The organism is Cronobacter sp. HA18003 (genome assembly GCF_011605905.1).
GTDB classification, from domain to species: domain Bacteria; phylum Pseudomonadota; class Gammaproteobacteria; order Enterobacterales; family Enterobacteriaceae; genus Cronobacter; species Cronobacter sakazakii.
In genome coordinates this window covers 402,149-458,416 of sequence record NZ_JAANQO010000021.1, presented here as the reverse complement: position 1 = coordinate 458,416, position 56,268 = coordinate 402,149, and the positions used below count along the sequence as shown (strand labels likewise).

At 58.3% G+C, this 56,268-nt stretch carries 56 protein-coding genes (2 of these 56 only partly in view); 33 read left to right on the top strand and 23 right to left on the bottom strand.

Translation table 11 applies throughout. The annotated features are described in order from the left end of the window. A protein-coding gene (locus tag G6041_RS13300; RefSeq protein WP_004387562.1) for a DUF1107 domain-containing protein crosses the window boundary here: on the top strand, positions 1-118 show its 3' portion. It extends 89 nt beyond the left edge of the window; only the last 118 of its 207 coding nucleotides appear in the window; its start codon lies beyond the left edge, outside the window; it ends in the stop codon at positions 116-118. Between the two features lie 63 nt (positions 119-181). Here the strand turns inward: G6041_RS13300 and G6041_RS13295 are convergent, their stop codons facing one another. The 3 genes from G6041_RS13295 to msrA form a co-directional block, all read right to left on the bottom strand. After that, positions 182-1,513, bottom strand: coding sequence for a hemolysin family protein (locus tag G6041_RS13295; RefSeq protein WP_012123713.1), 1,332 nt, complete (start codon positions 1,511-1,513; stop codon positions 182-184). 198 nt (positions 1,514-1,711) lie between these two features. Then, on the bottom strand, positions 1,712-3,127 hold the full coding sequence (locus G6041_RS13290; protein WP_012123714.1) for a CBM96 family carbohydrate-binding protein: 1,416 nt from the start codon (positions 3,125-3,127) through the stop codon (positions 1,712-1,714). A gap of 105 nt (positions 3,128-3,232) precedes the next feature. Beyond that, positions 3,233-3,871: a peptide-methionine (S)-S-oxide reductase MsrA gene (msrA, locus tag G6041_RS13285; RefSeq protein ID WP_007887408.1), complete on the bottom strand. Its 639-nt coding sequence runs from the start codon at positions 3,869-3,871 to the stop codon at positions 3,233-3,235. A 224-nt stretch (positions 3,872-4,095) separates the two neighbouring features. On the opposite strand from msrA, the gene tamA reads away from it, so the two are divergent. The 4 genes from tamA to G6041_RS13265 all read left to right on the top strand — a co-directional run bounded on the left by tamA (position 4,096) and on the right by G6041_RS13265 (position 11,783). Next, entirely contained in the window at positions 4,096-5,829 is a 1,734-nt protein-coding gene (gene tamA, locus G6041_RS13280) for an autotransporter assembly complex protein TamA (protein ID WP_014728014.1), read from the top strand. Next, the gene (gene tamB, locus G6041_RS13275; protein WP_012123716.1) at positions 5,826-9,602 is read left to right on the top strand and encodes an autotransporter assembly complex protein TamB; all 3,777 of its coding nucleotides are present in this window, start codon (positions 5,826-5,828) and stop codon (positions 9,600-9,602) included. The genes tamA and tamB overlap by 4 nt, the downstream gene beginning before the upstream one ends. A 2-nt stretch (positions 9,603-9,604) precedes the next feature. Then, a complete protein-coding gene (locus tag G6041_RS13270; protein ID WP_004387569.1) occupies positions 9,605-9,940 on the top strand; it encodes a gamma-glutamylcyclotransferase family protein in 336 nt (111 codons plus the stop codon). A 247-nt stretch (positions 9,941-10,187) separates the two neighbouring features. Continuing rightward, complete coding sequence (locus tag G6041_RS13265; RefSeq protein ID WP_012123717.1) at positions 10,188-11,783, top strand: methyl-accepting chemotaxis protein; 1,596 nt, start codon at positions 10,188-10,190, stop codon at positions 11,781-11,783. A 51-nt stretch (positions 11,784-11,834) separates the two neighbouring features. On the opposite strand, the gene ppa is transcribed toward G6041_RS13265, so the two are convergent. Both ppa and G6041_RS21590 read right to left on the bottom strand, forming a co-directional pair. After that, the gene (gene ppa, locus G6041_RS13260) at positions 11,835-12,362 is read right to left on the bottom strand and encodes an inorganic diphosphatase (protein ID WP_004388179.1); all 528 of its coding nucleotides are present in this window, start codon (positions 12,360-12,362) and stop codon (positions 11,835-11,837) included. Positions 12,363-12,560: 198 nt separating this feature from the next. Then, complete coding sequence (locus tag G6041_RS21590; RefSeq protein ID WP_007778280.1) at positions 12,561-12,686, bottom strand: hypothetical protein; 126 nt, start codon at positions 12,684-12,686, stop codon at positions 12,561-12,563. Between the two features lie 77 nt (positions 12,687-12,763). On the opposite strand from G6041_RS21590, the gene ytfQ reads away from it, so the two are divergent. From ytfQ to G6041_RS13235, 5 genes are all read left to right on the top strand, one after another. Beyond that, positions 12,764-13,720: a galactofuranose ABC transporter, galactofuranose-binding protein YtfQ gene (gene ytfQ / locus G6041_RS13255; protein WP_012123718.1), complete on the top strand. Its 957-nt coding sequence runs from the start codon at positions 12,764-12,766 to the stop codon at positions 13,718-13,720. A 245-nt stretch (positions 13,721-13,965) separates the two neighbouring features. Then, on the top strand, positions 13,966-15,468 hold the full coding sequence (gene ytfR / locus G6041_RS13250) for a galactofuranose ABC transporter, ATP-binding protein YtfR (RefSeq protein ID WP_012123720.1): 1,503 nt from the start codon (positions 13,966-13,968) through the stop codon (positions 15,466-15,468). A 13-nt stretch (positions 15,469-15,481) separates the two neighbouring features. Then, the gene (gene ytfT, locus G6041_RS13245; RefSeq protein ID WP_041460365.1) at positions 15,482-16,504 is read left to right on the top strand and encodes a galactofuranose ABC transporter, ATP-binding protein YtfT; all 1,023 of its coding nucleotides are present in this window, start codon (positions 15,482-15,484) and stop codon (positions 16,502-16,504) included. Next, complete coding sequence (yjfF, locus tag G6041_RS13240; protein WP_012123722.1) at positions 16,491-17,480, top strand: galactofuranose ABC transporter, permease protein YjfF; 990 nt, start codon at positions 16,491-16,493, stop codon at positions 17,478-17,480. Before ytfT ends, yjfF begins: the two co-directional genes overlap by 14 nt. A gap of 110 nt (positions 17,481-17,590) precedes the next feature. Next, positions 17,591-19,156 carry a methyl-accepting chemotaxis protein gene (locus tag G6041_RS13235; protein WP_012123723.1) on the top strand — a complete coding sequence of 522 codons (1,566 nt, stop codon included), beginning with the start codon at positions 17,591-17,593 and terminating at the stop codon, positions 19,154-19,156. A gap of 282 nt (positions 19,157-19,438) precedes the next feature. Here the strand turns inward: G6041_RS13235 and fbp are convergent, their stop codons facing one another. Next, positions 19,439-20,437, bottom strand: coding sequence for a class 1 fructose-bisphosphatase (gene fbp, locus G6041_RS13230; protein ID WP_012123724.1), 999 nt, complete (start codon positions 20,435-20,437; stop codon positions 19,439-19,441). A 175-nt stretch (positions 20,438-20,612) separates the two neighbouring features. On the opposite strand from fbp, the gene mpl reads away from it, so the two are divergent. After that, entirely contained in the window at positions 20,613-21,992 is a 1,380-nt protein-coding gene (gene mpl / locus G6041_RS13225; protein WP_012123725.1) for a UDP-N-acetylmuramate:L-alanyl-gamma-D-glutamyl-meso-diaminopimelate ligase, read from the top strand. Positions 21,993-22,048: 56 nt separating this feature from the next. Here the strand turns inward: mpl and G6041_RS13220 are convergent, their stop codons facing one another. Continuing rightward, positions 22,049-23,257 (bottom strand): aldose 1-epimerase family protein, encoded by a 1,209-nt coding sequence (locus G6041_RS13220; protein WP_012123726.1) that lies wholly within the window; start codon positions 23,255-23,257, stop codon positions 22,049-22,051. 323 nt (positions 23,258-23,580) lie between these two features. Further along, positions 23,581-24,132 (bottom strand): ribosome biogenesis factor YjgA, encoded by a 552-nt coding sequence (gene yjgA, locus G6041_RS13215; protein WP_004385258.1) that lies wholly within the window; start codon positions 24,130-24,132, stop codon positions 23,581-23,583. Between the two features lie 107 nt (positions 24,133-24,239). On the opposite strand from yjgA, the gene pmbA reads away from it, so the two are divergent. From pmbA to G6041_RS13150, 13 genes are all read left to right on the top strand, one after another. Next, complete coding sequence (gene pmbA, locus G6041_RS13210; RefSeq protein WP_012123727.1) at positions 24,240-25,592, top strand: metalloprotease PmbA; 1,353 nt, start codon at positions 24,240-24,242, stop codon at positions 25,590-25,592. Between the two features lie 57 nt (positions 25,593-25,649). Beyond that, positions 25,650-26,036: a cytochrome b562 gene (gene cybC / locus G6041_RS13205; protein WP_004385260.1), complete on the top strand. Its 387-nt coding sequence runs from the start codon at positions 25,650-25,652 to the stop codon at positions 26,034-26,036. A gap of 304 nt (positions 26,037-26,340) precedes the next feature. Beyond that, positions 26,341-26,682, top strand: coding sequence for a glycine dehydrogenase (locus tag G6041_RS13200; RefSeq protein ID WP_071817987.1), 342 nt, complete (start codon positions 26,341-26,343; stop codon positions 26,680-26,682). Between the two features lie 16 nt (positions 26,683-26,698). Beyond that, complete coding sequence (locus G6041_RS13195) at positions 26,699-27,061, top strand: SFCGS family glycine-rich protein (protein WP_004385262.1); 363 nt, start codon at positions 26,699-26,701, stop codon at positions 27,059-27,061. A 3-nt stretch (positions 27,062-27,064) separates the two neighbouring features. After that, entirely contained in the window at positions 27,065-27,367 is a 303-nt protein-coding gene (locus tag G6041_RS13190) for a DUF4312 family protein (RefSeq protein WP_004385263.1), read from the top strand. A 22-nt stretch (positions 27,368-27,389) separates the two neighbouring features. Continuing rightward, the gene (locus G6041_RS13185) at positions 27,390-28,166 is read left to right on the top strand and encodes a DUF4311 domain-containing protein (RefSeq protein ID WP_007871058.1); all 777 of its coding nucleotides are present in this window, start codon (positions 27,390-27,392) and stop codon (positions 28,164-28,166) included. Positions 28,167-28,176: 10 nt separating this feature from the next. Further along, complete coding sequence (locus G6041_RS13180) at positions 28,177-28,821, top strand: DUF4310 family protein (protein WP_004385265.1); 645 nt, start codon at positions 28,177-28,179, stop codon at positions 28,819-28,821. Positions 28,822-28,861: 40 nt separating this feature from the next. Further along, positions 28,862-29,995, top strand: a complete 1,134-nt coding sequence (locus tag G6041_RS13175) for an amidohydrolase/deacetylase family metallohydrolase (RefSeq protein ID WP_054628554.1) — start codon at positions 28,862-28,864, stop codon at positions 29,993-29,995. Then, positions 29,979-31,097 carry a DgaE family pyridoxal phosphate-dependent ammonia lyase gene (locus G6041_RS13170; RefSeq protein WP_041460366.1) on the top strand — a complete coding sequence of 373 codons (1,119 nt, stop codon included), beginning with the start codon at positions 29,979-29,981 and terminating at the stop codon, positions 31,095-31,097. Before G6041_RS13175 ends, G6041_RS13170 begins: the two co-directional genes overlap by 17 nt. Continuing rightward, positions 31,094-31,834, top strand: a complete 741-nt coding sequence (gene dagF, locus G6041_RS13165; RefSeq protein ID WP_012123734.1) for a 2-dehydro-3-deoxy-phosphogluconate aldolase — start codon at positions 31,094-31,096, stop codon at positions 31,832-31,834. Before G6041_RS13170 ends, dagF begins: the two co-directional genes overlap by 4 nt. A 113-nt stretch (positions 31,835-31,947) precedes the next feature. Further along, a complete protein-coding gene (locus G6041_RS13160) occupies positions 31,948-33,858 on the top strand; it encodes a BglG family transcription antiterminator (protein ID WP_012123735.1) in 1,911 nt (636 codons plus the stop codon). A gap of 77 nt (positions 33,859-33,935) precedes the next feature. Further along, entirely contained in the window at positions 33,936-34,178 is a 243-nt protein-coding gene (locus tag G6041_RS13155) for a type II toxin-antitoxin system RelB/DinJ family antitoxin (protein WP_012123736.1), read from the top strand. Next, positions 34,168-34,455, top strand: a complete 288-nt coding sequence (locus G6041_RS13150) for a type II toxin-antitoxin system RelE family toxin (RefSeq protein WP_012123737.1) — start codon at positions 34,168-34,170, stop codon at positions 34,453-34,455. Before G6041_RS13155 ends, G6041_RS13150 begins: the two co-directional genes overlap by 11 nt. A gap of 7 nt (positions 34,456-34,462) precedes the next feature. Here G6041_RS13150 and nrdG read toward each other — a convergent pair whose 3' ends face one another. The 3 genes from nrdG to G6041_RS13135 all read right to left on the bottom strand — a co-directional run bounded on the left by nrdG (position 34,463) and on the right by G6041_RS13135 (position 38,536). Further along, positions 34,463-34,927, bottom strand: a complete 465-nt coding sequence (nrdG, locus tag G6041_RS13145) for an anaerobic ribonucleoside-triphosphate reductase-activating protein (protein WP_007897806.1) — start codon at positions 34,925-34,927, stop codon at positions 34,463-34,465. A 295-nt stretch (positions 34,928-35,222) separates the two neighbouring features. Continuing rightward, entirely contained in the window at positions 35,223-37,358 is a 2,136-nt protein-coding gene (nrdD, locus tag G6041_RS13140; RefSeq protein ID WP_012123738.1) for an anaerobic ribonucleoside-triphosphate reductase, read from the bottom strand. 296 nt (positions 37,359-37,654) lie between these two features. Next, on the bottom strand, positions 37,655-38,536 hold the full coding sequence (locus G6041_RS13135; RefSeq protein WP_012123739.1) for a LysR family transcriptional regulator: 882 nt from the start codon (positions 38,534-38,536) through the stop codon (positions 37,655-37,657). Between the two features lie 102 nt (positions 38,537-38,638). On the opposite strand from G6041_RS13135, the gene G6041_RS13130 reads away from it, so the two are divergent. Next, positions 38,639-39,169, top strand: a complete 531-nt coding sequence (locus G6041_RS13130; protein WP_012123740.1) for an NAD(P)H-dependent oxidoreductase — start codon at positions 38,639-38,641, stop codon at positions 39,167-39,169. 10 nt (positions 39,170-39,179) lie between these two features. On the opposite strand, the gene treC is transcribed toward G6041_RS13130, so the two are convergent. The 4 genes from treC to G6041_RS13110 form a co-directional block, all read right to left on the bottom strand. Next, positions 39,180-40,841 carry an alpha,alpha-phosphotrehalase gene (gene treC / locus G6041_RS13125; RefSeq protein ID WP_012123741.1) on the bottom strand — a complete coding sequence of 554 codons (1,662 nt, stop codon included), beginning with the start codon at positions 40,839-40,841 and terminating at the stop codon, positions 39,180-39,182. Between the two features lie 60 nt (positions 40,842-40,901). Then, the gene (gene treB / locus G6041_RS13120; protein ID WP_004386038.1) at positions 40,902-42,320 is read right to left on the bottom strand and encodes a PTS trehalose transporter subunit IIBC; all 1,419 of its coding nucleotides are present in this window, start codon (positions 42,318-42,320) and stop codon (positions 40,902-40,904) included. A gap of 134 nt (positions 42,321-42,454) precedes the next feature. Continuing rightward, positions 42,455-43,402, bottom strand: coding sequence for a trehalose operon repressor TreR (gene treR, locus G6041_RS13115; RefSeq protein ID WP_012123742.1), 948 nt, complete (start codon positions 43,400-43,402; stop codon positions 42,455-42,457). A gap of 247 nt (positions 43,403-43,649) precedes the next feature. Next, positions 43,650-44,267, bottom strand: coding sequence for a TetR/AcrR family transcriptional regulator (locus tag G6041_RS13110; protein WP_012123743.1), 618 nt, complete (start codon positions 44,265-44,267; stop codon positions 43,650-43,652). 188 nt (positions 44,268-44,455) lie between these two features. On the opposite strand from G6041_RS13110, the gene grxB reads away from it, so the two are divergent. Both grxB and G6041_RS13100 read left to right on the top strand, forming a co-directional pair. Continuing rightward, positions 44,456-45,091 carry a glutaredoxin 2 gene (gene grxB / locus G6041_RS13105; protein WP_004386041.1) on the top strand — a complete coding sequence of 212 codons (636 nt, stop codon included), beginning with the start codon at positions 44,456-44,458 and terminating at the stop codon, positions 45,089-45,091. 58 nt (positions 45,092-45,149) lie between these two features. Continuing rightward, positions 45,150-45,452, top strand: a complete 303-nt coding sequence (locus G6041_RS13100) for a putative quinol monooxygenase (RefSeq protein ID WP_004386042.1) — start codon at positions 45,150-45,152, stop codon at positions 45,450-45,452. Between the two features lie 59 nt (positions 45,453-45,511). On the opposite strand, the gene G6041_RS13095 is transcribed toward G6041_RS13100, so the two are convergent. From G6041_RS13095 to yqhD, 3 genes are all read right to left on the bottom strand, one after another. Further along, positions 45,512-46,021, bottom strand: coding sequence for a DUF3828 domain-containing protein (locus G6041_RS13095; RefSeq protein WP_004386043.1), 510 nt, complete (start codon positions 46,019-46,021; stop codon positions 45,512-45,514). Positions 46,022-46,097: 76 nt separating this feature from the next. Then, on the bottom strand, positions 46,098-46,925 hold the full coding sequence (gene dkgA, locus G6041_RS13090; protein ID WP_007774512.1) for a 2,5-didehydrogluconate reductase DkgA: 828 nt from the start codon (positions 46,923-46,925) through the stop codon (positions 46,098-46,100). Between the two features lie 105 nt (positions 46,926-47,030). Beyond that, positions 47,031-48,194, bottom strand: a complete 1,164-nt coding sequence (gene yqhD / locus G6041_RS13085; protein WP_012123745.1) for an alcohol dehydrogenase — start codon at positions 48,192-48,194, stop codon at positions 47,031-47,033. Positions 48,195-48,384: 190 nt separating this feature from the next. On the opposite strand from yqhD, the gene G6041_RS13080 reads away from it, so the two are divergent. Then, positions 48,385-49,278, top strand: a complete 894-nt coding sequence (locus G6041_RS13080; RefSeq protein ID WP_007897793.1) for an AraC family transcriptional regulator — start codon at positions 48,385-48,387, stop codon at positions 49,276-49,278. A 28-nt stretch (positions 49,279-49,306) separates the two neighbouring features. On the opposite strand, the gene yghB is transcribed toward G6041_RS13080, so the two are convergent. Next, positions 49,307-49,960, bottom strand: a complete 654-nt coding sequence (gene yghB, locus G6041_RS13075) for a DedA family general envelope maintenance protein YghB (RefSeq protein WP_004386049.1) — start codon at positions 49,958-49,960, stop codon at positions 49,307-49,309. 117 nt (positions 49,961-50,077) lie between these two features. Then, positions 50,078-51,265, bottom strand: a complete 1,188-nt coding sequence (gene metC, locus G6041_RS13070) for a cystathionine beta-lyase (protein ID WP_054628556.1) — start codon at positions 51,263-51,265, stop codon at positions 50,078-50,080. Positions 51,266-51,514: 249 nt separating this feature from the next. On the opposite strand from metC, the gene exbB reads away from it, so the two are divergent. After that, positions 51,515-52,249, top strand: coding sequence for a tol-pal system-associated acyl-CoA thioesterase (exbB, locus tag G6041_RS13065; RefSeq protein WP_007871016.1), 735 nt, complete (start codon positions 51,515-51,517; stop codon positions 52,247-52,249). Positions 52,250-52,253: 4 nt separating this feature from the next. After that, positions 52,254-52,679, top strand: coding sequence for a TonB system transport protein ExbD (gene exbD, locus G6041_RS13060; protein ID WP_004386053.1), 426 nt, complete (start codon positions 52,254-52,256; stop codon positions 52,677-52,679). A 68-nt stretch (positions 52,680-52,747) separates the two neighbouring features. Here exbD and G6041_RS13055 read toward each other — a convergent pair whose 3' ends face one another. Next, complete coding sequence (locus G6041_RS13055; RefSeq protein ID WP_007897776.1) at positions 52,748-53,644, bottom strand: SDR family oxidoreductase; 897 nt, start codon at positions 53,642-53,644, stop codon at positions 52,748-52,750. A 169-nt stretch (positions 53,645-53,813) separates the two neighbouring features. On the opposite strand from G6041_RS13055, the gene fucR reads away from it, so the two are divergent. Further along, positions 53,814-54,554 carry an L-fucose operon activator gene (gene fucR, locus G6041_RS13050; protein ID WP_012123748.1) on the top strand — a complete coding sequence of 247 codons (741 nt, stop codon included), beginning with the start codon at positions 53,814-53,816 and terminating at the stop codon, positions 54,552-54,554. On the opposite strand, the gene G6041_RS13045 is transcribed toward fucR, so the two are convergent. Together G6041_RS13045 and G6041_RS13040 are read right to left on the bottom strand one after the other, a co-directional pair. Continuing rightward, positions 54,540-54,959, bottom strand: a complete 420-nt coding sequence (locus G6041_RS13045) for a hypothetical protein (RefSeq protein ID WP_007852165.1) — start codon at positions 54,957-54,959, stop codon at positions 54,540-54,542. The genes fucR and G6041_RS13045 overlap by 15 nt on opposite strands. A 5-nt stretch (positions 54,960-54,964) precedes the next feature. Next, the gene (locus tag G6041_RS13040; protein WP_004384867.1) at positions 54,965-55,366 is read right to left on the bottom strand and encodes a hypothetical protein; all 402 of its coding nucleotides are present in this window, start codon (positions 55,364-55,366) and stop codon (positions 54,965-54,967) included. 105 nt (positions 55,367-55,471) lie between these two features. Between G6041_RS13040 and G6041_RS13035 the strand changes: the two genes are divergently transcribed. Together G6041_RS13035 and G6041_RS13030 are read left to right on the top strand one after the other, a co-directional pair. Then, positions 55,472-55,972, top strand: a complete 501-nt coding sequence (locus G6041_RS13035; RefSeq protein WP_007774537.1) for an ESA_00282 family adhesion-associated protein — start codon at positions 55,472-55,474, stop codon at positions 55,970-55,972. A gap of 75 nt (positions 55,973-56,047) precedes the next feature. Beyond that, positions 56,048-56,268 carry the 5' portion of a TIGR00645 family protein gene (locus G6041_RS13030; protein WP_004384868.1) on the top strand. 277 nt of this gene lie beyond the right edge of the window, so the window shows 221 of its 498 coding nt (coding positions 1-221); the start codon lies at positions 56,048-56,050; its stop codon lies beyond the right edge, outside the window.

The following is a 56,268-nucleotide window of genomic DNA, read 5'->3' as shown; positions in this document are numbered from 1 at the left end:
CGCTTTCGAGTTCGATAAAGGCAAAATCCTCGTCCCGAAAGTGAAGGACAAACAGCACTACTCCGTCATGTCCGAAGTCAACCGTCAGGTTATGCGTCTCCAGACCGAGATGGCGTAACGACAGCGTTGTACGTATGCAGTAAGACAAACGGCCCCGATGGGGCCGTTAGTGTTTTGAGGCTCAGGCGGCGTTCTGCTCGTCTGGCAGTTTGGGCGTCAGCACACCCGGCTTGTTGTCGATGCGCGTCACCAGCAACTGGTCGATGCGGTAGTTATCGATATCCACCACTTCAAACTTATACCCGGAGAACTTCACCGCGTCGGTGCGTTTCGGGATTTTGCGCAGCATAAACATCATAAAGCCGCCGATGGTTTCGTAGTTGCCGGACTGCGGGAACTCGTCGATATCCAGCACACGCATGACGTCATCGATCGGCGTGCCGCCGTCAATCAGCCAGGAGTTCTCGTCGCGCGCGACGATCTGCTCTTCCAGCCCCTGACCGACCAGATCGCCCATCAGCGTGGTCATCACGTCGTTCAGCGTGATAAGCCCTACCACCAGCGCATATTCGTTCATGATAACCGCGAAGTCTTCACCCGCCGTTTTGAAGCTTTCCAGCGCCTCGGAGAGCGTCAGCGTATCCGGCACGATAAGCGTGTTGCGGATCTGTACGCCGCTGGTCAGCGCCAGGCTCTGGTTGGCCAGCACGCGGTTCAGCAGGTCTTTGGAATCGACATAACCGATGATGTGGTCGATATCCTGATTACAGACCAGGAACTTGGAGTGCGGATGCTCCGCCACTTTGTTCTTCAGGCTCTGCTCATCTTCATGGAGATCGAACCAGACGATGTTTTCGCGTGAGGTCATGGAGGACGGCACGGTGCGCGACTCCAGCTCAAACACGTTTTCGATAAGCTCGTGCTCCTGCTTGCGCAGGACACCCGCGAGCGCGCCAGCTTCCACCACCGCGTAGATATCATCAGAAGTGATGTCGTCTTTACGCTCCATCGGCAGTTTGAAGAGGCGGAAAATCACATTCGCCATGCCGTTAAAGAACCACACCAGCGGGCGGAACACGAACAGACAGAAGCGCATCGGGTTGATGATGCGCAAAGCCACGGCTTCTGGCGCAATCATACCGATGCGTTTCGGGGTCAGGTCGGCGAAGAGAATGAACAGGCTGGTGACGAGCGTAAAGGAGAGGATAAAGCTCACCTGCTCGGCGGCCTCAGGGGAGATAAACCGCACCAGCAGCGTGTAGAACGCCGGGGAAAACGCCGCATCGCCCACGATACCGCCAAGAATGGCGACGGCATTCAGGCCAATTTGCACCACGGTAAAGAAGGTGCCGGGGTTTTCCTGCATCTTCAGCACCCGTTGGGCGTTGATGTTGCCGTCATCGGCCAGCAGCTTGAGTTTGATTTTACGGGAGGCGGCAAGCGAGATCTCGGAAAGCGAGAAAAAGGAGCTGACGCCAATGAGACAAAGTATCAGTAAAATACTGTTTAACATATCTTATCCAGCCATCGCCGGATCCTCGGAAGGGAAGTTGATTATTGTGTGAAAACACGGTGAATGCAGGCTGTAGAGAAGGAGGCCTGCAAATTCAAAGGGTAGTATAGCGTAAGCCCCGGCGTGGCTGCCAGAGGGCTTGCGCAACGGGTGAAGAAAGCGCCCGCCGCGTAGGGAAATTGCGGCGGGCGTAAACGGTCAGATCTCCGGTACGTTTTCGTAGCCTGTCAGCATCAGCAGCAGGTTTTCTTTGGTGCCTGCCGGGTTAAAGCTGTAATTGCCGCCCTGGCGGTCACCGCCAATGTACCAGGCGATTTCGGTTTTCCCGGCAGCCAGCGCGGCCCGCACGGCTTTATCAACATCCACGTAGCGATAGATTCGCGCGTTATCGAGATACAGAATGCCGTCAGATTTGTAGTTACACGCCGGACGATTATTCCAGTTCACCTGATGCTCATCCCACTGCGTATCGGCCGGGTAGAAAAAGATCTGATTCGCGCCTTCGCCGTTTTTCCCGCCATAAATGCGAATTTTATATTTAAACAGTGCGGCATCGGCGTCGGTATAGCCTTCAGGCAGCGGCGGGATGGAAAATTTCACCAGCGACATGACCTCTTTATTGGCGGTGCGTCCCCCGTTGCGCCAGTCATCCTGCACCTGCAGCGTCGCCTCGTCACCAAAGTTACGGCCCGGCTCCGCGCTGCTGACAAACGTATCGGCGCTGGCGCGTTGGTAACTGAACGGAATATTGGTGCCGCAGTCCATATTTTTGTTCATGCATTCTTCGGTCATAAACTGCGCCGATTGCACCGGCCAGCCATTCATAAAGTCGCCATGAGCGGTGTAGATACTGCCCCATTTCTCAATGCGGGTTTCGCCATCCATTTGTGGGTCCATCGACAGCTGAATTTTTGCGGTATCAAGCGAGGTAATCTGTGGCAGAACCCAGGCGACGTTCATATTCACCGTCGGGATTTTCACCGGGAAGTCCGCCGGGCACGCGCCTGCGTCGTTGGTGTAAGTGGCGTTCATCCTGCCGCGTGCGGGTTTGAGGTTGACGCCATCCCAGCAGTTCGGGAACTGGATACCGATATTAAACTGTACCGCATCGCCTTTCTGGCGTAACCCGCAGACTTCGCCTGCCGTATTGGTATACCCCTTGCCATTGGCGCACAGAAAGGTGATGTGCCGGTTAGGCCCGGTGCCGTAATGATCGCCCGCCAGCAGCTCAAGACCGGGCGGGAAGGGGGTCAGGGGGTAAGTATCTACACTGGTGCTTTGATAGTAGGTTTTCTGGTAGGCAGGTTTGACGATTTGTCCGTCGGGCAACTTCATGGTGGGAACCCACCAGGCGGAGCTGTCCGCTTTGTTATTACAGGTATTATCCGGCTGGTTTCGCAGCCGGACATAATCGGAATAAGCGTCGGTATGGGTATTGCCAAAGAAGTCATGCAGCATGGCGTGGTTTGGCATGCCATACATCATGATGGCATCGTCGCCAGCGGTATGGTGGTAAGCACAGTCAACATCCGCCTGGGGACCGGCCCAGGCGGAAAGCGCACTAAGACCGGTCACCACCGGGATCAACGAACGTAACAGCGTGATGAGTTTCATAGCAGTTCTCCGCAACCAGTGTCGGTTGAGGGATAGCATGGGCGCGCCGCTTAACGCCTCTCATCACTTATCACAAATCCTGATAATACAATGATTGATAAATTGTTACGCCTCGGGGGGCAGGCACACGCCGATGCCGCCGATGCCGCAATAGCCGTACGGATTTTTGTGCAGATACTGCTGGTGTTCGTCTTCGGCATAGTAAAACGGTTTGGCCGGGGCGATTTCTGTCGTGATATGGCGATAGTCGCCCGCCGCTTCCATCGCCGCGCGGAACCGTTCGAGGCTCGCCTGTGCCGCGGCCTCTTGCTCCGGCGTTAACGGGTAGATCGCCGAACGGTATTGCGTCCCGACATCGTTGCCCTGACGCATCCCCTGCGCCGGATCGTGGTTTTCCCAGAACACCTGTAACAGCTGTTCGTAGCTGATGACGTTCGGGTCATAGACCACGCGCACCGCTTCGGCGTGCCCCGTCTGCCCGCTGCAGACTTCGCGGTAGGTCGGGTTTGGCGTATAGCCGCCGGTGTAGCCCGCCGCGGTGCTGTAGACGCCCGGCAGCGCCCAGAAGAGTCTCTCCACGCCCCAGAAGCAGCCCATCGCGAATAACGCCACCTCCATTCCCTCCGGCACATTGGTCATTGAGTGTCCGGTCACGGTATGCAACGCTGCCACCGGCATACGGGTGTTACGCCCCGGCAGAGCCTCTTCTTCGGTAATCATTTGTTTCTTATCAAAAAAACTCATAGGGCCGACCTCCTGAAAAATGTTAAGCGTGCAAATTCTCGCCTGCGGTTGTCACGAAGCGGCTCTTTGCCCACAATAAACCTCTTAAATGCGACTAAATTAAACATAAGAAATATTTGGGTGATCGTCTTCATTTCAACTCCATTTACCGGAGTTTTGTCAGGCCGCGGAGCGGCATCAGGTTTCCTCCCGGGAGTGGGAATAAGGGATATTCAGGAGAGAACGTGCCATTAATCCGTAACTTGTGCTGGGCCACGCTGCTGGTGGCGGGCGCCTCGACCGCTGCGCCTGTCCGTTTGCAGGTGGAAGGGTTGACCGGCGCGCTACAAAAAAACGTTCGCGCTCAGCTTTCCACGATTCAGACGGATGAGGTCACGCCGGACCGCCGCTTTCGCGCGCGCGTCGATGACGCCATCCGCAACGGGCTGAAAGCGCTGGGCTATTACGAACCGACCATTGATTTCGAACTGCGTGAACCGCCGCCGGGCGGACGTCGCCAGGTGTTGCTGGCGCGGGTTAACGCGGGCAAACCGGTGCTTATCGCCGGAACGAATGTGATTCTGCGCGGCGGCGCGCGCGACGATAAAGAGTATCTGGCGCTGCTGAAAAAGCGTCCCGCCATCGGCACAGTGCTGAACCATAACGACTACGACAGTTTCAAAAAAGGGCTGACCAGCCTGGCGCTGCGTCGGGGCTATTTCGACAGCGAATATAAAAAGAGCCAGCTTGGCGTTTCGGTGGAGCGTCGCGAGGCGTTCTGGGATATCGATTACGACAGCGGGCAGCGCTACCGCTTCGGCGATGTCACCTTCAGCGGCTCGCAGATCCGCGAAGAGTATCTGCAAAACCTGGTGCCGTTTAAAAAGGGCGATTATTACCAGTCAAGCGACGTGGCGGAGCTGAGCCGCCGTTTATCCGCCACCGGCTGGTTTAACTCGGTCGTCGTGGCGCCGGAATTTGAAAAATCCCGGAAGACCAAAGTGCTGCCGCTGCGGGGCGTGGTCTCGCCGCGCATTAAAAATACCGTCGAAGTGGGCGCGGGGTACTCCACTGACGTCGGTCCGCGTCTCAAAGCGAACTGGCGCAAACCGTGGATCAACTCTTACGGCCACAGTCTTACCACCTCGACCAGTATCTCCGCGCCGGAGCAGCAGCTTGATTTCAGCTATAAAATGCCGCTGCTGAAGAACCCGCTGGAGCAATATTATCTGGTGCAGGGCGGCTTTAAGCGCACCGATCTCAACGACACCGAAGCAGATTCCACCACGCTTGCCGTCTCCCGCTACTGGGATCTCTCAAGCGGCTGGCAGCGCGCCATTAACCTGCGCTGGAGTCTGGATCACTTTACCCAGGCCAATGTCACCCATACCACGATGCTGCTCTATCCGGGCGTGATGCTAAGCCGCACTCGTTCACGCGGTGGCCTGATGCCGACGTGGGGCGATTCACAGCGCTATTCCATTGACTACTCTGACTCCGCCTGGGGCTCTGACGTCGATTTCGTCGTCCTGCAGGCGCAAAACGTCTGGATACGCACGCTCTATGACAAACATCGCTTTGTGGCGCGCGGCAACCTCGGCTGGATAGAAACCAACGACTTTGAGCGCGTGCCGCCGGACCTGCGCTTCTTCGCGGGCGGCGACCGCAGCATCCGCGGTTATAAATATAAATCTATCTCTCCCAAAGATGACGACGGCAAGCTGACCGGCGCCTCGAAGCTCGCTACCGGCTCGCTGGAATACCAGTACAACGTGACCGGCAAATGGTGGGGCGCGGTGTTTGTCGATTCCGGCGAAGCCGTCAACGACATCAAGCAAAGCAATTTCAAAACCGGCGCGGGCGTCGGGGTGCGCTGGCAGTCGCCGGTCGGGCCCATCAAGGTGGATTTCGCGGTGCCCGTTGGCGACAAAGAGGAGCATGGTTTGCAGTTTTACATCGGTCTGGGGCCTGAATTATGAGTCGTATGAAAAAAATCAGCCTCGCCGTTCTGGCCGTTGTCGTGCTGCTTATCGCAACCGTTGGCTTTCTGGTGGGCACCACGACAGGTTTACATCTGGTTTTTAACGCCGCTAATCGCTGGGTGCCGGGGCTGGATATCGGGCGCGTCACCGGCGGCTGGCGCGACCTGACTATCACCTCGCTGCGCTACCAGCAGCCGGGCGTGGACGTTAACGCTGGCGAAATTCATCTTTCCGTGAAGCTCGCCTGCCTGCGCGACAGCAGCCTGTGCGTGAATGATTTCTCACTGAAAGATATCAACGTGGTCGTCGATACCAAAAAAATGCCGCCAGCGGCGAAAGTGGAAGAAGAAGAGAGCGGGCCGCTTGATCTCTCCACGCCGTACCCGATTACGCTGAGCCGGGCGGCGCTGCATAACGTCAACATTAAAATCGACGATACGCTGGTGTCGGTGATGGATTTCAGCTCGGGCCTCGCCTGGGAGAGCCGCAATCTGACGCTCAAACCGACCTCGTTACAGGGGCTACTCATCGCGCTGCCCAAAGCGGCGGATGTGGCGCAGGAGGAGGTGATCGAGCCGAAGGTGAATAACCCGCAGCCGCAGGAGAAACCGCTCGGCGAGACGCTGCGTGAGCTGTTCGCTAAACCTGTCCTGCCGGAGATGACGGATGTCCATCTGCCGCTCAACCTGACGGTGGAAAATTTTCACGGCGAGCAGCTGCGCCTGACTGGCGACACCGATATTACGGTCAGTAATCTGCTGTTGAAAATCAGCAGCGTGGATGGCGTCACGAAGCTCGACACGCTGGATATCGATTCGAATCAGGGCACGGTTAACGCCACCGGCAGCGCGGAGCTGCGCAACAACTGGCCGGTCGATATTACGCTTAACAGCACGCTGAACGTGGAGCCGCTCAAGGGCGAGAAAGTGAAGCTCAAAGTGGGCGGCGCGCTGCGCGACCAGCTGGAGTTCGGCGTCAATCTTTCCGGCCCGGTGGATGTGGTGCTGCGCGGGCAGACGAAACTTGCCGAAGCGGGCTTGCCGCTCAATCTGGATATTACCAGCGAGCAGCTCTACTGGCCGCTCACTGGCCCGAAACAATATCAGGCTGACGATCTTAAACTGAAGCTTTCCGGCAAAATGACCGATTACGCGCTGTCGTTCCGTACCGCCGTGAAAGGCGATCAGCTGCCGCCCGCCACCATTACGCTTGACGGCAAAGGCAATGAACAGCAGATCAACATTGATAAGCTGGATGTCGCGGCGCTGCAGGGCCACACCACGCTGACCGCGTTGCTCGACTGGCAGCAGGCCATCAGCTGGCGCGGCGAACTGGCGCTGAAAGGCATTAACACCGCCAAACAGTACCCGGAGTGGCCGTCGAAGCTTGACGGGCTGATGAAGCTGCGCGGCAGCCTCTATGGCGGCACCTGGCAGCTTGATGTGCCGGAGCTGAAGCTTGCGGGCAACGTTAAGCAGAATAAGGTGAAGGTCGACGGGCAGCTTAAGGGCAACAGCTATCTTCAGTGGACCATCCCCGGCCTGCATCTGGAATTAGGGCGCAATAAAGCGGACGTGAAGGGCGAGCTGGGCGTTAAAGACTTGGCGCTGGACGCGACGATTGACGCGCCGGCGCTGGATAACGCGCTGCCGGGGCTTGGGGGCACAGCGAAAGGGCTGGTGAAAATTCGCGGTAACGTCGAGGCACCGGAACTTAACGCCGATGTCACCGCGCGCAACCTGCGCTGGCAGGAGCTCTCCGTCGCGCAGGTGCGCCTGCTTGGCGATGTGAAATCCACCGATCAGATCGGCGGCTCGCTGGATCTGCGCGTTGAGCGTCTGGTGCAGGGCGATATCAACCTGCGGCTGATTACGCTCGCCGCCAAAGGCAATGAAAAGTCACATCAGATGGCGCTGCGCGTGCAGGGCGAGCCGGTCTCCGGGCAGCTCGACCTGCGCGGCAGCTTTGACCGTCAGGCGATGCGCTGGCGCGGCGAGATTGATAATACGCGTTTCGCCACGCCAGTCGGCCCATGGGCGCTAAGCCGCGCGCTGACGCTCGACTATCGCGGGCAGGAGCAGAAAATCGCCATCGGCCCGCACTGCTGGCGTAACCCGAACGCCGAGCTCTGCGTTCCGCAAACCATCGATGCGGGCGCGACCGGCCGGGCGCAGGTGAATCTCAACCGTTTCGATCTGGCCATGATCAAACCGTTTATGCCGGAAGAGACGCAGGCGAGCGGGCTTTTCACCGGTAAAGCGGATGTCAGCTGGGATACCACAAAAGAAGGGCTGCCGCAGGGACAGGTGCAGCTCGCCGGGCGCGGGGTTCGCGTGACGCAACTGGTGAACGGCAATCCGCTGCTGGTGGCGTTCGACACGCTGAACCTGAACGCGGAGCTGCGTAATAACCGTGCGCGGCTCAACTGGCTGATTCGTCTCGCTAATAACGGCCAGTTCGACGGTGATATTCAGGTGGCGGACCCACAGGAGCGCCGCAATCTTTCCGGGAATATCAATATCCGTAATTTCTCGCTCGCTATCGCCAACCCGGTCTTTTCGCGCGGCGAGAAAGCGGCGGGTATTCTGAGCGCGAACCTGCGGCTTGGCGGCGACGCCCGCCAGCCGCAGCTGTTCGGCCAGATGCAGCTTAACGGTGTGGATATCGAGGGCAACTTTATGCCGTTCGATATGCAGCCGAGCCAGCTTGCCATGAACTTCAATGGCATGAGTTCGACGCTGCAGGGCGTGGTGCGCACGAAGCAGGGCGAAATCGCGCTGAACGGTAACGCCGACTGGAGCCAGATCGATAACTGGCGCGCCCGAGTGGCGGCGCGCGGCAGCCGCGTGCGGATCACCGTGCCACCGATGGTGCGCCTGGACGTTTCGCCGGATGTGGTGCTGGAGGCGACGCCAAGCCTGATTACGCTTGATGGCCGCGTGGATGTGCCGTGGGCGCGCATCGTGGTACACGATCTGCCGGAAAGCGCGGTGGGCGTCTCCAGTGATGAAGTTCTGCTCGATGAAAATCTGAAACCGGAAGAGGAGCAGCACGCTTCCATTCCGATCAATAGTAATCTCATCGTTCACGTTGGGAACAACGTGCGGATAGATGCTTTTGGGCTGAAGGCGCGTCTCACCGGCGATCTGAAAGTCGCGCAGGATAAACAGGGGCTGGGCCTGAACGGGCAGATTAATATTCCGGAAGGGCGCTTCCACGCTTACGGCCAGGATCTGCTGGTGCGTAAGGGTGAGCTGCTGTTCTCCGGCCCGCCGGACCGGCCACTCCTGTATATCGAGGCGATCCGTAACCCTGATGCCACCGAAAACGATGTGATCGCTGGCGTGCGCGTAACTGGCGAAACCGACGAGCCGAAGGTGGAAGTCTTCTCCGACCCGGCAATGTCGCAGCAGGAGGCGCTCTCTTATCTCTTGCGCGGGCAGGGACTTGAGAGCGGGCAGAGCGACAGCGACGCCATGACGTCCATGCTGATTGGCCTGGGGGTTGCACAAAGTGGTCAGGTTGTGGGTAAAATCGGCGAGACGTTTGGCGTAAGCAATCTGGCGTTGGACACCGAAGGGGTGGGCGATTCCTCCCAGGTGGTGGTCAGCGGCTATGTACTGCCGGGTCTCCAGGTGAAATACGGCGTGGGCATTTTTGACTCGCTGGCGACGCTCACGCTAAGGTATCGCCTGATGCCTAAGCTATATCTGGAAGCGGTGTCTGGCGTAGATCAGGCACTTGATGTGCTCTATCAGTTTGAGTTTTAGCAATGCGAATATTTGTCTACGGCAGTTTACGACGCAAACAAGGCAACAGCCACTGGATGACCAACGCCCAGTGGCTGGGCGATTATGACATCGAAAACTACCAGCTCTTCAGTCTGGGGCATTACCCTGGGGCAGTGCCAGGCGAAGGCTCGGTAGTCGGCGAAGTGTATCGCATCGATGCCACGACGCTTGCGGAGCTGGATGCGTTGCGCACCGCGCGCGGTGAATATAAACGCCAGCTTATCCAGACGCCGTACGGCAGCGCCTGGATGTATGTTTACCAACGACCAACTGAAGGGCTGACCCGCATCGAAAGCGGCAACTGGCTCGACAGGTAAAATCGTTCTTCCTCGAAAACCACGCTTCGGCGTGGTTTTTTAATGGGCGACGTTATACGCACGGACTTTTACCCCTGCCGTAAATCTGCGCTGTCATAAAACTGCCATAAAAGTTTTAGCGTGACTAATTAAGTACTTAACTGCTGCTACCATTTTCGCGTGTTTCCGTCCCATAAAGCTCGTATTTCGCAGGCCGATAGATCCGAAGCGCCCCTTTCAGGCGTGCCTACACCATGGGAAACAGAGTATGAAATTAAACCACCTGACAATCGGGCAACGACTCGGTCTGCTGGCGGCGTTACTGCTTGTCGCGGTGCTCTTTATCGGCATTCGCGGTCTGACTATCAACGCCGACGGGCTTGAGCAAAACAACAACATTATGGCCACGGAAAAGGTGATAGCAGAGAGCATCGACACCGCGCGGAACGCGCAGGTGCAGTTCAAAATCCAGGTACAGGAGTGGAAAAACACGCTGCTGCGCGGCACGCAGGGGCAGGCGGCGTTTGATAAATACAAAGCCGCGTTTGTCGATCAGAGCGATAAAACCCAGGCGCTGTTAAACCGTCTTGCGACGCTGCTGCCGCAGCTTGGCATGGGCGTGGATGAGGTGCGCCAGACTATCGCAAAGCACGAGGAGCTTGAAAAAAGCTATCTGGCGGCGATTGCGCAATACAATATCGCCGACCCGACGAGCGCCCAGCATGTCGATAAGCTGGTGAGCGGTATCGACCGCGAGCCGACCCGGATGATTGATGACGTCGTCGCGAAAACGCTGAAGCAGGCGGATGCGCTGACCCGTCAGACCGAGGCGCGCAACCTGGCGCAGTATCAGCAGACTCGCACGATGCTGCTTATTACGATGGCGCTGACGCTTATCGCGAGCATTCTGATCACCTTCTGGCTGGTGCGCAGCATCACGCGCCCGCTGGCGCAGGCCGTGATTATTGCTCGTAACGTTGCTGCCGGTGATTTGCAAACGACAATCACCGTCAGCGGCCGCGATGAGACCGCTGAGCTGATGGGCGCGCTCCAGGAGATGAACGGTAACCTCACCCGCATCGTCTCTGGCGTGCGCAGCGGCACAGAGACCATCGCCACCGCGTCGGCGCAAATCGCCACCGGCAGCCGTGAGCTTTCAGCACGCAACGAAGCGCAGGCGAGCGCGCTGGAAGAGACCGCGGCGTCGATGGAAGAGCTGACGTCGGTGGTGAAAAACAACGCTGAGAACTCGCGCTTTGCGAGCGATATCGCGCGCGATGCCTGCCAGGTGGCCGGGCAGGGTGGCGAAGTGGTTGAGCGCGTGGTGCAGACCATGAGCGAAATCCACCAGTTCTCTACCGAAATTAGCAACATTATCAGCGTTATCGACGGTATTGCCTTCCAGACCAATATTCTGGCGCTCAACGCCGCGGTCGAAGCGGCGCGCGCAGGCGCGGAAGGACGCGGCTTTGCGGTCGTGGCGGCGGAAGTGCGCGCGCTGGCGCAGCGTTCCAGCTCGGCGGCGCAGGATATCCGTAACCTGATTGACCGTTCCGTGAGCCGTATCGCCGAGGGCAACAGCCTGGTGAAAGGCGCAGGCAGCGCGATGGAAGATATCCTGAAAAGCGTGCAGCGCGTGAGCGAGCTGGTGGAAACCATTTCGATGGCGAACCGCGAGCAGAGCACCGGTATCGATCAGGTTAATATTGCCGTGACGCAGATGGACGCCTCGACGCAGCAGAATGCCGCGCTGTCGCAGGAGTCCGCCGCGGCGGCGCAGTCGATGCAGTATCAGGCCGAGAAGCTGCTGGATTCCGTCAGCGTCTTCCGTCTGGCGGCGCACCGGGACGAAGCGCTGGCGTAACGCCCATAAAAAAACACCGCCTTCGGGCGGTGTTTTTTCATTCGCGGCGAATTACTTCTTCGCGCGTTCGAAAGAGGCGCGGATCTCTTCTTTAGCGGCTTCGGCGTTATCCCAGCCTTCCACTTTGACCCACTTGCCTTTTTCCAGATCTTTGTAGTGTTCAAAGAAGTGGGTGATCTGCGCTTTCAGCAGTTCCGGCAGATCGTTCACGTCTTTGATGTGATCGTATTCTTTAGAGAGTTTAGTGTGCGGTACCGCAACCAGTTTGGCGTCTTCGCCAGACTCGTCGGTCATTTTCAGTACGCCAACCGGACGGCAGCGGATCACAGAGCCCGGCTGCAGCGGGTACGGCGTCGGGACCAGCACGTCAACCGGGTCACCGTCCAGAGACAGGGTGTGGTTGATGTAGCCGTAGTTGCACGGGTAGAACATCGCGGTGGACATAAAACGGTCAACGAACAGCGCGCCGCTCTCTTTGTCCACTTCGTATTTGATAGGATCAGCGTTAGCCGGAATTTCAATAATAACGTAGATGTCTTCCGGCAGATCTTTGCCCGCAGGTACGTTCAGTAAGCTCATGTCTGTTTCCTTAAAAATGTATGGCAAACAAGTGCCAGGTATTATAGCCAACTGCAATGGAAAGTCGTGGACTCTTTTGTTTCACCGGTGAGCCTGCTGCACCTTTCAGCGTTTTCCCATGACACGTTCATCCATAAAGCCAGCTGCATCCTCAATAAATTACTGAAAACGTTTACATTACGCCTCTGGCGACCGTTTTTACGCTAAATATTTTTGCCCGATGCCGCGCTGGCGCTTGCCGCGCCGTATCCCGGCTGGCGTTAAATCCCGCCCCTTCTGAATTTTAACTTTTTCGTTACTTTTTTGAATTGTGATGTAACGCATTCAGTTACATCCACGCTTGTCTATAGTTTCGCCACAGGTGGACTCTTACCCAACAATAACCCTACGAGGATACCCTTATGTGGAAGCGCTTACTTGTTGTCACAGCAGTTTCGGCAGCCATGTCGTCTATGGCATTGGCTGCCCCGTTAACCGTGGGATTTTCTCAGGTCGGCTCTGAATCGGGCTGGCGCGCGGCGGAAACCAGCGTTGCGAAAAGCGAGGCGCAGAAGCGCGGCATTACGCTGAAAGTCGCTGATGGCCAGCAGAAGCAGGAGAACCAGATTAAAGCGGTGCGTTCGTTTATCGCCCAGGGCGTGGACGCGATCTTTATCGCGCCTGTGGTGGCGACCGGCTGGGAGCCGGTGCTGAAAGAGGCGAAAGACGCGGAGATCCCGGTGATCCTCCTCGACCGTTCCATTGATGTCAAAGACAAGTCGCTCTACATGACGACCGTTACCGCCAACAACGTGCTGGAAGGCAAGCTTATCGGCGACTGGCTGGTGAAAACCGTCGCGGGCAAACCGTGTAACGTCGTGGAGTTGCAGGGCACCGTGGGCGCGAGCGTGGCTATCGATCGTAAGAAAGGGTTTGCCGAGGCGATTTCCAAAGCGCCGAACATCAAGATTATCCGTTCTCAGTCCGGCGACTTTACGCGCTCGAAGGGCAAAGAGGTGATGGAGAGCTTTATCAAGGCCGAGAACAACGGCAAAAACATCTGCATGGTTTACGCGCATAACGACGATATGGCGATCGGCGCCATTCAGGCCATCAAAGAGGCCGGGCTGAAGCCGGGCAAAGATATCCTGACGGGCTCCATCGACGGCGTGCCGGATATTTTCAAAGCGATGGCGGATGGCGAGGCGAACGCGAGCGTAGAGTTGACGCCGAACATGGCCGGCCCGGCGTTCGACGCGCTGGAGAAATTCAAGAAAGACGGCACGCAGCCTCCGAAGCTGACGATTACCGAGTCGGTGCTGTATCTGCCGGATACCGCCAAAGAGATGTTAGAGAAGAAGAAAACGATGGGGTATTGATTGACCAGCGTGACGGGTTTTTGAGGTGTTCTTACGGCGGCGGGTGCGCGTTGCTTACCCGCCCTACCTGTCAAAAAGCGGGCAATATGTAGGGCGGGTAAGCGTAGCGCACCCGCCAGCAGGCGTAAGTTTTGTAGGGCGGGTAAGCGTAGCGCACCCGCCGTGTCCAGGCAGCGCACCCGCCGCGCCAACCAACATCACGCTAACCGCAACACGCCAGGCTCAGGCAACAGGAGAGTCCGACCATGAATAACGACAACCATCAGGAAATCCTGCGAACGGAAGGCCTGAGCAAAACGTTTCCCGGCGTAAAGGCGCTCGACCATGTCGATTTCAGCCTGCGGCGCGGGGAGATCATGGCGCTGCTCGGGGAAAACGGGGCCGGAAAATCGACGCTGATTAAAGCGCTCACCGGCGTTTATCAGCCCGACGGCGGCACCATTTATCTCGGTGGCGAGGCCGTGCGGCCGCGCAACACCGCGCACGCGCAACAGCTTGGCATCGGCACCGTATACCAGGAAGTTAACCTGCTGCCCAACATGTCGGTGGCGGACAACCTGTTTATTGGCCGCGAGCCGCGCCGTTTTGGCCTGCTGCGCCGCAAAGAGATGGAAAAACGCGCCACGGCGCTGCTCGAATCCTACGGATTTCATCTTGACGTTCGCGAGCCGCTGAACCGCTTTTCGGTCGCGATGCAGCAGATCGTTGCCATTTGCCGCGCCATTGATCTCTCGGCGCGCGTGCTGATCCTTGATGAACCCACCGCCAGCCTCGACGCCAAAGAGGTCGAGATGCTCTTTACCCTGATGCGTCAGCTGCGCGCGCAGGGCGTCAGCCTTGTCTTCGTCACGCACTTTCTCGATCAGGTCTATGAAGTCACGGATCGCATCACGGTGCTGCGTAACGGGAAATTTGTCGGCACGCGCGACACCGCCGACCTGCCGCAAATCGAACTGGTGAAAATGATGCTGGGGCGCGAGCTTGAGAGCAACGCGCTGCAGCGCGCCGGGCGCACGCTGCTTAGCGAAAAACCGGTCGCGGCGTTTCACGATTACGGCAAAAAAGGCGTTATCGCGCCGTTTTCGCTGGAAGTGCGCCCCGGCGAAATCGTCGGCCTGGCGGGCCTGCTCGGCTCCGGGCGTACCGAAACGGCGGAAGTCATCTTCGGCATCCATCCGGCAGACAGCGGCACGGCGACCATTAAAGGCAAACCGCAAACGCTGCGCTCGCCGCAGCAGGCGTCACGGCTCGGGATCGGCTTTTGCCCTGAAGACAGGAAAACCGACGGCATCATCGGGGCCGCCTCGGTGCGCGAAAACATCATTCTGGCGCTGCAGGCCCAGCGCGGCTGGCTGCGCCCGATCCCGCGGCGCGAGCAGGATGAGATCGCCGCCCGCTTTATTCGCCAGCTCGGCATCCGCACGCCGGGCCCGGAACAGCCGATTGAATTTCTCTCCGGCGGCAACCAGCAAAAAGTCCTGCTGTCGCGCTGGCTGCTGACGAAACCGCAGTTTTTGATCCTCGACGAGCCGACGCGCGGCATCGACGTCGGCGCCCATGCGGAGATCATCCGGCTTATCGAAACCTTGTGCGCCGACGGGCTGGCTCTGCTGGTCATCTCGTCTGAGCTGGAAGAACTGGTGGGCTACGCCGACCGGGTGATTATCCTGCGCGACCGCCAGCAGGTGGCGGAGATCCCGCTTGAGGATCTCTCGGTCGGCGCCATTATGAATGCCATTGCGGCATAAGGAGCTACGCGTGATGCCTCGTTCATTACCGGATACGGGCGCGCCGAAGCGGCGCTTACGCTTCCCGCCCGGCATGCCGCAAATCGCGGCGCTGATGCTGGTGCTGCTGGTTGACGGCCTGGTGGCGGATCACTTTTTCCAGATTGTGTTGCAGGACGGGCGGCTCTTCGGTAGCCCGATAGATATCCTCAACCGCGCCGCCCCCGTGGCGCTGCTGGCGATTGGCATGACGCTCGTCATCGCCACCGGCGGGATCGACCTCTCCGTCGGCGCGGTGATGGCGATTGCGGGCGCGACCGCCGCGACGCTGACCGTAGGCGGGCACAGTCTTGCCGTCGTGATTCTGGCGTCGCTCGGCGTCGGCGTGCTGGCCGGTCTCTGGAACGGCATCCTGGTGGCGGTGCTGAAGATCCAGCCTTTCGTGGCGACGCTGATACTGATGGTCGCCGGGCGCGGTGTGGCGCAGCTCATTACATCCGGGCAGATCGTCACGTTCAACTCACCGTCGCTCGCCTGGCTTGGCAGCGGTTCGCTCTTTTTCTTCCCGACGCCGGTCATTATCGCGATTCTGACGCTGCTGGCGTTCTGGCTTTTTACCCGCAAAACCGCGCTCGGCATGTTTATTGAAGCCGTTGGTATCAATATTCGTGCGGCAAAAAACGCGGGCGTCAGTACGCGGCTTATCGTCATGCTCACCTATATGCTGAGCGGCCTGTGCGCGGCGATTGCCGGGATCATCGTCGCGGCGGATATCCGCGGCGCGGACGCTAACAACGCCGGGCTGTGGCTTGAGCTCGATGCCATTCTGGCGGTGGTGATTGGCGGCGCGTCGCTGATGGGCGGGCGCTTTAACCTGGCGCTGTCGGTCGTCGGCGCGCTGATTATTCAGGGGATGAACACCGGGATTCTGCTGTCGGGCTTTCCGCCGGAGCTGAATCAGGTGGTGAAAGCGGTGGTGGTGCTGTGCGTGCTGATTGTCCAGTCGCCACGATTTATTGGTCTGATTAAAGGAGTGCGCCGCTATGATAAAACGTAATCTGCCGCTGACCATCACGCTCGCGGTGTTTGTGCTCGGCTACCTCTACTGCCTGACGCAGTTCCCCGGTTTCGCCTCCACGCGCGTGATTTGCAATATCCTGACCGATAACGCGTTTCTTGGGATCATCGCCGTCGGCATGACGTTTGTGATCCTCTCGGGCGGGATCGATCTCTCGGTTGGTTCGGTGATCGCCTTCACCGGCGTGTTCCTCGCCAAAGCGATCGGCTTCTGGGGCATGTCGCCGCTGGTGGCGTTCCCACTGATCCTGCTGATGGGCTGCGCGTTCGGCGCGCTGATGGGCTGGCTTATCAATGCGCTGAAAATCCCGGCGTTTATTATTACGCTCGCGGGCATGTTCTTTCTGCGCGGCGTCAGTTATCTGGTGTCTGAGGAGTCGATCCCGATTAACCACCCGATTTACGACACGCTCTCAAGCCTCGCGTGGAAAATCCCCGGCGGCGGACGGCTTAGCGCAATGGGCCTGCTGATGCTGGGCGTGGTGGTTATAGGTATTTTCCTCGCGCACCGCACCCGTTTTGGCAACCAGGTGTACGCCATCGGCGGCAGCGCCACGTCCGCCAACCTGATGGGTATCTCCACCCGCAGCGTCACCGTGCGTATTTATATGCTCTCGACCGGGCTTGCCACGCTCGCGGGCATTGTTTTCTCCATTTACACCTCGGCGGGCTACGCGCTGGCGGGCGTTGGCGTTGAGCTGGACGCCATCGCCTCGGTGGTCATCGGCGGCACGCTGCTCTCCGGCGGCGTGGGTACGGTGCTCGGCACGCTGTTTGGCGTGGCGATTCAGGGGCTTATCCAGACCTATATTAACTTCGACGGCACGTTGAGCTCCTGGTGGACCAAAATCGCCATTGGGCTGCTGCTGTTTATTTTTATCGCGCTGCAGCGCGGGCTGACGGTCCTGTGGGAAAACCGCCAGAGCGCCGAGGTCACGCGTGTGACGCCGCGCTAACTTTTCAGTTATAAGATATTGATCTGACTAAACTGTATAAACTTTCCCCGGTAATTGCCGATAGTTTTTTCTTCAATGGATCAAGCTATCGCGATTACCGGGACCCCACCATGTTGAGAAATCTCTCTATCCGTACCGGCCTGCTGACGCTGTTGGCGGTTATGGCCGTTTTGCTTCTGCTCGTGAGCGCCATGGGCATCTATTCACTCACCCAAAGTTCGGCGTCCTTACAGCGCATTAACGCGTTGCAGGGCGAAAAAATGATGCGTCTGAACGAAGGCTATACGCTGCTGTTGCGCGCGCGCAACGAGGCAGGCCAGGCGGTGCGCCAGATGGAAATCGGCATGGTGGACGACGCGACGGCGTCCGTGAAAACGATCGCGGGCGAGCTGGTGCGCGGTCAGCAACTGCTGAAAACGGTGCTTACCAGCGAGGTGGACGACGAACAGGGCGCGCTGCTGCTCGGCAAGCTTAACCAGAGCTTTAACGCGCTGAACGGCCAGGGGCTTGCGCCGATGATGGCGGCGCTCAACAAGCAAAGCCCGGATGACTATTACGATCTGCTCGGCAACGGGCTTATCCCGCTGACCCGCGCGTTTGATAACGATGTGCAGGCGTTTCAGCGCTGGGGCGAGGCGCGTGGACGTCAGGAAGTTAACGGCGTGCTGACGCAGAAACAAGTGATGCTGGCGCTGATTGGTCTGGTGGCGCTGCTGACCGCGGCGGTGATGACGCTGGTCTGGCTGGCGCTGCGGCATTTGTTGCTCAAGCCGCTCGCGCAGTCGGTGGAGCAACTGGAGCATGTGGCGGCAGGCGATCTGACCCGTTCACTGGCGGCGACCAGCAATAACGAGCTGGGGCGGCTGGTGAATGCCATTGAGGCGATGCGTTTGTCGCTCGCGCAGTCGGTGATGCGCGTGCGTGACGCCAGCGCGCAGATCGACACCGGGAGCCGCGAGCTGGCGGCGGGCAACGTCGATCTGGCGCAGCGCACCGAATCGACGGCCACCTCGCTTGAGCAGACCGCGGCGAGTATGGAGCAGATCACCGCGACGGTGAAACAGAACGCCGACAACGCCGGGATGGCGCATCAGCTGGCGAAAGCGGTCTCCGATACCGCCGATCGCGGCAGCGAAATGGTCTGTTATGTGATTGAGAAGATGCGCGATATTTCCGGCAGTTCAAACCGGATTGGCGACATTCTGAGCGTGATTGACGCCATTGCGTTCCAGACCAATATCCTCGCGCTGAACGCGGCGGTGGAAGCGGCGCGCGCGGGTGAGCAGGGGCGCGGGTTTGCGGTGGTGGCGGGTGAAGTGCGTACGCTCGCGAGCCGCAGCGCCGAGGCGGCGAAGGAGATCCGCGCGCTTATCAGCAATTCACAAAGTCAGGTGGGCGAGGGCAGCGAGCTGGCCATGCAGGCTGGTGAAACGATGGATGAGATTGCCGAAGAAGTATTGCGGATGACGAAGCTGGTGCGCGAAATCGCCGACGCGTCGCTGGAGCAGAGCCGCGGTATTGAGCAGGTGAATATCGCCGTGAGCCAGATGGACGAAACCGCCCAGCAGAACGCGGCGCTGGTGCAGCAATCCTCCGCCGCCACCCGTTCGCTGGAAGAGCAGGCGCAGCAGTTGGTGGAAGCGATGGCGTCGTTCCGGTTGCAGACGGCGGGTTAAGTTTTCGCTGATAACCGGTGGGTGCGCTTCGCTTACCCACCCTACAAATAAGCGGCGAGAAAATCGGCTGGTGGGTGCGCTTCGCTTACCCACCCTACAAGGTGAGATGTGAGATGACGGTATGGTGGGTGCGCTGCGCTTACCCACCCTACAAGATGAGATGGGTTTCGTAGGGCGGGTAAGCGAAGCGCACCCGCCGTTTTTGCCTCAGCCCGCCATTTTCTCCCACCCGCCAACAAAAAAGGCAGCCGTGGCTGCCTTTTTCATCACTGACAAACGCGTTTACGCGTCCGGGAATTCGCGGATAAACCGCTCGACGTCGTTCACCATCTGCTCGGTGCCGACGAAGAACGGACGGCGCTGGTGCAGGCTGTCCGGTTTAATATCGAGAATACGCTGCTTGCCGTCGCTCGCCTTGCCGCCCGCCTGCTCGGCCAGAAACGCCATCGGGTTGCATTCATACAGCAGACGCAGCTTGCCTTCCGGGTGGCTCGCGGTGCTCGGGTAGAGATAAATCCCGCCTTTCAGCAGGTTACGGTGAAAATCCGCCACCAGCGAACCAATATAGCGCGAGGTATACGGGCGCTGGGTCGCTTTATCTTCTTCCTGGCAATATTTAATGTACTTCTTCACGCCCATCGGGAATTTAATGTAATTCCCTTCGTTAATGGAGTACGTATTGCCGCTTTGCGGGAAGCGCATACGCTCCTGGCACAGACAGAACACGCCGAGCGACGGATCGTAGGTAAAGGCGTGCACGCCGCAACCGGTGGTATACACCAGCATCGTGGAGGAGCCGTAAACCACATAACCCGCGGCGACCTGCTGGCTGCCCGGCTGCAGGAAATCTTCCATCGTGACCGGCGTACCTACCGGCGTCACGCGGCGATAGATAGAGAAAATGGTGCCGACAGAGACGTTAACGTCAATGTTTGACGAGCCATCCAGCGGATCCATCAGGACGACATACTTCGCGTGTTCGCAGCCTTCGAAAACGACAATCTCGTCTTCTTCTTCGGAGGCGATGCCCGCCACGATATCGCGTGCCTTAAGCGCGGCTTTGAGCTTTTCATTGGCGAACAGATCGAGTTTTTGTTGCGTCTCACCCTGCACGTTTTCGACGCCGCTGGCACCCAGGATATCGACCAGACCGGCCTTATTGATATCGCGGTGGATGATCTTAGCGCCAAGCTTTATTGCCGACAGCAGCGCCGTCAGTTCCCCGGTGGCGTGAGAAAATTCGTGCTGCTTTTCAACAATAAATTCACCTAACGTTTTCATAACACTTTCCCTGCATCCTGAAGTTGAGTAAAGCGATCGCAACAATCTTAACAAACATTCAAATTGTAGCGCACAGGTGAATCGCGCCAGCAAAATGCGGATTATCCTGAAATGCGTTTATTCGCCCCACGTCAAACAGGTAGAATGTGCGTCAGTTTTAATAAGGACTGTACCTATGCGTATTCATATACTGGGAATTTGCGGCACATTTATGGGCGGCGTGGCGATGCTGGCGCGCTCGCTGGGTCATGAAGTGACGGGGTCGGACGCGAACGTCTACCCGCCGATGAGTACCCTGCTGGAAAAGCAAGGGATTGACTTAATTCAGGGCTATGACGCCTCGCAGCTCGAACCGCGTCCGGATCTGGTGGTGATTGGCAACGCCATGACCCGCGGCAACCCGTGCGTCGAGGCGGTGCTGGAGAAGGGCATTCCTTATATGTCCGGCCCGCAATGGCTGCACGATTTCGTGCTGCGCGACCGCTGGGTCGTGGCGGTGGCAGGCACCCACGGCAAAACCACCACGGCAGGCATGGCCACCTGGATCCTGGAAGCCTGCGGCTACAAGCCCGGCTTTGTCATCGGCGGCGTGCCGGGCAATTTCGACGTCTCCGCGCGCCTTGGCGACAGCCCGTTCTTTGTGATTGAAGCCGACGAATATGACTGCGCGTTCTTTGATAAACGCTCCAAGTTTGTTCATTACGCGCCGCGCACGCTGGTGCTCAACAACCTTGAGTTCGATCACGCGGATATCTTTGACGATCTGAAAGCTATCCAGAAACAGTTCCACCACCTGGTGCGCATTGTGCCGGGGCAGGGGAAAATCATCTGGCCGGAAAACGACATCAACCTTAAACAGGTGATGGCGATGGGCTGCTGGAGCGAGCAGGAACAGCTTGGCGAGCAGGGCCGCTGGCAGGCGAAAAAACTCACTAACGACGCCTCGAAATGGGAAGTCTGGCTGGACGGCGAATGCGTGGGCCAGGTGGAGTGGCAGCTGGTGGGCGAGCACAACATGCAGAACGGGCTGGCGGCCATCGCCGCGGCGCGTCATGTGGGCGTGACGCCTGCCGATGCCGCACAGGCACTCGGCTCGTTCGTGAACGCGCGTCGCCGCCTTGAGCTGCGCGGCGAAGCCAACGGCGTCACGGTGTATGACGATTTCGCGCATCACCCGACCGCTATCCTCGCCACGCTTGCCGCGCTGCGCGGCAAAGTGGGCGGTACGGCGCGCATTATCGCGGTGCTTGAGCCGCGCTCTAACACCATGAAAATGGGCGTCTGCAAAGACGATCTGGCGCCGTCGCTCGGGCGCGCCGATGAAGTGTTCCTCTTCCAGCCGCACCACATTCCGTGGCAAGTGGCGGAAGTGGCGGATGCCTGCATCCAGCCCGCGCACTGGAGCGCTGACATCGACACGCTGGTGGAGATGATTGTCAAAACCGCACAGCCGGGCGATCACATTCTGGTGATGAGCAACGGCGGCTTCGGCGGCATTCATCAGAAACTGCTGGATGCGCTGGCGAAAAAAGCCGAAAAAGCGCAGGCGCTCTGAGCCGCTCCCGCTAATAAAAAAGCCTCCGCATGCGGAGGCTTTTTTTAAGGCCCGGCTCACTCTTTGGCGATGGGCGTCTCTTCCTGCGTAGTCTTCTTATCGCCCTGAATATCGGCGATGCGTTTTTCCACGTCAGAGACCTGCTGCGCGTTATGCAGCAGCGTGTAGGTCAGATCAAAGCGCGTGCTTTCGCCCGGGGCGAGCTGTTTCACGCGTTTCTGCTCGCGCTCAATAGTGACCGGGTAGGCGTAGCTGGTGCCAGGCTCAATGCCGGTCACATAGCCCTGTTTCAGCGTGTCGGTGTTTTTCCACATCGTCAGCACCGGCAGTTGCTGCAGGTTAAAGCTAATCGCTGCCCCTTTATCGCCCGCCTTGTTAACAACAGCCGCGACGGACTCCTGTTTCGCATCGCCGAGCGGCGTCAGGTTAAAGACCATCTCATCGAAGCCTTTGGTCGGCCCGCTGTAGGTATTCCACTCTTTCAGGCCGCCTTTGGCGTAATCGTTAAAGGGGCTGACTTTTTCCAGCGGCGCGATAAAGCGCGCGCCTTCTTCCAGAATCGGCTGGCCGAAGTTGCTGTGGTAGATAATCTGGTAGTCGTGCGGGTAATCCGCATGGTTGGTCAGTACATCGTTGATGCTGAAACTGTTGCTGCCCGGCACGTAGCGCAGCTCGGTCAGGGTCTGCAAATCCGCTTTTTTGAACGTGCTTTCTTTCAGCAGGCCGCGCACCTTGATCTCATATGGCGCTTTGTCGCTCACTTCCACTTCCACACGCGAGGCGGGCGTATTGCCCGCTTTGCCGTGCAGCGTGTAAAGCTGACCGTCAGCGGTGGTCGGGTGGCCGGTCCATTCATAACCGCAACGCACCATCATCTCGTTGAAGCCTTCCAGCCAGCCCAGCCCGTTGCGGCTTTCCAGGTTGATATACGCCGGGTTAACCACTTCTTTCACCGGCGAATCCCAGCCCATGCGCACGCCAAAACCGTCGGCGCGCAGCAGGTTCATACCGCGCGTCGGGCTTAATGTAATGGTCAGGCCGTCTTTGCTGGTAATGGTGATGATTTTGCTGCCTTCCTGCTTGCCGCCATGAAGCACTTTCTGCTCAATGCTGAACGGCGCGCCAGAAAGCTTCAGCTTTTGGCTGCTGATTTGCCAGTTTCCTTTCTCAACGCCCTGTTCAGCATCGGTCAGCACCCAGGTTTGCGCGCTCACCTGAGCAGAAATCAGCAGGGCAAGCGGGGTAAGCCATACGGTTTTATTCATCTTTTCTTCCTTTTAGCTGAATCGTTTTTAGCTTTGCCCGTGCAGCCTGGCGGATCGCAGGTTAAGAAAACGTGATCGTTTTCAACTGTCTAAAAAAAGCCGTTTTTTGCGAAGGTAATTGTGATGGATGATTTGTTATTGATGAAAATGTACGCAGAGCGGTAATTAAAGTTGTGAATATGAGCGGCTTTAGCTTTAACGATTCAGCCAATAAAAGCGAAGTCATGCCCGGTGTTAAGAGACGCCTTAAAAGCGGTCATAAACCATCACTAAAAGGAATAGAAAAGGGGAAACAGCTCAGGCAGCGCCTGAGCCGGGAGGGATTACTGCTCGCTTTCCGCCAGTTCGCGCAGATACTGGAAAATCAGGCGTGAGGATTTCGGCGGTTTATTGCCTTCTTTCTCTTTTTTGGCGTTACGGATAAGCGAACGCAGCTGCTGGCGATCCGCCTGCGGCCACAGGTTCAGCACGTCCGGCACCGCGTCGTCGCCTTCTTCGATCAGACGATCGCGCAGCTGTTCCAGCTTATGGAACAGCGCCACCTGCTGGTTATGGCGGTTTTTGAGCTTATCGAGCGCCTGGCGGATCGGCTCGTCGTCACGCTGACGCAACATTTTGCCGATAAGCTGCATCTGGCGGCGGCGGCCTTCTTTCTTAATGCGCTGCGCCAGTTCAATGGCCGCGCGCAGATCGTCGTCCAGCGGGATTTTATCCAGCGCGTTTTTACCGAGATCGACCAGTTCAGCGCCAAGGCGCTTCAGCTCTTCGGCGTCGCGTTTAATTTCACTTTTGCTGACCCAGATAATCTCATCATCGTCGTCATCGTTTTCGTTATCGGGCACTTCATCGAGCCAGTCATCGGGCTGCTTTGTCATCTCAGGCTCCTCAAAAAAAGAGGCTAATACTACCAGTTAAGGCGCGCACTGCGAAATGGTTCTCTGTTAGACTCACAAAATGTGGCTTTTCAGTTTCACCTTACATTATGGCACTCGCGATGAAAGTAATCACACAAGTTGAAGCGCAGCGCAAAGCGCTGGAACAGGCGGTTTCTCAGGCGCTGGAGCTGGCGTCCGGCAAGTCGGACGGCGCGGAAGTGGCGGTCAGCAAAACGACCGGCATCAGCGTCAGCACCCGCTACGGTGAGGTGGAGAACGTCGAGTTCAACAGCGACGGGGCGCTTGGCATCACGGTTTATCACCAGAATCGCAAAGGCAGCGCCTCCTCGACCGATTTAAGCCCGGACGCTATCGCCCGCACCGTACAGGCGGCGCTGGATATCGCCCGTTACACCTCGCCAGACCCGTGCGCGGGCGTGGCGGAAAAAGATCTGCTGGCTTTCGACGCCCCGGATCTCGATCTCTTCCACCCGGCCGAGATCGAACCGGAACAGGCTATCGACTACGCCGCGCGCGCCGAACAGGCGGCTTTAAAGGCCGATAAACGCATCACCAATACCGAAGGCGGCAGCTTTAACAGCCACTACGGCATCAAAGTGTTCGGCAACAGCCACGGCATGTTGCAGAGCTACTGCTCGACACGCCATTCGCTCTCCAGCTGCGTGATTGCCGAAGAGAACGGCGACATGGAGCGCGACTACGCCTACACCATTGGCCGCGCGCTGGGCGATCTGCAATCGCCTGAGTGGGTGGGCGAAGAGTGCGCCCGCCGCACGCTGTCGCGCCTCTCGCCGCGCAAACTGCCGACCATGAAAGCGCCGGTGATTTTTGGCCGCGAAGTGGCGACCGGGCTGTTTGGTCATCTGGTCGGCGCCATCAGCGGCGGCGCGGTGTACCGTAAATCCACGTTCCTGCTCGATTCGCTCGGCAAGCAGATCCTGCCGGAGTGGCTGACGATTGAAGAGCATCCGCATCTTCTGAAAGGCCTCGCCTCCACGCCGTTCGACAGCGAAGGGGTGGCGACCTCGCGCCGCGACATTATCAAAGACGGCGTGCTGCAACAGTGGCTGCTTACCAACTACTCCGCGCGCAAGCTGGGGCTGAAAAGCACCGGTCACGCGGGCGGCATCCACAACTGGCGCATTAAAGGCCGCGGCCTGAGCTTTGAGCAACTGCTGAAAGAGATGGGCACCGGCCTTGTGGTGACCGAACTGATGGGCCAGGGCGTCAGCGGCATCACCGGCGATTACTCGCGCGGCGCGGCGGGCTTCTGGGTGGAAAACGGCGAAATCCAGTATCCGGTGAGTGAAATCACCATCGCCGGCAACCTGAAAGAGATGTGGCGCAATATGGTTACCATTGGTGACGATATCGAAACACGTAGCAATATTCAGTGTGGTTCAGTACTGCTGCCGGAGATGAAAATCGCCGGTGAGTAAGGCAAGGGCGCCCGTTGTGGCGCTTTTTTTTCGTCATAACAATAAAAAGGTGAGTCAATGCGTAAGCAAGCATTAGCGATGTTAGCGGTCTCCTCTCTGTTGTTCACCAGCGCCGCGGCGTGGGCGGATCTGGAAGACAACATGGACACCCTCAATGAAAACCTGAAAGTCGTGCAGAAGACCAGCGATGCGGCAGAAATGAAAACCGCGCTGACAAAAATGCGCGAGGCGGCGCTGGACGCCAAAAAAGAAACCCCGCCGAAGCTCGAAGATAAGCCAGCTGACAGCCCGGAAATGAAAGATTTCCGCCACGGTCTCGATACGCTGGTAAGCCAGATTGACGGCGCGCTGAAGCTCGTTGATGAAGGCAAAATCAAAGAGGCCCAGGCGAGCGCCGAAGAGTTCAAAACCACCCGCAACACCTACCACAAGAAGTATCGCTAAGCCCTTTTTTGTGCGGCGGTTCGCCGCCGCACGTTCCCTCTGCGCCCGGTCATAAGCCACGCTTATTCTCCGCCGCCTTTTGCGCGCGGCGTCGCAAGCCCGTTATTTTCTTTTTTCCACGCCCGACATGACCGCCAGTGACATTCATCACAGTTATTTGGTGGTTTATATCCATTCACGGCTTTTATGTGGAACAGATCACTGCTGCCACTCTCCTTTCCACTTTGAAGTGGAAAACAACTCGCTACAAACCTTTAACACCCGCCGTTAGTGTTACCTCAGCGCAACTAATCAGGTATGCAGAGTGAATAACGGAGCGGTAATGAACAACGCCGGATGTCAACACGCGGATGAGACCGCGACGCTTGCCGGGCGGATGCTGGATGAAGTTTACGCGCTCCTTGAGCGCCACCAGATAACGCCTAACGCCGTACAGCGGCAGATGCTCAGCTCACACGTGCGGGCGATGGCGCACCGCTCGGTGACCGGCGAGCCGCTGCCCGAGGTGGAAGAGAGCCTGTTTGAGGAGATCTCCGAAAGCTCGATGGCGCTGGCGCGTGAAATTGTGGCGCAGTTCGGCAATCTGCCCGATGAAGAGGCCTGGCTGTTGTCGGTGCACTTCGAGGTGGCGAAAGAAAATCTTTAACCTTCAGGAGCGAACCATGGAACAGATTACGGTAGTGATTGGCGATCGTCTGGGCAAAGGCCAGAAAGTGGCGGCGGGCGCGGAAAAAGCGGGCGCGCGCGCGGTCGTGGTGCCGGGTGTCGCGGCGGATATGAAGCTTGGCGACGTAATGAAAACCGAAGGCGCGACGTTCGGCATCTCGTTTTGCGGCAGCGGCGGCGCGGGCGCTATCACCGCGCAGACCAAACATGGCTACAAGGCCAAATATGGAATGCGCTCGGTGGAAGAGGGCGTTACCGCCATCAACGAGGGCTGCAACGTGCTGGGTTTCGGCTTTATGGATAAAGAAGAGCTGGGCGAGCGTCTGGTGGAAGCCTGGAAAAAGAAATACGGCGCATAACGTATGAAAGAACAGTTCACCACCACGGTGAGAGTGAAAGGCAAAGGCGACACGCGCGCTCGCGCGTTCGCCGATGCCCTGAATCAGGTACAGGCGGCGGTGATGAAAGCCTCGCCGCACATCTTACTGCGTATAGAGCCACAGGATGTGCAGGTTGTTCATGCGCGGGAAACGGTGCGTAAAGAAGCGTTTCTGTTTTTCTTTTTGCGCCGGGAACGACGGGCTTTCAGCGTGGAGCTGGACGTGACCGTCAACGTGACCGCCATCAATCTCGATAAGGTGGATTTCGTCACGCAACACAGCTGATCGTTACTAAAAGGGCAGACCAATGTTCCTGATAATTTTAATAAAATCGCTCATCATCGGCGGCCTGGTTGGCGTCGGCGTGGGCGCCGGGGCCGCACGCATGTTCCATGCGCCCACCACGCAAGGGATGGGCGCCTTTCGTACGTTAGGAGAGCTGAACTCCTGCGAAGGCGATCCGGCTTCGCATTTCTCCTTTGGGTTAGGGTTTTTCTTTAACGCCTGGGCGTCCTCCGTCGCGGCGGGCGCGTTCACCCAGGATGTCGATCACCGCATTATTCCCAACTGGGGCGCGGCGGCGCTGATGGTGAAAAACCGCAATCTCGCCGACACCCTGCACAATCCGAAAAAAATGGCGGTCGCCTGCGGGCTTATCGGCATGGGGGTGGTGGCGTTTCTCAACACCACGGCCTCTGCCGTGCCGGAAGCGCTTCAGGTTACCGCCGTTAAAGTGCTGGTGCCTGCCGCTAACCTGCTGGTGAACACCGTGATGCCGGTGATTTTCTGGCTGGCCGCCATCGACGCCGGGAAAAAATCGGGCTTCTGGGCCACCGTCTTTGGCGGCGCGGCGCAGCTGATTATGGGCAATGCTGTGCCTGGCCTGGTGCTTGGCATTCTTATCGGCAAGGGCGTTGAAGAGAGCGGCTGGAACCGCGTCACCAAAGTCATGATGACCGCCATTGTGCTGCTGTTCGTGCTGAGCGCCTTCTTCCGCGGCTTCGACATGAAAATGATCGAATCTTTCCGTCTGACCGTGCCGGACTGGCTCAGTCTTATCCACAACTCGCTGAGCGGCAAATAAGGAGCGCATGATGGAAGAGAATAAAGGTTTCTGGTACGCCGACTGGTCATTCCCGATCTTCGTCGGCCTGCTCTCCTCCGGTGTGTTCGCCGGAACGCACATGTACTACCTCTACGGCATCGGCGCGTTTAACGAAGTGGCGTTTGTGGCGATGCTCAAAGCCGGCATCGACACCGGCGTCTATGGCGCGGTGGCCGCCTTCGGCGCGAGTTTCCTCTTTGCCCGCATTATCGAAGGCTCGCTGGTAGGCATTCTGGATATCGGCGGCGCCATCCAGACCGGCGTGGGGCTTGGCGTTCCGGCGCTGCTGCTCGGCGCGGGCTTCGTTTTCCCGGTGGCGAACTTCGCCGCCTCGCTGGTCACCGGCCTGCTGATTGGCCTCGCCATCGGCTACGTCATCATTCTGGCGCGTAAATTCACCATTAATCAGAGCGATTCCACCTACGGCGCGGACGTGATGATGGGCGCGGGCAACGCCTCCGGGCGTTTCCTCGGGCCGCTTATCATCCTGAGCGCCATGACCGCCTCAATCCCGATTGGTGTGGGATCGCTTGTGGGCGCGCTGCTGTTTTATCTCTGGCAGAAGCCGATCACCGGCGGGGCTATTCTCGGCGCGATGATCCTGGGTTCGCTGTTTCCTGTGGCGATCGGTTAACCGCACGGGCGCTCCGGCGCCCGCCTTCTGAGGAAACCCTATGTTTGACCTGATCCTGCGCCAGGCGCGGCTGGTGGACGACACGCTGGCGGATATCGCCATCAAAGACGGCAAAATCGCCGCGCTCGGCAGCGTGACCGGCGAGGCGCGCGCCACGCGCGATCTCAATGGCGAGCATTACGTCAGCCCCGGCTGGATCGATCTGCACGTCCACTGCTACCCGAAATCGCCGATTTACCACGACGAGCCGGACGCAGTTGGCGTTTCGACCGGCGTCACCACCGTGGTGGACGCGGGCAGCACCGGCGCGAACGATATCGACGACTTTTACGCGCTGACGCGCGGCGTGGCGACCGAGGTGCTGGCGCTGCTTAATGTTTCGAAGGTAGGTCTTATCGCGCAAAACGAGCTGGCGGATATGGCGAATATCGACGCCGCGGCGGCGCGCGAGGCTATCGCCCGTCACCCCGATTTTATCGTCGGCCTGAAAGCGCGCATGAGTAGCAGCGTGGTGGGGGAGAATGGCATCGCGCCGCTTGAGCGCGCCAAAGCTATTCAGCAGGAGAACGGCCATCTGCCGCTGATGGTACATATCGGCAACGGCCCGCCGCCGCTGGATGAGATCGCCGCGCGGTTGTCTCAGGGCGACATCATTACCCACTGCTTTAACGGCAAACCAAATCGCATCCTGACGCCGCAGGGCCAGCTTCGCGCCAGCATTAGCGACGCGCTTGAGCGCGGCGTGCGGCTTGATGTCGGCCACGGCAGCGCCAGCTTTAGCTTTGAGGTGGCGCGCCAGGCTATCGCGCTCGGCATTCTGCCGCACACTATCAGCTCTGACATCTACTGCCGTAACCGCATCAACGGCCCGGTGCGCAGCCTCGCCCATGTGATGTCGAAATTCCTCGCCATCGGCCTGTCGCTGCCACAGGTGATTGACTGCGTCACGCTGCACGCCGCGCAGGCGCTGCGTCTGGCCCATAAAGGGCGGCTGACGCCAGGGGCCGACGCCGATCTGACGATTTTCGACCTGCGCCGCCAGCCAGTGCTCTTTACCGATGCCGACGAAGAGACGCTACACGGCGACTATCTACTGGTGCCGCTTGCCGCCGTGCGGGCGGGCACCTGGCACATGACCGAACAAGGGAGCGCGGAACATGCCTTCAGTGTATGAAAAATATGAATTGAAACAGGTGATTAACGCCTCCGGGCGCATGACGATTTTAGGCGTCTCCACCCCGCGCCAGGAGGTGGTGGAAGCCGTCACGCAGGGGCTCAATCACTATTTCGAAATGAAAGACCTGGTGAATAAAACCGGCGCGTACATCGCCAGACTGCTGGAGGTGGAGGCCGCGACGATTGTCTCCTGCGCCTCGGCAGGCCTTGCGCAGTCGGTGGCGGCGGTGCTGGTCAAAGAGAGCGACTGGCTGCTTGAGAACCTGCATACCACTGCGATTGAGCAAAACGAAATTGTGCTGCCGAAAGGCCATAGCGTGAATTACGGCGCGCCGGTCGGCACGATGGTGGCACTCGGTGGCGGAAAGCTGGTCGAGGCGGGCTATGCCAACGAGTGTTCAGCACAGCAGCTGGCCGCCGCGATCACGCCGCGAACAGCGGCGATCCTCTATGTAAAATCGCACCACTGCGTGCAAAAAAGCATGCTGAGCGTGGCGCAGGCCGCAGCGGTGGCGCGTGAGCATCAGCTGCCGTTGATTGTCGACGCCGCCGCCGAAGAAGATTTGCAGTGCTACTACCACGCGGGCGCGGATCTGGTCATCTACAGCGGCGCGAAGGCGATTGAAGGGCCGTCGAGCGGTCTGGTGATCGGCAAAACGCAGTACGTGGAGTGGGTGAAGCGCCAGGCGAACGGCATCGGGCGTGCGATGAAAGTCGGCAAAGAGGGCATTCTCGGCCTCACCAGCGCCATCGAACACTACCTCAGCGCGCCCAAAGAGAGCGGCGCGCAGATGGTGGCCAAAATGACGCCGTTTATCGACCAGCTCAACACGCTGAACGGCGTGACGGCCCGCGTGGTGTGGGACAGCGCCGGGCGCGATATCGCCCGCAGCGAAATCACATTCGACGAAGCCGTCACCGGCATCAACACCGGCGAGCTGGTCAGCGCGCTGAAGCAGGGCGAATACGCCATCTATTTCCGCGGCTACAAAGCCAACGAAGGCATTATTGAAGCGGATGTGCGCAGCGTCAGCGCCGCGCAGCTGGAGATTGTGTTCCGCCGTATCCGGGACGTGCTGAATCAGGAGGCGCACGCATGAAACTGACCCCGAATTTTTACCGCGACCGTGTTTGCCTGAACGTGCTGGCAGGCTCGAAAGAAAACGCCAGCGCGATTTATGAAGCCGCCGAAGGGCATGTGCTGGTGGGCGTCCTCTCGAAAAACTACCCGGACGTGGCGAGCGCCGTCGAGGATATGCGGGACTACGCGAAGCGCATCGATAACGCGCTGTCGGTGGGGCTGGGCGCGGGCGACCCGAATCAGTCCACGATGGTCAGCGCCATCGCGCGCGAGCTACAGCCGCAGCATGTGAACCAGGTCTTTACCGGGGTGGGCGCAAGCCGCGCGCTGCTCGGACAGCGCGAGACGGTGGTGAACGGGCTGGTGTCACCAACGGGCACGCCTGGCCTTGTGAAAATCTCCACCGGCCCGTTAAGCAGCAGCGCGCCTGACGGTATCGTACCGGTGGAAACCGCGATTGCCCTGCTAAAAGATATGGGCGGCAGCTCGGTGAAATATTTTCCGATGGGCGGCCTTGCCTGTCGCGAAGAGTATCAGGCCGTGGCGGACGCCTGCGCGCGTCACGACTTCTGGCTGGAGCCGACCGGCGGCATCGATCTCGAGAACTTTGAAGCGATCCTGCGCATCGCGCTGGAGGCGGGCGTGAGCAAAGTAATCCCGCATATTTACAGCTCGATTATCGACAAAGCCAGCGGCGATACGCGCCCGGAGGATGTGCGCCGCCTGCTGGCAATAACGCGCAATCTGGTGGGGTAAGGCCGTTTTACGTTAAGGCTGGAGAATATATTCATCACCGTGATAAATATATTCTCTGGCCTGAAGCCGTCCGCGGGCGCGATGGCGCGCCCGTTTAACGAGAGGAAACCGGTGTGCGATTCCCGAGTCAACGTCTGTCCCGGCTGTTTGATCTGCTGCAAAACGAAACGCTGCCGCAGGATGAGCTGGCGCGCCGGTTAAACGTCACGACGCGCACCGTGCGGGCGGATATCAGCGCGCTCAATGAATTACTGCGTCAGCATGGCGTGCAGCTGGTGCTTAACCGCGGCAGCGGCTATCAGCTGACCGTTGACGATATGGGGCGCTATCAGGCGCTCCAGGCGAGCCGCCCGAAGGCGCTGCGCATCCCGCGCACCGCGCCGGAACGCGTGCATTATCTGGCGGTGCGCTTCCTGACCTCCGCGTTTTCCCTGAAGCTTGAAGACCTGGCGGAAGAGTGGTTCGTGAGCCGCGCCACGCTGCAAAACGACATGGCGGAAGTGCGCGAACTCTTTACCCGCTACAACCTCACGCTTGAAACCCGCCCGCGCCACGGCATGAAGCTGTTTGGCAGTGAAATGGCGCTACGCGCGTGCCTGACGGATCTGCTCTGGCAGCTCACTCAGCAGGACAGCGCTAACCCATTAATTACCGAAGAGGCACTGAACGCGGGCGTGCAGGAGCCGCTCGCAGAGCGCCTGCCGACGATTTTCGCGCACGCACGCCTGCGCTTTACCGATGAGGGCGAGCAGTTTATTCGTCTCTATTGCGCCGTGGCGGTGCGGCGCATCAGCGAGGGTTTTCCGCTGCCTGAATTTGTGGCCGACGATGTGGACGATAACGTGCGCGAGGCGGCGCGCGGCATCGCGGCGCTGCTGCAAACGCTGTGCGGCAAACCGCTGTCAGAGGCGGAAGAGAACTGGCTGCGGGTGCATATCGCCGCGCGCCAGGTGCAGGAGCTGGAGCCGAGCGCCATCAGCGCCGATGACGCCGAAGCGCTGGCGGGCTACATCCTGCGCTATATCAACACGCACTATAACTACAATCTGCTGACCGACGAACAGTTGCGCGCCGACCTGCTGACCCACATTCGCACCATGATCACCCGCGTGCGCTACCAGATAAATATTCCTAATCCGCTGCTCAGCAACATCAAACAGCACTACCCGATGGCCTGGGATATGACGCTGGCGGCGGTGTCCGGCTGGGGCAAATACACGCCTTACGCCATCAGCGAAAACGAAGTGGGGTTTCTGGTGCTGCATATCGGCGTCGGGCTTGAGCGCCACTATAACGTGGGCTACCAGCGCAACCCGCGCGTGCTGCTGGTTTGCGATACCGGCAACTCTACGGTGCGCATGATCCAGTCGATGCTGCTGCGCAAATACCCGCAGTTAGAGGTGAGTGAAATCGCCACGCTTCGCGACTACGAGCAGCGCGCCGCCATCGCCGAAGATTTCGTGATTTCCACCGCGCGGGTGGCGGAAAAAGATAAGCCGGTGGTAGTGATGTCGCCGTTCCCGACCGATTTCCAGCTGGAGCAAATCGGCAAGCTGGTGCTGGTGGACAGAACCCGGCCCTGGATGCTGGAGAAATATTTCGACGCCCGGCATTTTCGCGTGGTGGACGGGCCCATAACCCAGCAACAGCTTTTCAAAGAGCTGTGTGATGAGCTGGAGCAGGACGGGTATGTAGGCGCGGATTTTCTGCCGTCGGTGGTCGAGCGCGAGGCGATTGTCAGCACGATGCTTGGCGACGGTATCGCGTTGCCGCACTCGCTCGGGCTGATGGCGCGCAAAACGGTGGTCTATACCGTACTGGCCCCGCAGGGAATTGCGTGGGGAGAAGAGACCGCGCATGTGATTTTCCTGCTCGCCATCAGCAAACGTGAATACGAAGAGGCGATGACGATTTACGATCTGTTCGTCACGTTTTTGCGCGAACGCGCCGCGCAGCAACTACAAACGTGTCGTGATTTTGCCCAGTTTCAGACGGTGGCGATGACCTGCCTGAGCCGGTTTTAGAAGCTGTCTTCCAGAATTCGATGTAATTCATATGTAATGCTATATTGCATTACACTTTGAAAAACGGTGGAGGCATAATGGCCACAATCAACGTAAGGCTTGATGACAAGCTTAAAAATGAGGCTTATGCGGTGCTGGAAAAACTGGGTATCACACCTACCGAAGCGGTGCGTCTGCTGTTTCAGTATGTGGCGCAAAATGGCCGTATGCCGGTCAAAACGCTAACCGTCAGCGACAGCGAAGAGGCGCTGCTGCGTACCGTGCGGGAGCGACTGGCGGACCCGCGACAGGGCATCAGGGTTGATCTGGATGAGCTATAAACTGGTCTTTGACCCACGTGCGCTGAAGGAGTGGCACAAACTGGGCGAGACCGTTAAAGCGCAATTCAAAAAGAAGCTGGCGCACGTGCTGGCGGCTCCCAGGGTGAAATCCGTCCGGTTAAGTGGCCTGCCGGACTGCTACAAAATTAAATTAAGAACGAGCGGTTACCGGCTGGTGTATCAGGTGCGCGATGATGCTGTCTGTGTGCTGGTCATCGCGATCGGCAAACGCGAAAACCTGACCGTATACCAGGGGGCCGGGCACCGTCTGGAGTAAGTGCCTCTCAGCGCAGCCGGTGGATAACCTGGTTGCTGCTGCCACGCCAGATAAGCGCCGGATCTTTCAGATCCTGCACAAATTTGCCGTCCACCAGCACGTTGATAAGGTTTACCACCTCGCGCTGGGCATCGCTCAGTTCATCGATTTTATAACCCGTCCAGACCCAGATATCTTTGCCGGGGCACTCGGCCCGCACGCGTTGGACAAGTTTTAGGATCGCCGGCACATTTTGCGGGTGCAGCGGATCGCCGCCCGACAGCGACAGCCCCTGGCGTTTGACGCGGGTATCGTTGAGATCGGCGATGATGCGGTTTTCCATCTCGTCTGTGAAGGGTACGCCGGAGTTGAGCCGCCAGGTGCTTTTGTTGTAGCAGCCGGGGCATTCGTGAACGCAGCCCGCCACAAATAATGTGCAGCGGGTGCCGGGGCCGTTGACGACGTCAACGGGGTAATATTGATGGTAATTCATGGTTTCCTCGTCCCAGGCGGGCGAACGGTGGGTGCGCTTCGCTTACCCACCCTACACAGCTTTGTCGGGCGGTGGGTGCGGCTTCGCTTACCCACCCTACAACGATTTGCCGGACGGTGGGTGCGCTTCGCTTACCAGCCCTACACAGGTTTGCCGGGCGGTGGGTGCGGCTTCGCTTACCTACCCTACGAACGTTTGCCGTGCGGCGGGTGCGCGTTGCTTACCCGCCCTACGCGTTTCGTTTTGTAGGGTGGGTAAGCGCAGCGCACCCACCGTGCCAGACGCCAGAGCGGCGTTAACCCAACTGCCCGTTGCCGAGGTGCTTCACGCGGCGCTTCACCTCTTCCTGTTTACCCGCGTTGAACGGACGGGCGTCGGGGCTGCCGAGATACCCGCAAACGCGGCGGGTGACGGAAACGCGCGACGCATCATGGTTGCCGCATTTCGGACAGGTAAAGCCCTTGCTGGTGCACTCGAATTCGCCGGTGAACCCGCACTCGTAACACTCGTCAATCGGCGTATTGGTGCCGTAATAAGGCACGTGGTGATAGCTGTAATCCCACACGTCTTCCAGCGCCTTCAGGTTGTGCTGAAGATTCGGGTATTCGCCGTAACAGATAAAGCCGCCACTTGCGAGCGGCGGGTAAGGCGCTTCGAAATCGATTTTATCGTACGGGTTTACCTTCTTCTCCACGTCCAGGTGGAAGCTGTTGGTGTAATACCCTTTGTCGGTCACGCCCGGCACTACGCCAAACTCGGCGGTATCGAGGCGGCAGAAACGATCGCACAGGTTCTCGCTCGGCGTGCTGTAGAGGCTAAAGCCGTAACCGGTCTCCTCTTTCCACCGATCCACCGCCTGACGCAGACGCTCAACGATGGCGATACCTTTGGCGCGCAGCGTCTCGCTGTCATAGATATGCTGGTTGCCGGACAGCGCATTGATCGTTTCATGGATACCGATATACCCGAGCGAAATCGACGCGCGGCCATTTTTGAAAATCTCCGCGATGTCGTCATCCGGTTTAAGACGCACGCCGCACGCGCCTTCCATATAGAGAATCGGTGCCACCCGCGCTTTTACGCCTTCGAGACGCGCAATGCGCGTCATCAGCGCTTTGCGGGCGAGCTTCAGCCGCTCATCGAGCAGCGCCCAGAACGCGGTTTCGTCGCCTTTCGCCTCCAGCGCGATGCGCGGCAGGTTCAGGCTAATCACGCCGAGGTTATTGCGCCCGTCGTGGATCTGCTCGCCGTTCTCTTCATAAACGCCAAGAAAACTGCGGCAGCCCATCGGCGTTTTGAACGAACCGGTCACTTTCACAACCTGATCGTAGTTGAGGATATCCGGGTACATGCGCTTGCTCGCGCACTCCAGCGCCAGCTGCTTAATGTCGTAGTTCGGGTCGCCAGCTTTATGGTTCAGGCCGTCGCGAATGGCGAACACCAGTTTCGGGAACACCGCCGTTTTATGGTTTTTACCGAGGCCCGCAATGCGGTTGCGCAGAATCGAGCTCTGGATCAAACGCGATTCCCAGCTGGTGCCAAGACCAAAACCAAAGGTGACGAACGGCGTCTGGCCGTTGGCCGTGTGCAGCGTGTTGACTTCATATTCCAGCGACTGGAACGCGTCGTAGCACTCTTTTTCGGTGCGGGCGCGGGCGTAGCCTTCGACATCCGGAATGTTCCACTCAAGCGCGGTGCGGCGGTGCTTCTCAAAACTTGCCGTCACAAACGGGGCCAGCACTTCGTCAATGCGGTTGATGGTGGTGCCGCCGTAAATGTGGCTCGCCACCTGGGCGATGATCTGCGCCGTCACGGCAGTGGCGGTGGAAATCGATTTCGGCGGTTCTATCTCGGCGTTGCCCATTTTAAACCCCTGCGTCAGCATGCCTTTTAAGTCGATCAGCATGCAGTTGAACATCGGGAAGAAGGGCGAGTAGTCGAGATCGTGATAGTGAATTTCGCCGCGTTCATGGGCGAGCACCACGTCGCGCGGCAGCAGATACTGGCGCGCATAGTGTTTGGCGACAATGCCCGCCAGCAGGTCGCGCTGGGTCGGGATCACTTTGCTGTCTTTATTGGCGTTCTCGTTCAGCAGCGCCGGGTTGGTCTGCTCAACCAGCCCGCGGATCTCTTTATTCAGGCGGCCCTGTTTTTCGCGGGCGATATCGCGGTCGTGGCGATACTCAATATAGGCGCGCGCCAGCTGCTTGTAGTTACCCGCCATCAGCTGGTTTTCCACCGCCGTCTGGATCTCGTGAATGTCCACTTCACGACGATGCTGCATCTGGCTGCTGACGATTTCCGCGACGGTGGCGCAATAGTCTGCGTCATCGACTCCCGCTGCCTGCGCCGCGCGAAGAATCGCTTCGCGAATGCGCGTTGAATTGAAAGGTACTTTACACCCGTCTCGTTTCACTACATGCGGTGTCATGATCACTCCATATTAAGCACAGGTTATCCACAGAAACTCCGTCGTACGGCGCAGGGAATATTGGCTGCATAAACCCCCTGTTAACGTTGGAGCTGGCCCGTTTTATCCACAGCAGCGCGGGAATATCCTCCGCACCGGATTGCTGAAAGTTTAGCCTGAGATAACAAGATATTGGGCCGAATTGGATTTTAATGTCTATATATAGTGATTTGCATCAAACAAGTTTGCGATTTTATTGATGCAGGACAAAGCAAAGCGGCGAGTGCGCTTACGGTCTGCGTTGAGGCGAGAAACATTTACACTGTGAATTTTTCGATTAAAAAATCAACGAAAGCCCGCACGCGCGGGGCCAGGCGATGGTGCGGATACTTCACCCAGAGCGGCTGCGGCGCAGGCCAGTGCGCTTCCATCAACGGCACCAGACGGCCTGTGGCGATAAGCGGCGCCAGATACCAGTCGGCGAGCGAGACAATGCCCATCTCCGCCAGCGCGGCGTCCACCAGCACATCGGGAAAGGTGCTGATAAGAAAAGCGTGCTGTTCTTCCATCGCCAGTTCGTCAGCAAGCCAGCTTTGCAGCTTGCCGTTGCCGGGATTGCGGTGCACCAGGCAGCGATGATGCAGCAGATCCTGCGGCTGTTGCGGCGTACCAAACTGCGCCAGGTAGGCAGGCGAGGCGGCGAGCATCATGCGCATCGGGCGGATTTCGCGCGTCACGATGCGGCTGTCCTGCACCGTCCGCTGGCCAATCGCCACATCGATCCGCTCGCCAATCAGGTTAACGCGGCGCGGATCCATCGCCAGATCCAGCCGCACCTGCGGGTAGCGCTGCTGAAAGGCGGGCAGCTCTGGCATCAGAAGGTAGCGCCCGAAGCCGGGAATCACGCTCACGCGCACCAGCCCCTGCGGCTCGTCGGCTGGCTTTTCCAGCGCCTGATTGAGCGCATGCCACAGCGGCGCCACCTGTTCGCGCAGCGCCGCGCCTTCTTCCGTCAGCACCACAAAATGTGTGTTGCGCTGAAACAGCACGCGGCTCAGGCGCGCCTCCAGTTGCCGCACGCTTTTACTGACAGCAGCAGGCGTCACGCCCAGCAGGCGAGCGGCGGCGGAAAAACTCTGGCTCTGCGCGGCGGCGAGAAACGCAGGCAGCAGGCGATGCACGTCTGAGGTGAGCGTCATGGTTGATACCTTTAGTTGAAACAGATATGCCCGGAACTGCACTACAGGTTAACCCTGCGTCATGCCAACATTACCTCAACCACATCGTTGAGGAGAGTAAAAATGAAAAAAGTTCTGGTTCTGGCCGGGCACCGTTACCCGGATGATTCACGTGTCAACCGCGCGGCTATCGAGGCGCTGAAAGCACTGCCGCAGGTGACGGTGCATGAGCTGATGCGTGAATACCCTGACTTTAACATCGACGTGAAGCGCGAGCAGGCGCTGCTGCTGGCGCATGATGCGGTGGTGATGCTGTTTCCGTTCTGGTGGTACAGCTCGCCCGCGATTTTAAAAGAGTGGCAGGATCAGGTGCTTGAGCACGGTTTTGCCTACGGCACCGGCGGCGATCGCCTGCACGGCAAACCGTTTATGCTGATGGTTTCGACCGGCGGCAGCGAAGAGGCCTATTCGCCGCAGGGCTATAACCGTTACCCGATTGAGGAATTCTGGCTGCCGTTTCACGCGATGGCCAACATGACCGGCATGATCTGGCAGCCGCCAGCGCTGATTCAGGGCACGCATGTGCTGAGCGACGCCAGTCTCGACGCCGGCGTCGCGCAGTGGCTGAGCCGGGTTAACGCGCTGGTGCGTTAACCCGATTGGGTTACGCGTCTCCCTGAAGCCATATTACGGCTTCGAACGGACGCAGGTTCATTTCGCCGGGGCGGGGTGCTGCATCGGGGTAGTTGCTCATCAGCACCTGCCACGCGCCGCTAAACTCACCCGGCGTACACCAGTGCGCTTCGCGCGACAGATTCGACATCACCACCAGCGTCTGCCCTTGCCATTCACGGCGATAGCACCACAGGTAAGGATGCGCCGCCAGCAGGTCGTGATAGTCGCCCCAGGTGAAAATCGGGTGCGCCTTACGCAGCCTGATGAGTTTCTGATAGGCGTAAAACACAGAGTCAGGATCGTCGAGCGCGCGCGCGGCGTTGATCTCGCGGTAATTATCGCAAAGCCCTATCCATGGCGTGCCGGTGGTAAAACCGCCGTTATCGCTGTCATCCCATTGCATCGGCGTGCGGCTGTTATCGCGCGATTTGCTGGCGAGGATCGCGAGCAGCGTCTCCGGGCTTTGCCCCTGCGCGCGCCGCTCGGCAAACATATTGTGGCTTTCCACGTCGCGGTAATCGATGATCCGTGTGAAGTGCGGGTTGGTCATGCCCAGCTCTTCGCCCTGGTAGATATAGGGCGTGCCCTGCATGCCGTGCAGCACCATTGCGAGCATTTTCGCCGCCGGTACGCGCAGCGCGCCCTCGTCGCCGAAGCGCGAGACGATGCGCGGCTGATCGTGGTTACACCAGAACAGCGCGTTCCAGGCCACGCCATGCATCCCCTGCTGCCAGTGGTTGAAAATCGCTTTCAGCGCCACGAAATCGGGCGCGGCGAGCGTCCACTTCTGCCCGTCCGGGTAATCCACTTTCAGGTGATGGAAGTTAAACGTCATCGAGAGTTCGTGGCCCTCCAGCGCGGCGTAGCGCTGGCAGTTCTCAAGCGTCGTGGAGGACATTTCGCCCACCGTCATCAGCCCGCGCGGCTGAAACACGTCGCGGCTCAGCTCCTGTAAATAGTCGTGAATGCGCGGTCCGTCGGTGTAAAAACGCCGCCCGTCGCCGCGATCGTCCGACGGGAAATCCTGATCTTTTGAAATCAGGTTGATCACATCGAGACGCAGGCCGTCCACGCCGCGATCGGCCCAGAATTCGCAGACCTTTTTCACCTCGGCGCGCACCTGCGGGTTTTCCCAGTTGAGATCCGCCTGTTCGGGCGCAAAGAGGTGCAGATAGTACTGGCCGCTCTCGGCGTGCCAGCGCCAGGCGCTGCCGCCGAATTTTGAACGCCAGTTGTTGGGTGCTTCTTCCGGCGTACCGTCGCGCCAGATGTAAAATTCGCGGTGCGCGCTCTCGCGGGTCAGCGCGTCATGAAACCAGGCGTGCTGCGTCGAGGTGTGGTTAAACACCATGTCCAGAATCACCCGGATGCCGCGGGCATGGGCGTCCGCCACCAGCGCGTCGAACTCCTCCAGCGTGCCATAGGCTGGATCAATGGCGGTATAGTTCGCCACGTCGTAACCGTTATCGACCTGCGGAGAGAGATAGAAGGGCGTCAGCCAGATGGCGTCCACGCCAAGTTGTTGCAGATAATCGAGGCGTCGGGTGACGCCCGCCAGATCGCCTGTGCCGTTGCCGGACGTATCCTGGAAACTCTTCGGGTAAATCTGGTAAATCACCCCGTTTTGCCACCACGGCAGAGTGTTATTCATAACGCGTTCCTGCTGTTGCTAAAGGGGAGCGCCGAAACGCTCCCCGCACTACCCTAAAAGTTAGACGACTAAGAGCGTTCCCTGGCGGGATTTTCGCTTGTAGAGAAAGGCGGTCAGAATGAAAGGAACAATGATCGCCACCAGCATCGCCATGCCGTATACCTGCCAGTAATCTGGCTGGATGGAGAGAATGGCGGGCAGGCCGCCGACGCCGATGCCGTTCGCCACCACGCCGCTCAGCCCGCACAGCAGTGCCGCAATGCTGGAACCCACCATGCCGCAGAGCATCGGGAAGCGGTATTTCATGTTGATGCCGTACATGGCGGGTTCGGTCACGCCGAGATACGCCGAGATAGCTGCCGGTACGGAGATTTCGCGCTCGTTATGTTTGCGGCTGGTCATGATGATACCCACCACCGCCGAGCCCTGGGCAATGTTCGACAGCGCAATCAGCGGCCACACCGGCGTGCCGCCCATGCTCTGAATCATCTGCATATCCACCGCAAGCGTGGTCTGATGCACGCCGGTGATGACCAGCGGCGCGTAGAGAAAGCCAAACAGCGCGGCACCGATGGGCGCGAAGCTGCCGGTCATCAGGTGACGCACGCCGAACGCCACGCCATCGCCGATAAGGCGGCCAAACGGGCCGATAAACGCGTGCGCCAGGAATACCGCGAGCAGCAATGAGCAGACCGGCACCACTACCAGATAGAGGTAATCCGGCACCAGGCGTTTTAAGCGAATTTCAATCATGCCGAGCGCCAGACCCGCCAGCAGCGCCGGGATCACCTGCGCCTGATAGCCCACTTTGGCGATGGTAAAGAGCCCAAAATCCCACACTTCCGGCGTTTGCTGGCCGAGCAGATAGGCGTTCATCAGCTGCGGAGAAACCAGCGTCACGCCAAGCACGATCCCGAGGATCGGCGTGCCGCCCATTTTGCGCACCGCCGACCAGCAGATCCCGACCGGCAGATAGAAGAAGATGGCCTCGCCGATAAGCCATAAAAAGTCGTAGATGGTTTTAAGCGACGGGAACATCTGCGCCAGCGTTTTGCCGTCGTGCATTGGCACATCGCCAATCACGTTGCGAAAGCCGAGGATCAGGCCGCCGCTAATCAGCGCGGGCAGCAGCGGGAAGAAAATTTCGGCGAAGTGGGAGATAAGCCGCTCATGCCATTTCATGTTCTGGCGCGCGGCGAGTTTTGCCTGCTCTTTACTGGCGGCGCTGTGACCGCTGGTGGCGATCAGCGCCTGGTAGTAATCACCGACATTGGTGCCAATCACCACCTGAAACTGTCCGGCGTTGGTAAAGCAGCCTTTCACCATTGGCAGCTCTTCTATCGCTTTCGGATCGGCTTTAGACGGCTGATTCAGTACAAAACGCAGACGGGTAATGCAGTGGCTAACGGTTGCGATATTCTCGCGGCCGCCCACAAGGGTTATCAGCTTATCGATATCCTGTTGGTTTACTTTGCTCATGATGAAGCCCTGTCGCAGAGGTAGGTACGAGGCGCGGATGGCCTGGGGCGCAGAGTAACTTTTAAGCGTGATGGCGTGAACGGGAACGTTCCCGAAAACAGAGCGCGATCACAATAAACATGCAGGAAGGGCGCTTAGCCGAGACGGGCGGGGATCACTATCTGGCGCGGATCGGCGCGGCCGGTTATCTGATCGATAAGCTGTTTCGCCGCCGCGCGCCCGGCTTGACCATAACCGGGATCGACCGCGATCGCTTCAGGGTGCAGGAATTTGAGCAGCGGCGTATTGCCGACGCTCGCAAGCTGGACCGGCGTGCCGCCGCGCTGCTGAAGATATTTACTGGCACCGATGGCAAGGGTATCGGTCGCGCAGACCAGCGCGGTGGTCTCTTCACTCAGCACGTCGGCGGCGTGTTCATAACCCTGCTTCATGGCAAGCCCCGGCAGCGTGTCGCGCGGCGTCAGCCCGTGCTGTTTACAGAAACTGAGATACGCCTCGTGGCGTCGCTTGCCGGTCGTGATATCGCTGTGCGGCACGCCGAGAAAGCTGATGTGGCGGTGGCCGTTGTCATACAGGCGCTGCATTAAGAGCCGTATCGCGCCGTCATCCTCGTAGCAGACCGATGCAAAACCCGTCGCGTCGCGCGCCATCAGCACCAGCGATTTCTGCCAGGCGGCGGTCAGCACCTCGTTAATGCCGCTAAAGCCAAACAAAATCACGCCATCGATATGGCGGCGGCTCAGCACGCCCAGATGCTCCTGCACCAGCGCGGGCGAAAAACGGCTCTCCAGCATGATAGGATCGTAACCCTGTTCATACAGCGCGGGCAGAATGGTCTGCACCGCCAGGTTTTCCGAGAGCGAATCCAGACGGGTGACGATAATCGCGACGACTTTATCACTCTGTCCGCGCATCGCGCGCGCCGAGCGGGAAGGGGAGAAACCGTGCTGGCGCATCACCGCCTCGACCTTTTCGCGGGTGCGTTCGCTGACGCCGCTCTCGTTATTGAGCACGCGCGACACGGTGGATTTCCCCACGCCGCTTAAGCGCGCAATGTCTTTAATGGTGAGGCGGTGTTGCATCGTCCATTCCTCTGGCTGGCGGTCTGTAAAAGCGATAATGCGTAAAGGTAATGCCCCTGGCGTGCGGCGCAATGGGCATAATCTGGTTCAGGGGGGCTTTCGCGCGTATATAGCCAACCATTGTGCCTGACGTCACAAAGCGAAGCGCCAGAAGGTATCTTCGCCGATGATTTTTGGCTTATCAATCATTGTGCTGCGGATTTGTGCGCCTGGCGCGAGTCACCGGGCACAGTCGGCGAGAAAAGCGTCAGACGGCGTGATGGTGGCGGCTTAACCAGATGCCCTCGCACAAGAGCTGCGCACAGCCCAGCGCCAGCGCCTCCGGGGTCGCCTCATCTGCCGGGACCCGCGCCATCTGGTCTATCATCCCCACGCAGCAGCGCGCCATGTGCAGCGCGTCGATATCATCGCGAAACAGGCCAAGCGACTGCTCTTTGGCGATATTACTGGCGATGGCGTTGACCAGCGTCGCTTTGGTCTGTGTACAGCCGGGCGGCTGAAAGAAGCCGATTTCGGTCAGCGCTTTATCTTCGGCAAGAAAATTCAGCAGCTTGAGAAAGCTGTTCTGCACGCTTTTCACCAGCGCTTCGCCTTCGACGCGGTCGCGGATCAGCAGCGTTTCGGTGAGCCGTTCCAGGCGCAGGCGAAATTCGCTCACCAGCTCTTCATAAGCGGCTTCTTTGCTGGCGAAATAGAGATAAAACGTGGGCTGGCTCAGGCCGCTCGCCTTCACGATATTGCTGACTTTGGTGCTGTGATAGCCAAGCCGCGCGAACTCGGCGCAGGCGTGTTTCAACAGCCGGCGGCGGGTGGCGATGCCCCGTTTCGGTTTGCGGTTTTCCGGGTGGTCAGCGTCAGTCTGCAAATCCTCTCTCCCTGGGTTACGTGAACGGCGTAAGCTTACTGCAAGCCAGACGGCAAAGGTATCGCACCGGGCGTTTTCGTCGCGCTTGTCACGCAAACGCGTTATGTTACTATCGAGTAAGGTTACTCATCAGTAGTCTTTTTTGCGAGCGATAACAAGATGGTCGCCGCGCCCCCATGGAGAATTGCATGAAGCTGCATATCTACGAGCACTGCCCGTTCTGTGTCCGCGCCCTGATGATTTTCGGCCTGAAAAAGCTGCCGGTTGAGGTGTGCGTCATTATGGAAGGCGATGCCGACACGCCGATCCGCATGGTCGGGCGCAAGGTGGTGCCGATTCTTGAAAAAGACGACGGCACGTATATGCCGGAGAGCATGGATATCGTGCGCTACGTGGATGGGCTTGCACAGCCGCGCGTGGCCGACGCGCCGGTGGATGAGGCGATTAAACAGTGGTGCGAGTCGGTATCGACCCCGCTGTTTAATCTGGCGATCCCGCGCTTTACCGAGGGCGATTTCGCCGAGCTGGCGACGCCACAAGCGCGTCGCGCCTATACCGCGCGTGAAGAGAAAGCGTTTGGCGATTTAGCCGCGCTGCGCGCGCAGACGCCGGCGCTGCTCGCGCAGGTGAATTCAGATCTGAACGCGCTGGAGCCGCTGGTAGCCGGGCGACAGGCCATTGATACCACCGATTTTATTCTCTTCCCGCTGCTGCGCTCGCTCACGATTGTCAAAGGCGCGGCGTTTGGCCCGCAGGTGAGCGCGTATATCGAGCGCGTGTCGGCGCAAACGGGAGTGGCGCTGTTAAGCGCCCAGGCGAAATAAACGCGACGGGCAGAAGGCGCGCCGCTTGTCCTGGTAAATATGATTGCAGGAGTACAACATGACCGTTCCGGTAGTAGCTATTTTCGTCAGTAAACCTGGCAAGGAAGAGACGCTTGAGCAGCTTTTTCGCGGCGTCATCGAAAAAACGCATGCCGAAGAGGGCTGTATCGTGTATCAGCTCAACCGCGACACGGAAAATCCGCGCCGTTTTGTCTGGACGGAAGAGTGGGAAAGCCGCGAACTGCTGCAAAAGCATTTACAGTCGGCGCACATCATTCATCTCTTCTCCGAGCTGCCGAAGTACATCGAAACGTCCAGCGTAATGATGCTGGATAAACTCGCGGGCGGCCCGGCGAAATAACGCGGCCGCAGATAAAAAAACGGCTTGCCAGTGGCAAGCCGTTTTTTATTACCAAGATCTCAGGGAGAGACGGTATCGTTGTTCGTGCTATCGGCGCGCAACTGCTGGCCGCTCTCCTGCAACGATTTATAGAGGCTGCCGTTGCCGTTCATGATGTCGTCGATGCGCCAGCGGCCTTTCTCGTTAATCAACGCAAAGCTCTGGGTGGTGGCATCCGGTGAGCTGCGGAATGGGCGGAAGGTAATCGTGGCTTTGGCATGCGTGGCGTCGCTGTTAGTGACGTTTATCTTATCCACGGCCAGATCGTCCCAGTCCTGGCAATAGCAGATGGGATCGTAATCGAGAAAGCCGACTTCACCGCCGGAAAGACGGGTATCTTCTTCCACCAGGCTCAGCAGGCGATCGGAGAGGATCTGCTGCTCGCCTTTACTGGCAAAATCCACCGGTTCATTGCCTTTGGCATAGCTCTGGTAGAGCGATTTCAGAAATTGCGTGGGGGTCTGTGCGTCCCCCTGCGCCAGCGTGCTGGCGGAAAAAAACAGCATAACTAACGCTAAGCGGTGCTTCATCGGAACTGGTCCTCAAACGTCCGTAAACAGGCCTGCGTAGTATGCTGTTTTTTCTTTTTGCCGCCAACTGGCGCGATTACCCGCCGAATTGTTCTGGATCCGGGCCGAGGCGTTTGCCCTGGTCGAGCTTCGCGATTTCGCTGAGTTCGTCTTTATCCAGACGGAAATCCCAGACGTTAAAGTTTTCCGCGATGCGCGTCGGGGTGACGGATTTCGGGATAACGACCAGGCCGCTGTCGAGATGCCAGCGAATCACAATTTGCGCCGGGGTCTTGCCATATTTATCCGCCAGCTCGCGAATAATTTTCTGATCAAATACGCCTTCGCCGCCCTGCGCCAGCGGGCTCCAGGATTCCGTCTGGATCTTGTGCGTGGCGTTCCAGGCGTGCAGCTGGCGCTGTTGCAGCAGCGGGTGCAGCTCAATCTGGTTGATAACCGGCGTCACGCCCGTTTCGTCGATGATGCGTTGCAGATGCTCAACGTTAAAGTTACACACGCCGATGCTTTTGATAAGCCCTTCCTGCTGCAGCTCAATCATGCCTTTCCAGGCCTCGACATAGCGGTCGATAGCCGGCACCGGCCAGTGCATCAGATAGAGATCCACATAGTCGAGTTGCAGCTTTTCGAGACTCTCTTCCAGCGCCTCACGCGGACGCTTCTGGTCGTCGTTCCAGAGCTTGGTAGTGATGAATAACTCATCGCGCGCAACGCCCGCGCTTTTCAGCGCGTCGCCCACGCCTTGTTCATTCTTATAGGCCGCGGCGGTGTCGATGGAGCGGTAGCCCACCTCCAGCGCTTTGTGAATCGCGGTGACGACATCTTCGTTCGTCGCCTGCCATACGCCGAGGCCGAGCTGGGGCATCAGGTTGCCGTCATGCAGCTTAATTACGCCTGGATTTGCCATATTTCCTCCTTTTGAGCTAACACACCGGGGCAAGCTGCCCCGGCGCAAGTCAGTGAGTTAAGTCTGGTCGAAATAGCCAAAAACGAAAGCTCGCGGGTAAAAAGCTTAGCGGGCGGCTTCGTAAATGCGGCGGCTGACGTCGAGCGTAATATCTTTATGTTCGCCAAGCGCGGTGAGGCCGTGCTCTTCAAGCTTCGCCAGCAGCGCCGGAATGGAGCTGCCATCCAGACCGTAATCGCTCAGGCGGGTTGGCGTGCCCATGGTTTCGAAGAAGCGGCGGGTGGCGGCAATCGCGGCGTCGATGCGCTCATCATCGCTGCCTTCGGTGATATTCCAGACGCGCTCAGCGTACTGCAGCAGTTTGGCGCGCTTCTCATTGCGCTTCTCGTTCCAGAGCGACGGCAGCACGACCGCCAGCGTCTGGGCGTGATCCAGGCCGTGCATCGCGGTCAGTTCATGGCCGAGCATATGCGTAGCCCAGTCCTGCGGCACGCCCGCGCCGATAAGCCCGTTCAGCGCCTGAGTCGCGGCCCACATCAGGTTGGCGCGCACGTCGTAATTTTCCGGCTCTTTCAGCGCTTTCGGGCCTTCTTCGATAAGCGTCAGCAGAATGCCTTCCGCGAAGCGGTCCTGAATTTTAGCGTTCACCGGATACGTGACGTACTGCTCGACGGTGTGAACAAAAGCGTCCACCACGCCGTTCGCCACCTGGCGCGGCGGCAGGGTGTAAGTGTAAACCGGGTCGAGAATGGCGAAACGCGGCTGAACATGCGCGGAGTGGAACGCCTGTTTGTCACCGGTGGCGCGACGCGAAACCACCGCGCCTTTGTTGGATTCTGAGCCGGTTGCTGGCAGCGTCAGGACAGAGCCCATCGGGATGGCGCTGGTGATTTCGCTACCGCCGGTTTCCAGGATATGCCACGGATCGCGCGAGGACGGATAGTGCGCGGCGGCCGCGATGAATTTCGTGCCATCAAGAACAGAACCGCCGCCGACGGCGAGTAAAAATGTCACTTTTTCTTTACGCACCAGCTCAACAGCGTTCATCAGCGTCTCGTAAGACGGGTTGGGTTCGATACCGCCGAACTCCAGCACGTCAAGGCCGTTCAGGGCGCTGTAGACCTGATCGAGCACGCCGGTTTTTTTGACGCTGCCGCCGCCGTAAGTCACCAGCACGCGGCTGTCTGCCGGAATGAGCGCGCGCAGTTCGCTGATGGCGCCTTTACCAAAAGCGATATGGGTCGGGTTATGGAGGTTAAAGTTGTTCATCGAAAACTCCTTCTGGAATAAACGTCATGCATCAGGCATGAACCATTGACGTCTATTCTCGGCGCGGTGACGCACAGCCTCAATGCTCATTCCTGCCTTTCTCTTGCCCATTTCTCTTTACCTCTGGAGGAAATCGGATTTTTTGCGCACACTGAACGCCGGTTAAAAGGGCTGTCTGGAGTCGCTGTTAATGAATCGCGATGCAATATGTCGGAATATCACAGAAGAAATTAAACGCTTAAAAGAGAAAGAAAAAACGCTGACTTTTTTGCCGCCGGAGATACGCCTGCTCTACGGCACGACGCCCGGCGCGCGCACGCCGGTAATTTATCAGCCTGGCATCATATTTCTCTTTTCCGGCCATAAAACGGGTTATCTCAACGATAAAGTTTTCCGTTACGATCCGCGTGAATATCTGCTGCTGACGGTGCCGCTGCCGTTTGAGTGCGAAACCTTCGCCACCGCGGAAGAACCGCTCGCGGGCATTCGCATTAATATTGATGTGCTCCAGCTTCAGGCGCTGGTGATGGAGATTGGCGAGGATGATCATTTCCGGCCCGCGCCGTGCTCGTGCGGGATTAATTCCGGCGTACTGACCGATGACATTCTCTGCGCCGTCGAGCGGTTGCTGGAGGTGCTGGAGCAGCCGTTGGATGCGCGCATTCTTGGCAAACAGATCGTGCGTGAAATTCTCTATCACGTGCTGAAAGGGCCGGGCGGCGGGGCGCTGATGGCGCTGGTAAGCCGCCAGACGCATTTCAGTCTGATAAGCCGCGCGATAAGGCGCATCGAAACCCGCTACGCCGAAAGCCTGACGGTCGAGCAACTGGCGGCGGAAGCCAACATGAGCGTCTCGGCGTTTCACCATAATTTCAAAGCGGTGACCAGCACCTCGCCGCTGCAATACCTGAAAACCTGGCGGTTGCAGAAAGCACGGCTGCTGATGGCGCATAACGGGATGAAGGCCAGCGCAGCGGCGATGCAGGTAGGGTATGAGAGCGCGTCGCAGTTCAGCCGTGAATTTAAACGCTATTTCGGGGTGACGCCGGGAGAAGATGCCGCGCGCCTGCGCGCGCTGTCGTGAGCGGAGCCTGCGCTCCGCCCGGAAAGACTTACTGCGTTTTTTTCTTTAATACGACCAGCAACGCGCCAAGCAGGCCGATGACCAGCAGCGCGATGGGCAGGATCATCAGGAAGGTCATCACCTGATCTTCATGGCGTTTTACAAACGGGATCATGCTGAGCGCATAGCCAAAGCCGGTCACCACGCCGACCCAAATCACGGCGCTCAGCCAGTTGAAGATCTGGAAGCGACGGTTAGAGAGCCCGGAGATGCCCGCCATCGTCGGCAACAGTGTGCGCACAAACGCCAGGAAACGACCGGTCAGCAGCGCCAGCAGGCCGTGGCGATCGAACATGCAGGTGGCGCGGTGATGGTATTTCGCCGGTAGCTGCGCGAGCCAGCCGCGCACAATACGCGTATTGCCAAGCCATCTCCCCTGGACATAGCTCAGCCAGCAGCCGAGGCTTGCTGCGCTGGTGAGGATCACAAGCGTCGGCACAAAATCCATGACGCCCTGCGCTATCATCGCGCCCGCCAGCAGCAGCAGGCTATCGCCCGGCAGAAACGACGCCGGCAGCAGACCATTTTCTAAAAACAGCGTGGCAAACATCACACACCAGACCACGCCGACAATGTGCGGGTCCGCCAGCGCGGCAAAATCGTGATGCCAGAGCGCAGCGATAATATCCTGGATAACAGCCATGGGAGATCCTGTGGAACAGCGGAATTGCCTTATTGTACCTCTAAATGGGCCGTTACATCTGCACTACAGGTTCAACAAACCCTCTCTTTTCCTGGGATAACGCGGTTTTTTTTCACTTCAGGCGATACGACGGAAGGCCGCGTCGAGATCGGCGATTAAATCTTCAACGTTTTCGAGCCCGATATGCAGGCGCACCAGCGTGCCGGTGAAGTCCACGCCGCCCGCCGGACGGATCGCTGCAAGCTCTTCCGGCTGGTTGGCGAGGATAAGCGACTCATAGCCGCCCCACGAATAGGCCATGCTGAAATGCGCGAAATTATCGAGATAATGCGCGAGCTCTGCGTCGCTAAGGCGTTTGTCGAGAATAAAAGAGAAGAGGCCGCTGGCCCCGCTGAAATCGCGCTTCCAGAATTCATGGCCTTTGCTGCCCGGCAGCGCCGGGTGATTGACGCGCGCCACCTGTGGGTGCGCCGCCAGCCACTGCGCCACGCGCAGACCGCTTTCATGATGCTGACGCAGGCGCACCGCCAGCGTGCGCAGGCCGCGGCTGGTGACATACGCGGAATCGGCGTCCGCCATCTGGCCCATCAGATAAGCGTTCTCGCGAAGCGTATCCCAGCAGCGGGCGTTGGCAACCGCCGTGCCTATCATCGCGTCCGAATGCCCCACCAGATATTTGGTGCCTGCCTGAATCGAGATATCAATGCCGAAATCGAGCGCCTTAAAAAGAATGCCCGCCGACCAGGTGTTGTCCATCATGATGATGGCATCCGGCGCGACGCGGCGTACCGCCGTAACAATCGCGGGCACGTCGTGAACTTCCATCGTGATGGAGCCGGGCGATTCCAGAAACACCACTTTGGTGTTCGGCTGAAGGTACTTTGCGATGCCATCGCCCGCCAGCGGGTCGAACCAGGTGGTGGTAACGCCGAATTTCGTGAGAATTTTGGTGCAGAAATCCTGGGTCGGCTCATACGCGCTGTTGGTCACCAGCACATGATCGCCCTGTTCGACAAACGCCAGAATCGTGTTGGCGACCGCCGCCGCGCCGCACGGAAACAGCGCACAACCCGCGCCGCCTTCCAGCTCGCACATCGCCTCCTGAAGCGAAAAATGCGTCAGCGTGCCGCGTCGCCCGTAAAACAGTTCGCCCTGTGCGCGCCCGGCGGTGGCCTGCTTTTTCGCGGCCACGCTGTCAAACACCAGCGATGAGGCACGCTGAATCACGCTGTTCACCGAGCCTTGCGTGTAACGTTTTGCGCGCCCGGCCTGCACCAGCGCCGTCTCAATGTGTTTGTCGGTCATGGCTTTCCCCTGTCTGAACGTCTGGATGTCTAAATCTACGTTACCACGGAAAATCGCCATCGCCTCGCGCTGTTTTTATTCTGGCGTCAAAGATGAAAAAACGTCATCTGAACGCCTTTCCTGTCTGAGCGCAAAGAAAAAAATTTCGCGCTGGCACACCATGCAAATACTAATGAGAACTACTATCAATTCGATGTCATTTTGATATCATTGTGAGCAGTTTTGTGACTTTCGTCCTGGAGATGCACAGTGGGAAATAATTTGATGCAGACGGATCTTTCCGTCTGGGGCATGTATCAGCATGCCGACATCGTGGTGAAAATCGTCATGATTGGCCTCATTCTGGCGTCCGTCGTGACCTGGGCGATTTTCTTTAGCAAAAGCGTTGAGCTGTCTGGCCACAAACGCCGCCTTAAGCGCGAACAGCAGGAGCTGGCTGGCGCCCGCACGCTGGACGACGCGCGTGAAATGGCCGAACGTTTCGGCCCGAAAAGCCTGAGCGCGCGCCTTATTGAAGAAGCGCAGAATGAGCGTGAACTCTCGGCAGGCAGCGAAGATAACGAAGGCATTAAAGAGCGCACCGGTTTTCGTCTTGAGCGTCGCGTGGCGGCGGCAGGGCGTCACATGGGGCGCGGCAACGGTTATCTCGCGACCATCGGCGCGATTTCGCCGTTTGTGGGTCTGTTCGGCACCGTGTGGGGCATCATGAACAGCTTTATCGGCATCGCGCAGTCGCAGACCACCAACCTCGCGGTGGTGGCACCAGGTATCGCTGAAGCGCTGCTCGCGACGGCCATTGGTCTTGTCGCCGCTATTCCGGCGGTGGTTATCTATAACATCTTCGCGCGCACTATCGGCAGCTATAAAGCCACGCTTGGCGATGTGGCAGCCCAGGTACTGCTGCTGCAAAGCCGCGATCTGGATCTTGAAGCCAGCGCCCAGGCGCAGCCGGTGCGTACCGCTCAGAAACTGCGTGTAGGTTAATCCTATGGCGATGCGTTTTAACGAAAATCTCGATGATAACGGCGAAATGCACGAAATTAACGTCACGCCGTTTATCGACGTAATGCTGGTGCTGCTGATTATCTTTATGGTGGCGGCACCGCTTGCGACGGTCGATGTGAAGGTGAACCTGCCGGCCGCGTCCAGCGAGCCGCAGCCGCGCCCGGAAAAACCGGTCTATCTGTCGGTGAAGGCGGATAAAACGATGTTTATCGGCAACGATCCGGTGACGCGTGATTCGATGATTAGCGCGCTCGACGCCCAGACCGGCGGCAAGAAAGACACCACGATTTTCTTCCGCGCGGATAAAACCGTCGACTACGAAACCATGATGAACGTGATGGACACGCTGCATCAGGCGGGCTATCTGAAAATCGGCCTGGTCGGACAGGAAGTGACGAAAGCGAAGTAACGCTTACGCCTTCAGCCAAAGAAAAAGCGCGGCATAAGCCGCGCTTTTTTATTGTCCCGAAGGGGCGATTAACTCAGGTGCTCGCCGCCGGTGACACCGTGAACCTCGGCGGTGACATAGCTCGATTCCTGGCTTGCCAGATAGACATAAATCGGCGCCAGTTCCGCCGGCTGGCCTGCGCGCTTAAGCGGCGTCTGTTGGCCGAACTGCGGGATTTTCTCCTGCGGCTGACCACCGCAGATTTGCAGCGGCGTCCAGATAGGGCCTGGGGCCACGATATTCACGCGAATGCCTTTTTCCGCTACCTGTTTGGCAAGCCCGCGGCTGTAGTTGAGGATAGCGGCCTTCGTGGACGCGTAATCCAGCAGATGCGGGCTTGGCTGATACGCCTGAATGGATGACGTGGTGATAATGCTGGCACCCGGTTTCAGGTGCGGCAGCGCCTCCTGGGTTATCCAGAACAGCGCGAACACGTTAGTCGCATAGGTTTTCTGGAACTGCTCGCTGGTGAGATTCGCGATATCCTCAACGGCGGTTTGTTTACCGGCCACCAGCGCCAGAATATCCAGCCCGCCCAGCTCTTTAATGGCGCGATGCACCAGATCGCGGGCGAATTTCTCGTCGGTCAGATCGCCTGGGATCAGCACCGCTTTGCGGCCCGCCTCTTCAATCAGCGCCTTCACTTCTTCGGCGTCCTGCTGCTCCTCCGGGAGGTAGTTCAGCACCACGTCCGCGCCTTCTCGCGCGTAAGCAATGGCGGCAGCGCGACCAATACCGGAATCGCCCCCTGTCACCAGTGCCTTACGATCCTGAAGGCGACCACTTCCCTTGTAGCTTTTCTCACCGCAGTCCGGCACCGGCTCCATTTTGGCCTGAATGCCCGGCGCAGGCTGTTTCTGCTTTGGATATTCCCCGGTGAAGTACTGGGTCGTCGGGTCCTGGATCTTGTTCTGGTCGTTCGCCATAAGTTCCTCCTCGTTATCAAAGCGTCCTCTAAGGGTAGTGCCTCATGCTGCGTTGGCGGAAATTATCAGGATTTTCTGTATTTCCGGCGCGGCCCGGTTCTCCTTTCCGTGTGCCTGCTGCAATAATGAACAGCGTGCAATCCAGGCCATTCACCGACGGAGCAGCAGGATGAAAAATGAGCGTCAGCAGAAGATTATCAGGCTCTTGTGGGCGCATGAGGCGCTGAGCACCCAGGCGCTGGCGCACCGCCTTGCTGTAAGTCAGGAGACCATCCGGCGCGATCTGAGCGAGCTGCAGCGCGCCGGGAAAATTCTGCGCAGCCACGGGCGGGCGCGGGCACTACGGCGTGATGTGCAAAGCCATGACGATCCGTTCCAGGCGCGCATGAAAAGCCACCATGCGCATAAGATGGATATCGCGCGTAATGCGCTAAACTGGCTCGACGCCGGAATGGTGGTGGCGCTCGATGCCAGCACCACCTGCTGGTATCTGGCGCGGCAGTTGCCGGATATCCCGCTCACCATTTTCACCAACAGCGTGCGGGTAGGGCAGGAGGTCGCCAGACGCGAGCAGATAATGCTTATCAGCACCGGCGGCATCCTGCATCGTCAGGCCGCCTGTTATGAAAACCCGTCGCTGCCTGCGTTATTGAAGCATATTGATATCGATCTGTTTCTTTTCTCATGCCAGGGGATTGATGAAGCGGGCACCATCTGGGACGCGCGCTCGTGGAACGCGGAGTACAAAACGCTGCTGCTGCGCCGGGCGGCGCAATCGCTGCTGTTGATAGACCGAAGCAAGCGTAATCGTACCGGGGATGTGCAAATCGGAACGCTGGATCAGGTGACGGAGGTAATAACGCAGGAGGAAAACGGCGGACAGAACGCGGGCGCGCTACTTGTCGGGTGAGGCAACGGGCGGTTCGGGAAGCGGCGTGACGGAAGAAGTCTGGCAGTTACCCTCGGCGAGCCTGCGGCTTAACATCAGCGTTTCGGCTTCCTGCGCTTTAATCTGCTGATAATTTTCTTCAATCGCCGTCAGGATTTGCGCGCGCAGCTGCGGATAACGCTTCATGATCTCTTCAAGTACAGCGCCATAAACCTCTTCTTTCACCAGAAACGGATAGATTTCGCGGCGATTTTGCCATTTCAGCTGAACCAGGGCGGCCGGGATCGTCAGCACGGCCCGGGTATAACCGGCAATGGCTTCATTTTTTTCATTAATCAGCGCCTGCAAATTCTGACTTAAGATAAATTTCTGTTCTTCTTGCTTATCTAAAGTGAAATATTGGTGGCTGGAGGTTATTTCCGTCACGCCAGTTAATCCTCGAACTTATAAAAAACGGGGGCGTCTTTTTCCTGGGTAATGAGATTAAGCCAAATTTTATTACCCGCTTCATTTATCTGCGCGGTTTTCGTGGCGATCAGTTCAGCCAATTCTTCAGCGCTAATAGCATTATCTTCGACCAGTTTATTCAGGACTTTAGTGTAAGCCTCAATTTTAACCACACTGAGCAGGCGTGCTTTAATATGGCGGTCGCGTTCTTCCAGCAGTACGTTGCCGCTCTGGCCCGCCAGAGATTTGCCGCTCAATATGTCCGTTTCATATTCTTCGAGCTTTGGCTTTCCCTGAGTTAAATTTTCGCTATTTTGTTCGCCGGAGGGGTGGTTGTCGGGTGTGGGAATACGATAACGCGCCGGCACAAGATTGTCGGGCAACATTGATGTTATTTCCTTTTATATCAGAAGGATAAAGAAATACGCCGGATGGTTTTCGTTGACAATAACATGCCGGAAAATTAAAATCAAAAAAAACGGAGCCTGCGCATGAACAGTATTTTTTATTCTGTCATTACCTTGCTGCTGCTTTTAAGCGGCGTGCTTTTTTTTATGAAAGAAAATGGTGCCAATAAACCAGACAACGCTTCTGGCGCAGATCCCATCCCGCCGCGTAACAAAGAAGAGGGCGAGGACCATTTCTCCGCGCTCCTTAACGCAATTACGCCATTGTGGTACTGGCGCGTTAATCATGAATATATCGATTTTACGAACGCCACCATTAAAAAAATGACATTTGAAGAACTGAACGCCACGCCGGGTTTATTTGAGGCGCAGCGCCGTTGCAGTAATCTTAATTCAGCCGTTTATAAATATTACGATAATTTAAAAAAACGCTGTCTGAACGGTGAGTTAGTCACTTTCTCTGATATCGAAGTGCTCAACCTGCGCCACTGCTTCCATGAATTCAGCCAGGAAGCCTATCCGCAACTGGTGGCGATCGTCTGGCCCGAGTTCCAGCGCCCGCAGGTCGATATCACCCAGGTCTGATCCCTTCCGTCTGTTGTCAGACCGTCACCTCTGTGCGTTATACTGAAAGCCATTCTGGCTATTTTTCAGGACGCTATGGAACGCTTTATCGAAAACGCAATGTACGCCTCACGCTGGCTGCTGGCCCCGGTTTATTTCGGGCTTTCTCTGGCGCTGCTGGCGCTGACCGTCAAATTCTTCCAGGAAATTATTCACGTTCTGCCGAACATTCTGACGATTGCTGAGGCGGATCTGATCCTGCTGTTACTGTCGCTGGTAGACATGACGCTGGTGGGCGGATTGCTGGTCATGGTGAT

Excerpts from the sequence above, each read along its gene's own strand:
- yghB (WP_004386049.1), bottom strand. The coding sequence starts at position 49,960 with ATGGCTGTTATCCAGGATATTATCGCTGCGCTCTGGCATCACGATTTT.
- pmbA (WP_012123727.1), top strand. The coding sequence starts at position 24,240 with ATGGCACTCGCGATGAAAGTAATCACACAAGTTGAAGCGCAGCGCAAA.
- fucR (WP_012123748.1), top strand. The coding sequence starts at position 53,814 with ATGAAAAATGAGCGTCAGCAGAAGATTATCAGGCTCTTGTGGGCGCAT.
- G6041_RS13270 (WP_004387569.1), top strand. The coding sequence starts at position 9,605 with ATGCGAATATTTGTCTACGGCAGTTTACGACGCAAACAAGGCAACAGC.
- ppa (WP_004388179.1), bottom strand. The coding sequence starts at position 12,362 with ATGAGCTTACTGAACGTACCTGCGGGCAAAGATCTGCCGGAAGACATC.
- G6041_RS13055 (WP_007897776.1), bottom strand. The coding sequence starts at position 53,644 with ATGGCGAACGACCAGAACAAGATCCAGGACCCGACGACCCAGTACTTC.
- G6041_RS13155 (WP_012123736.1), top strand. The coding sequence starts at position 33,936 with ATGGCCACAATCAACGTAAGGCTTGATGACAAGCTTAAAAATGAGGCT.
- mpl (WP_012123725.1), top strand. The coding sequence starts at position 20,613 with ATGCGTATTCATATACTGGGAATTTGCGGCACATTTATGGGCGGCGTG.
- ytfT (WP_041460365.1), top strand. The coding sequence starts at position 15,482 with ATGCCTCGTTCATTACCGGATACGGGCGCGCCGAAGCGGCGCTTACGC.
- fbp (WP_012123724.1), bottom strand. The coding sequence starts at position 20,437 with ATGAAAACGTTAGGTGAATTTATTGTTGAAAAGCAGCACGAATTTTCT.
- G6041_RS13180 (WP_004385265.1), top strand. The coding sequence starts at position 28,177 with ATGGAAGAGAATAAAGGTTTCTGGTACGCCGACTGGTCATTCCCGATC.
- treC (WP_012123741.1), bottom strand. The coding sequence starts at position 40,841 with ATGAATAACACTCTGCCGTGGTGGCAAAACGGGGTGATTTACCAGATT.
- G6041_RS13100 (WP_004386042.1), top strand. The coding sequence starts at position 45,150 with ATGACCGTTCCGGTAGTAGCTATTTTCGTCAGTAAACCTGGCAAGGAA.
- G6041_RS13190 (WP_004385263.1), top strand. The coding sequence starts at position 27,065 with ATGAAAGAACAGTTCACCACCACGGTGAGAGTGAAAGGCAAAGGCGAC.
- G6041_RS13035 (WP_007774537.1), top strand. The coding sequence starts at position 55,472 with ATGAACAGTATTTTTTATTCTGTCATTACCTTGCTGCTGCTTTTAAGC.
- G6041_RS21590 (WP_007778280.1), bottom strand. The coding sequence starts at position 12,686 with ATGCGTTACATCACAATTCAAAAAAGTAACGAAAAAGTTAAAATTCAG.
- G6041_RS13265 (WP_012123717.1), top strand. The coding sequence starts at position 10,188 with ATGAAATTAAACCACCTGACAATCGGGCAACGACTCGGTCTGCTGGCG.
- G6041_RS13235 (WP_012123723.1), top strand. The coding sequence starts at position 17,591 with ATGTTGAGAAATCTCTCTATCCGTACCGGCCTGCTGACGCTGTTGGCG.
- G6041_RS13295 (WP_012123713.1), bottom strand. The coding sequence starts at position 1,513 with ATGTTAAACAGTATTTTACTGATACTTTGTCTCATTGGCGTCAGCTCC.
- nrdD (WP_012123738.1), bottom strand. The coding sequence starts at position 37,358 with ATGACACCGCATGTAGTGAAACGAGACGGGTGTAAAGTACCTTTCAAT.
- G6041_RS13170 (WP_041460366.1), top strand. The coding sequence starts at position 29,979 with ATGCCTTCAGTGTATGAAAAATATGAATTGAAACAGGTGATTAACGCC.
- treR (WP_012123742.1), bottom strand. The coding sequence starts at position 43,402 with ATGCAACACCGCCTCACCATTAAAGACATTGCGCGCTTAAGCGGCGTG.
- nrdG (WP_007897806.1), bottom strand. The coding sequence starts at position 34,927 with ATGAATTACCATCAATATTACCCCGTTGACGTCGTCAACGGCCCCGGC.
- G6041_RS13220 (WP_012123726.1), bottom strand. The coding sequence starts at position 23,257 with ATGAATAAAACCGTATGGCTTACCCCGCTTGCCCTGCTGATTTCTGCT.
- tamB (WP_012123716.1), top strand. The coding sequence starts at position 5,826 with ATGAGTCGTATGAAAAAAATCAGCCTCGCCGTTCTGGCCGTTGTCGTG.
- exbD (WP_004386053.1), top strand. The coding sequence starts at position 52,254 with ATGGCGATGCGTTTTAACGAAAATCTCGATGATAACGGCGAAATGCAC.
- G6041_RS13130 (WP_012123740.1), top strand. The coding sequence starts at position 38,639 with ATGAAAAAAGTTCTGGTTCTGGCCGGGCACCGTTACCCGGATGATTCA.
- yjfF (WP_012123722.1), top strand. The coding sequence starts at position 16,491 with ATGATAAAACGTAATCTGCCGCTGACCATCACGCTCGCGGTGTTTGTG.
- dkgA (WP_007774512.1), bottom strand. The coding sequence starts at position 46,925 with ATGGCAAATCCAGGCGTAATTAAGCTGCATGACGGCAACCTGATGCCC.
- grxB (WP_004386041.1), top strand. The coding sequence starts at position 44,456 with ATGAAGCTGCATATCTACGAGCACTGCCCGTTCTGTGTCCGCGCCCTG.
- G6041_RS13135 (WP_012123739.1), bottom strand. The coding sequence starts at position 38,536 with ATGACGCTCACCTCAGACGTGCATCGCCTGCTGCCTGCGTTTCTCGCC.
- G6041_RS13095 (WP_004386043.1), bottom strand. The coding sequence starts at position 46,021 with ATGAAGCACCGCTTAGCGTTAGTTATGCTGTTTTTTTCCGCCAGCACG.
- G6041_RS13290 (WP_012123714.1), bottom strand. The coding sequence starts at position 3,127 with ATGAAACTCATCACGCTGTTACGTTCGTTGATCCCGGTGGTGACCGGT.
- treB (WP_004386038.1), bottom strand. The coding sequence starts at position 42,320 with ATGAGCAAAGTAAACCAACAGGATATCGATAAGCTGATAACCCTTGTG.
- yqhD (WP_012123745.1), bottom strand. The coding sequence starts at position 48,194 with ATGAACAACTTTAACCTCCATAACCCGACCCATATCGCTTTTGGTAAA.
- cybC (WP_004385260.1), top strand. The coding sequence starts at position 25,650 with ATGCGTAAGCAAGCATTAGCGATGTTAGCGGTCTCCTCTCTGTTGTTC.
- G6041_RS13175 (WP_054628554.1), top strand. The coding sequence starts at position 28,862 with ATGTTTGACCTGATCCTGCGCCAGGCGCGGCTGGTGGACGACACGCTG.
- G6041_RS13040 (WP_004384867.1), bottom strand. The coding sequence starts at position 55,366 with ATGTTGCCCGACAATCTTGTGCCGGCGCGTTATCGTATTCCCACACCC.
- G6041_RS13185 (WP_007871058.1), top strand. The coding sequence starts at position 27,390 with ATGTTCCTGATAATTTTAATAAAATCGCTCATCATCGGCGGCCTGGTT.
- G6041_RS13080 (WP_007897793.1), top strand. The coding sequence starts at position 48,385 with ATGAATCGCGATGCAATATGTCGGAATATCACAGAAGAAATTAAACGC.
- G6041_RS13150 (WP_012123737.1), top strand. The coding sequence starts at position 34,168 with ATGAGCTATAAACTGGTCTTTGACCCACGTGCGCTGAAGGAGTGGCAC.
- ytfQ (WP_012123718.1), top strand. The coding sequence starts at position 12,764 with ATGTGGAAGCGCTTACTTGTTGTCACAGCAGTTTCGGCAGCCATGTCG.
- G6041_RS13195 (WP_004385262.1), top strand. The coding sequence starts at position 26,699 with ATGGAACAGATTACGGTAGTGATTGGCGATCGTCTGGGCAAAGGCCAG.
- metC (WP_054628556.1), bottom strand. The coding sequence starts at position 51,265 with ATGACCGACAAACACATTGAGACGGCGCTGGTGCAGGCCGGGCGCGCA.
- dagF (WP_012123734.1), top strand. The coding sequence starts at position 31,094 with ATGAAACTGACCCCGAATTTTTACCGCGACCGTGTTTGCCTGAACGTG.
- yjgA (WP_004385258.1), bottom strand. The coding sequence starts at position 24,132 with ATGACAAAGCAGCCCGATGACTGGCTCGATGAAGTGCCCGATAACGAA.
- msrA (WP_007887408.1), bottom strand. The coding sequence starts at position 3,871 with ATGAGTTTTTTTGATAAGAAACAAATGATTACCGAAGAAGAGGCTCTG.
- ytfR (WP_012123720.1), top strand. The coding sequence starts at position 13,966 with ATGAATAACGACAACCATCAGGAAATCCTGCGAACGGAAGGCCTGAGC.